Origin of the sequence: Cellulomonas sp. GbtcB1 (assembly GCF_019091725.1) — a bacterium.
Classification (GTDB): domain Bacteria; phylum Actinomycetota; class Actinomycetes; order Actinomycetales; family Cellulomonadaceae; genus Cellulomonas.
In genome coordinates this window covers 1-57671 of sequence record NZ_JAGXJG010000015.1, presented here as the reverse complement: position 1 = coordinate 57671, position 57671 = coordinate 1, and the positions used below count along the sequence as shown (strand labels likewise).

Sequence of the window (57671 nt, the reverse complement as noted above, 5' to 3'; positions counted from 1 at the left end):
ACCGGCCCGCCGCGGTGTGCCGGGAGCTGACCAAGACCTACGAGGAGGTCGTCCGGGACGGGCTGGGCGCGCTGGCGGCGTGGGCCGCGGCGGGCGAGGTGCGCGGCGAGATCGCGGTCGTCGTGGCCGGCGCCCCCGCGCGCGAGGTGGCCTCGGAGGCGGACCTCGTCGCGGAGGTGCTCGCCCGGGCGGACGGCGGGGAGCGGCTCAAGGACGCCGTGGCCGAGGTCGCCCAGGTCGCGGGCATCCCCAAGCGGGACCTGTACGCGGCGGCGTTGGCGGCGCGCGCCGGGCGCTGACGGCGGGGCGTCGGGCGGGCTCGCCGGGAGCCCGGGCTCGTCAGCCCCCGTGCACCACGTCGAGCGCCGCGCGCAGCGCGCCCAGCTCGACCTGCCCCGGCGCCGACGCCGGCCCGACCGTCCCGAACGTCGCCGCCGACCCGAACACGCCACCCGCGACGCGCGACGCGACCCCCGTGCCCGCCATCGACATCGTGATGAGCGGCCGGTCGGTGCGCTGCGCCGTCTCCCACGTCGCGGCCAGCAGCGTCAGCACGTCGCCGGGGTCGCGGGGCATGACGGCGATCTTGAGCACGTCGGCGCCCTGCTCGGCCATGTGCAGCAGCCGGCGGACGATCTCCTCCCGCGCGGGCGTGGCGCCGAAGTCGTGGTTGGACGCGACCACGACCGCGCCGGCGGCGTGCGCGAGGTCGACCAGCGCCCGCACCGTGCCCGGGTCCCGCATGACCTCGACGTCGAGCAGGTCGACCACGCCCGTCGCGAGGACCGCCCGGTAGGCGGCGGCGTACGCCTCGTCGGTGACGTCCGCGAGCCCGCCCTCGTGCGCGGTGCGGATCGTGACGAGCAGCGGCAGGCCGCCGAGCACCCCGCGCAGGGCGGTGCCGGCAGCGGCGGCGGCCTCCGGCGTCACACGGCCGTCGTCGAGGTGGTCCACCCGCCACTCGACGACGTCGGGCCCGGCGGCGACCACGGCGGCGGCCTGGGCGAGCAGCTCGTCGACGGTGCCGCCGGTCAGGGGCACGATCACCTTGGGCCGGCCGGTGCCGATCGCCGTGCCGCGCACGGTCACCGGGGTCGGCGCGGGCGCCGCGGTGCTGGTCATGGGTGGATCCTCCTCGGCCGGACGCTCCGCCGGACACTGCATCATGCCGGTTCGCCGCGCGCGGCGCGTACCCCCGCACCGCCGGGCGCACTAGCGTCGGGCCATGGAGTTCCGTCGCATCCCCGGCCTGCCGCCCTACGTGTTCACGATCATCGACACGCTCAAGGTCGAGGCGCGGCGCGCCGGCCGCGACGTGGTCGACCTCGGCTTCGGCAACCCCGACCTGCCCAGCCCGCAGGTAGCCGTCGAGAAGCTGGCCGAGGCGGCGCACAACACCCGGAACCACCGGTACTCCGCGTCCCGCGGCATCCCGAAGCTGCGGCAGGCGGTGGCCGACCACTACCTGCGCCGGTTCGGCGTGACCCTGGACCCGGACACCGAGATCATCTCGACCATCGGGGCCAAGGAGGGGTTCAGCCACCTCATGTGGGTGCTGCTCCAGCCCGGCGACGCGGCGCTGGTCCCGACGCCGTCGTACCCGATCCACATCTGGGGCCCGTACTTCGCGGGCGCCGACGCCCGGCAGGTGCCGATCGGCGACGGCACCGACGGGGCGGGCTACGTGGACCGGGTCATGGAGGCCTGGGACCTCGGGTGGCCGAAGCCGCGCGTCATCGTGCTGTCGTTCCCGCACAACCCGACGACCACCACCGTCGAGCTGCACGACCTGCAGCGGCTCGTCGACTGGGCGCGGGAGCGCGACGTCGTGCTGGTGCACGACCTGGCGTACGCCGACATGTGCTTCGACGGCTGGACCCCGCCGTCGATCATGCAGTGCGTCGGCGCGACCGAGGTCGCCGTCGAGCTGTACTCGATGACCAAGTCGTACTCGATGGCCGGCTGGCGGGTGGCGTTCCTCGTCGGCCGGAAGGACGTCGTCGGCGCGCTCGCGAAGCTCAAGTCGTACCTCGACTACGGGACGTTCCAGCCGATCCAGATCGCCGCGACGGTGACCCTGAACGAGGCGACGGACTACCCGGCCGAGCTGTCGGCGGTCTACGAGAGCCGGCGGAACGCGCTGGTGGACGGGCTGTCCCGGATCGGCTGGGACATCCTGCGGCCGAAGGGGACGATGTTCGCCTGGGCGCGGATCCCCGAGCCGTACCGGGAGCTGGGGTCCATCGAGTTCGCCGAGATGCTGGTGCGGGACTGCGACGTGGCGGTGTCGCCGGGCGTCGGGTTCGGGCCGGGCGGCGACGGGCACGTGCGGTTCGCGCTGATCGAGAACGAGCAGCGGATCGGGCAGGCGGTGCGCGGGCTGCGCAAGGGGCTGACCCGGCTGGGGTGAGCCCTGCGCGGGCGAACCCCACGCGTCGCCAGGGTCCGTTCAGGGTCGACTCAGGGGCGTACCGGATGCCGCCGCCGCGCCCCGACCTGGGAGCCTCGGACGTGACGGCGCGCGGGACCTCCTCGCGCCCGCGGCGGCACGAGGGGACGGACCATGCGAGGCACCAGGACGACGGCGGCCCGGGCGACGACGGCGGCGGCCGTGGGGGCGGCGCTGGTGCTCGGCCTCGCGGCGTGCGCCGGCGCCCCGCGCGGCCCGGTCGTGACCCGGGACGTCGACATCGAGGACGTGACCGCGGTGCAGCTGGCGACCTCGGGCGACCTGACGATCCGCCGCGGGACCACCCCGTCCCTCACGGTCACCGCGCGCGAGGGCACCCAGGACCGGCTGGTGTCCGAGGTGCGGGACGGCGTGCTGGTGCTCGACTCGCGGCAGTCGTTCGGCGTGGGCTCCTGGGGCGACGTGTCGTACGAGCTGGTCCTCGGGGAGGTCGCCGAGCTGGTGGTCTCCGGGTCCGGCGACGTCACGGCGGACGACGTCACGGGCGACGGGCTGCGGCTCTCGGTCGAGGGCTCCGGCTCGGTCGACCTGACCGGGGTGGACGCCGAGTCCGTCGCGCTGCGGATCGCGGGCTCGGGCGACGTCGAGCTCGGAGGCCGCACGGACACGCTGGCCATCGGGATCGAGGGCTCGGGCGGGGTGGACGCGGACCGGCTGCGCGCCGACGAGGTCGACGTGTCGATCGAGGGCTCCGGCGACGTCGAGGTGCACGCGACCCGGCGGCTGGCCGTGTCGATCGAGGGCTCGGGCTCGGTGTCCTACGCGGGCGACCCGGAGGTCACGCAGCGCATCGAGGGGTCGGGCGAGGTCTCGCGCGAGGACTGACGGCCGCTCCGGCGCGGGGTCGGGGCAGCGGGGCGCGCTCGCGGCGCCGTGCGGGGGTGCCTGGCGCGCTGCCAGCGGGCGCCGAGTCCTCCACAGGCGCGGGTGCGTGCGTGGTCCCCAGCCGGGTGGACCGTCGAGCCGGAAGTGTCAGGGGGTGTCCCTAGGGTGGTGACATGCCCGCTGACCTGCATGAATCCGTCCCCGAGCCCGGCCCTGCGCCGCGTCCGGGGGTGCTGCCGTGCGGGTGCGGCTGCACCTGCGGCGCGGGCGAGTCCGACGCTCGCGGGGACCGCGGGATGGGCGCTGTCGACGCCGCGGCGGGTGTCGTCGACGCGGTGCCGGGTCCCGTCGACGCGGTGCCGGGCGCTGCCGACGCGGTCGTGGGTGCCGCCGATCCCGCGGTGGTGGCGGACTTCCTGGACCCGGACCTACCCCGTCCGGAGCGGTTGACCGAGGCCCTGGACCGCACCCCCACGGGGGTGCCACTGGCCCGGCTGCTGGGCGCGCTGGACCCGCGGTCGTTGGACGACTTCGACCTGGCGGAGGTCGCCGCCGCGTACACCCGGATGTCGGGGTGGGCGCACGCGGGGCTGGCGGGGGTGGCGGCCGAGCTCGCGCGCCGCCAGGGGATGGGCCCCCGGCTCGACCCGCGTGCTCCCCGGGGCCGGGGTGTCGGGCTGACGTCGCAGCGGGTCGCGGCGATGACGTTGTCGGCGCGGCTCAAGCGGTCGCCGCAGGACACCGCGGCGCTGATCCGCGAGGGCGCGGACTTCGCCGGCGCCCTGGCCGAGACCGGCGCCGCGTTGCGGCAGGGGCGGATCAGCGTGCCGGCGGCCCGGGTGATCGCCGCGCGGCTGGGGGACCAGGTCGCGTGGGTGTCCGGGCCGGTGCAGGACTACGTGCTGCCGAGGGCGCCGCACTCGACCGTGGCCCAGGTCAGGGTGGACCTGGAGCGGGCGCTGCTGCGGGTCGACCCCGAGCACGCCCAGGACCGGCGCGACGCCGCCCGGGCCGCGCGGCGCGTGACCCACCCGCGGGCGCTGCCGGACCAGATGGCCGAGATGCACCTCGTGCTGCCCGCCGAGCACGCGATCGGCCTGGACACCGCCCTGCAGGGCGCGGCCCGCTCCGCGCGCGCCGCCGGGGACCCCCGCACGCTGGACCAGCTGCGCATCGACACCCTCGTCGACTGCGTGCTGACCGGCACACCCGCGACCGCCCTGGCCGCTGCCGGCGCGTCGCCCGCCACCACCCCCGGCTACCTGCCCAGCCCACGCGACACCGACGAGCTCGCATCGACCGGGACCGTGTCCGGCGCCGACGTGCGGTCCTCGACCTCGCCCGACGCCGGCCGGGCCGCGACGCGTGACCCGCGCACCCACGTCCTGGTCACCGTGCCGCTGTCGACCCTGATCGGCCAGGACGACACCCCCGCCGACCTCGCCGGGCACGGCCCGATCGACGCCACCACCGCCCGCGCCCTGGCCCAGGGCGGGGTCTGGCGGCGGCTGGTCACCGACGACCTGTCCGGCACCGTCCTGGACGTCGGACGCACCACCTACCGGCCACCGGCAGCCCTCGCCGACCACGTCCGGCACCGCGACCGCACCTGCACCTTCCCCGGCTGCCCCGTGCCCGCCCACCACTGCGACCTCGACCACACCCAGGACTGGGCGCCCGCACCCGACGACCCCCACCCCCCGGGGCGCACCAGCCACACCAACCTCGGCCCCACCTGCCCCCGCCACCACCGCGCCAAGCACCACGCCCGGTTCGCCCTGCATCAACCCGAACCCGGCGTCCACGAGTGGACCGACCCCACCGGCCACACCTACCGCACCCGCCCCGGGACCGACCACCCCACCCAGCACCTCACCGGACCCCGACGCCTGCGCACACCCGCACCCGCGCCCCCGACCGACCCACCCACGCCCGCGACCCCGCCCGACCCATCTCCCTGCGGGGTCCCGTCGGACAGCTCCACGTCCGGGGCGCTGCCGGGCGCACCTGCCCCGCACGCGTCCGCCTCGCCCGCCCCCGCACCGCACCCACCTGCCCCGCACGCCCCGGAAGACGACTTCCCGCCGTACTGACCCGGCCAGCGCCCGGGGCCGGCGCGGGCGACGGGCGCGAGGCGACGCGGAGAGCGCGGACGAGCCGGTACCGCGCGCGGACGAGCCCGCCCTGCGCGCGGCCGGGCCGGACGACGCGTCGGCGCTCGTGGCCGTGCGGCGCCGGGCGGTGCTCGCGACGCGCGACTTCCTCGCACCGGGGGACGTTGACCGCTACGAGGGCGTCGTCCGTGTCGGGCTCCCGGCCCTGACGGTGACGCTCGCCGAGCGGCAGGGTCGGGTGCTCGGGTTCGTCACCGTCACCGTCGCCGGCGACGGCGCTCGCGTCGAGATGCTGTTCGTCGACCCGGACGTGCACGGCAGCGGGGTCGGGTCGACGCTCCTGGGGCACGCGACGGCGGGTCGGCCGGTGGTCGAGCTCGCCGTCAACGAGCAGAACCACGGGGCGCGGGCCTTCTACGCCCGGCGCGGCTTCGTCGAGGTGGGTCGCTCCGCCCTCGACGGTGACGGCGGGCCCTACCCGCTGCTGCCCTTGCGGCAGATCGCTCCGGCCGCCGGCACGCGCGCGGGCACGGCGCCCTAGAGGACGTCCGACCCCGCGACGAGCCGCGCACCCGGCACCGGCCCCGACGCGGTGAGCACGGAGTCGGCCACGCCCGCCGCGGTCATCGCCGCCGCGATGACGAGCGCGTGCTGCCGGCTGCGGGCTAGCGCGGCCACGGTCGGCCCCGAGCCGGAGACGACCACGCCGAGCGCGCCGGCGTCCTCGGCGACCGCCAGCGTCTCGACCAGGCCGGGTGCGAGCTCGACCGCCGCGTCCTGCAGGTCGTTGTGCAGGAGCACGCCGAGCGCGGGGGCGTCGCCGGCCCGGAGCGCCTGCAGCAGCGCGACGTCCCCGTCGGAGTCCAGTCCGTCGCGGCCGGCGGCGAGCTGGTCGAACTCCTCGTAGACCCGGGGCGTCGACAGTCCCTCGTCACGCACGCCGAAGGCCCAGTGGTACTCGCCGCGGCTCAGCGCGGCCGTGAGCAGGTCGCCGCGGCCGGAGCCGACGGCGGTCTGGCCCATCAGCAGGAACGGCACGTCGGAGCCGAGCTCGGCCGCGACCTCGTGCAGCTCCTCGCGGCTCAGCGCCGTGCCCCAGAACGCGTCGCAGGCGAGCAGCGCGGCGGCGGCGTCGGCGGAGCCCCCTGCCATGCCCCCCGCGACCGGGACGCCCTTGTGCAGGTGCAGGTGCACGCCCTCGTCGATCCCGGTGCGGGCGGCGAGCGCGCGGGCGGCGCGGAGGGCGAGGTTGCTCGCGTCGGTGGGGACCAGGTCGGCCTGGGGACCGGAGACCGTGACGCGCAGGTCCGGCGACGCGGAGGCCACGACGTCCTCGTACACCGACACGGCCTGGAACACGGTCGCCAGCGGGTGGTACCCGTCGGGGCGGCGCGGGCCGACGCGGAGCGACAGGTTGACCTTGCCGGGCGCCCGGACGCGGACCTCACGGCCGGTGCGGGGGGCGAGGCGCAGGTCGGTCACGGGGACCACTGTGCCAGGTCCGGGCGCGTCCGGCGCGTCCCGGCGGCGACGGGCCGGCGCGCGACGGCGGCGCGGACCGCCGACGGCGTCGGGCGAGGTCAGCCCGCCGCGGGCGCGTGCAGCTGCTCGGCGACGCGGGCGAGTGCGAGGACGTCGAGCGCCTCGCCGCGAGCCTGCGGGTCGACCCCGGCGGCCTCGATGGCGCGGGTGGCCGCCTCGCTGCCGCCGGCGAGGGTCGCGAGGGCGGAGCGGAGCATCTTCCGCCGCTGCGCGAACGCCGCGTCCACGACGGCGAACACCTGCTCGCGGGTCGCCGTGGTGGCCGGGGGCTCGCGCCGGTCGAGGCGGACTAGGGCGGAGTCGACGTTCGGCACCGGCCAGAACACGGACCGGCCGACGGTCGCGGTGCGCCGGGCGGAGGCGTACCAGGCGGCCTTGACCGACGGGACGCCGTAGGTGCGGCTCCCGGGCGGGGCGGCGACGCGGTCGGCGACCTCGGCCTGCACCATGACGAGGACCCGCTCGAGCGTCGGGAAGTGCTCGAGGAACGTGAGCAGCACGGGCACCGACACGTTGTACGGCAGGTTCGCGACCAGCGCGGTCGGCGCCCGCCCGGGGAGTGCGCGCACGTCGAGCGCGTCGCCGCGGACGACCGTGAGCGAGGGGTGCGGCGGGGGACCGGGGGCGGGGTCGGGCCCGCCGGCGGCGGGTACGGGCACGTCCGGCAGGTCGACGGTGTCGACGACCGCGCCCGGGACGTGCCGGCGCACGGTGTCCGGCAGCAGTCCCGCGAGCACCGGGTCGATCTCGACCGCCACGACGTCGGCGCCCGCCTCGAGCAGTCCGAGCGTCAGCGAGCCGAGGCCCGGGCCGACCTCGACGACCCGCTCGCCGGCGACGACGTCGGCCTGCCGGACGATCTTGCGGACGGTGCCGCCGTCGAGGACGAAGTTCTGCCCGAGCGTCTTGGTGGGGCGGATGCCGGCGCGCTCGGCGAGGGCGCGGATCTCGGCCGGACCGAGCAACGGCCCCGCCGCGGGTGCGACGGGGCCGGTGCTGGAGGACATGCGGGCGAGCCTACCCGGCTGCCCGCGGGTGCGGTGTCAGCCGAACAGGCGCGACCCGCAGACCGGCCACTGGCCGGCGCCGGAGCGGTTGTAGAGCATCTGCGCGCGGGCGGTCTGCTCGTCGGCCGAGGCCTGCGAGGGCAGGCCGGAGCCGCCGACGGCGTTCCACGTGGCGACCGAGAACTGGTACAGCCCGTGGTACTTGCCGGACGCCGAGACGATCGACGGGTTGCCGCCCGACTCGCACGCGGCCAGGGCGGCCCAGTTGAGGCCGGCCGCGTCGCCGCCGCCGACCGCCGGGGTGCCGGCGGAGGGCGCGGAGGACGACGCCTTGGGCGTGGTGGCGACCGGCTTCTTCTTGGTGCCGATGTTGGTCACCTGGTCGACGGGCGCCTGGGTCACCGCGTCGGACAGCGTCTCGCGGCCGGTCTCCTGGCCGTCGACGGTGGTGACGCGGTCGACGACGGTCCGGACGCCGACGACGCCGGCCGTGGTGACCTTCGAGTCGCCGACGTACAGCGACGCGTCGTTCTGCTCGACGGCGTTGAACGGCACCTCGTGGGTGGTGGTGACGTCCTGGATCACGACGCGGTTCACGACGACGGTCACGGTGCTGCCGGCGCGCTGCACGCTGACCCGGTCGAGCGGCTGCAGCGTCACGCCGAGGGCGTCGAGCGCCTCCGCCACGGTGGTGCTGCCGTCGGGGACGGGGTGCGTCGCACCGTCGATCTGCACCGCGGCGGCGCCGTCGAGGGTGAGGTCGAGCGAGAGGTCCGGGCGGCCGCCGGCGGCGGACCGGGACGCGACCAGGCGGACGTCGTCGCCGCGGGTGGCGAGCATGGTGAGCGCCTCGTCGGCGGTGAGCGCGGTCGTCCAGACCGTCTGCTCGGCGCCGTCGGCGCTGATCGTCACCTGGTGGGCGTGCCGGACGACGACGTCGACGCCGTCCTGGAGGGCGCCCGACGGGGTGACGGAGTCGCGGGAGCCGAGCTCGAGCTTCTGCTCGGCGAGCAGGCCGTCGACGCTGCCGGAGAACGTCGACACGGTCGTGGTGACCCCGTCGACGTCGAGGGTCACGGTCTTGTGGGCGTCCGCGACGGCGACGCCGCCGGTGGCGAGCACGACCACGGCGGTCGCGGCACCGATGAGGCGCACGCGACCCCGGCGCGACCGGCGGTCGCCGTCGGGCTCGGTGCCGGCGGACCCGGGGTCCGTGTTGTGGACGACGCGGGTGCGGAGGGCGGCGGGCGTGGCGGCGAGGCGCGCGCGGGCGCGACGGAGGAGGGAGGTCACGTGGTTCCAGACGACGGCGGTCCCGGGCACGGGGGGCGGGCGCGGCGCACGTGGGCGTCGCCCGCCGGTGCCCCGGGCCGTGACGGCCCCGCGGCGGCGGCGGCACCTGGAGGGAGGTGTCGCACCCGGCGGTCCCGGATCCCCGATCCGGCGGTCATGCCCCGCGCACTGCTGCGCGGGTGCGCTCGCGGGGGGGGGAGGGCCCCGGTCTGTCACGAGCGACACGCGACCGTAACCCATTCGTGACCATGTGCCAAGTGGTCCCCGCGTCGACGCAGGTGGGCGCCGTGCCGGCCGCGGCGCTCAGCGGGTGCTCAGCCGACGATCAGCGGGCGTGCCGGAGCGACGGGCCCGCCGGGCGGGACAGGGCCGCGCGAGGGCTCAGTACCAGCCCTTGGCCTGCGACGCCGACCACGCGCCGCACGGGGTGGAGTAGCGGCCGCCGATGTAGTTCAGGCCCCAGGTGATCTGCGTCGCGGGGTTGGTGCGCCAGTCGGCGGCGACCGTCGCCATCTTCGAGCCCGGCAGGGCCTGCGGGATGCCGTAGGCGCCGGAGGACCGGTTCTCGGCGTTCACCCGCCAGCCGCTCTCCTTGTTCCAGAGCTGCAGCAGGCAGGCGAACTGGTCGTCGCCCCACCCGCGCTCGGCGGCGAGCTGCTTGCCGATCTCCTGGGCGCTGCCGGGCGAGACGGTGATGTCGACCCCGGTCGCGACCTCCATCGTGCCGACCTTGACCACCTGGGTCACGGGCTCGACGGTGACGGTCGACGCGACGACCTGGCGGTCGACCACCGCGCCGCCGACGCTGGCGGTGCTGTAGGTGGTGGTGCGCACGCCGGCGCGGCCGGCGGTCGCGACCTTGCGGGTGCCCTTCGCGAGCGTGGGGTCCTCGACCTCCTGCTCCTCGAACGGCACGGCCTCGGTGACGGTCTCGCCGGACGTCGCCGCGCGGGTCACCATGACCACGAGGCCGTCCGTCGCGGTCGCGTCCAGGGGGACGGACACCCGGTCGCCCTCGTTCAGCACCAGGCCGATGTCGCGCAGCGCGTCCCGGACGGTCCCGCCGCTGGTCAGCCCGTCGATGACCTGGCCGTCGACGGCCAGGTGGATGGTCTTCTGCGTCGAGACCCGCAGGACGTCGCCCCGCTCCAGGCCCGCCGACCGGGACGCGGACAGCAGCGTCTCGTCGTCGCGGAGGCCGAGCCCCTCGACGGCCTCGCCGACGGTGAGCGCGGTGGTCCAGACGGTGCGGTCCTGGCCGTCGACCTGGACGTCGATCTCCCGGCCGTGCCGGACGACGATCTGCGCGCCGTCGCCGACGGGCTCACCGAGGCCCGGGGCCACGAGGTCGCGGTCGCCCACCTCGATGTCGCCGGCGGCGAGCACCTGGCCGACGGTGCGGCCGAACGCGCTGACCTCGACGGCGGTGCCGTCCACCTCGACCGTCACGGTCTTGTGCAGCCCGACGAACGCGGTCGTCGCGCCGGCCACCAGCGCGAGCGCGAGTCCCTGGGCGCCGTACCGGAGCGCGCGCGAGCGGCGGTCGGTGCGGTGGGGCTTGCTCGACGAGGGGACGACGGGGGTCTCGGGCGCAGGCACGCGGGGGGCTCCAGCAGGTCGGGTCGGCGGGAGGGAGGGACTCACGCCGGTACAGCCTCCCGACCGTAACCGATTCGTGACCGTCAGGGGAACCCGAGATCCGCGCGATCACCCCTCCGGGCGGGGCCCGCGGGCCGCGTCACCAGGTGCCGTAGACGCGCTCCGCGGTCGCCGCCAGCGCCGCGCACGCGTCGGCGAGGTCGAGGTCGCGCTCGGCCGCCAGGCGCCGGACGGTGTGCGGGACCAGGTACGGGGCGTTCGGGCGCCCGCGCAGCGGGTGCGCGGTGAGGTACGGCGCGTCGGTCTCGACGAGCAGCAGGTCGAGCGGCAGCGCGCGCACCGCGGCGCGCAGGTCGTCGTTCGCCCCGTACGTCACCGGGCCGGCGACCGACGCGTACCAGCCCTCGCGCGCGCACACCTCGGCGAGCGCCGGGCCGCCGGAGAAGCAGTGGAACACCGTCCGCTCCGGGGCGCCGTCCCGGAGCAGCACGTCCACGACGTCGTCGTGCGCGTCGCGGTCGTGGATCTGCAGCGCGAGGCCGAGCTCCTTGGCGAGCGCGACGTGCGCGCGGAACGACTCCCGCTGCACCTCCCGGCCACGCGGGCCGGCGCGGAAGAAGTCGAGCCCGGTCTCCCCGACCGCCCGTACCCGGTCGTTGGCACGGGCGACCGCGGCCACCCGGGCGAGCGCCTCGTCGAGGGACGCGTCGTGCCGCGGCTGCGGGTCCGGCTCCAGGCCGTCGGGCGCCACCTCGCGGACGCCGGCGTGCAGCACGGCCTCGTTGGGGTGGATCGCGACGGCGCCGAGCAGCGCGCGCCGGCCGGGGCGCAGCGGCACCGGGGCGGTCGCCGGGTCCGCCGCGGGGTCGGCGTCGACGCGCAGCACCGCGTCGGTCCACGCGATCGCGTCGAGGTCGCAGCCGACCTGCACCATCCGCGGCACGCCGACGGCGGCGGCCCGGTCCAGGTGGTCGTCCAGCGTGGCCGGCGCCGGCTCGTCGCCCGCGTCCGCGCCCGCCGCCGCCAGGACGCCCAGCACCGACTCGAGGTGGGTGTGGTCGTCGACGACGGCGACGGGCAGCGGCTCCGGCGACGGGGCCCAGCCGGTGGGCCGGTTGCGGCTGCGCGCCACCTCAGCCCTGGCGCAGCCGGTCGAGCTCCGCCTCGACGACGTCGTCGTCGAGCTTGGTGAACACGGGCGTCGGCTTGCCGACGGGCGTGCCCGGCACGACGGCGCGCGGCCGCCACGCGGGCACCGTCTCGCCGAGCCGGTAGTCGCCGGTGATGACCGGGTAGTGCCGGGACGCGTCGTCGAGGTCGGTGACCTCGTCGATCCGGGGGAGCGGGGAGAACGTGCCGGTGCCGCCCAGGGCCTCGTGCACCGCCTGCGCGGAGTGCGGCAGGAACGGCGACAGCAGGGTGTTGCAGTCGCTCACGGCCTGCGCCGCGGTGTGCAGCACGGTGCCGAGGCGCTCCGGGTCGTTCTTCAGCTTCCACGGCTCGGTCTCGGAGATGTACCGGTTGGCCTCGCCGACCACCCGCATCGCCTCGCCGATCGCCGCGCGGTGCCGGTGCGTGCCGATGAGCTCGCCGACCCGGCCGAACGCGGTCGTGGTGGTCGCGAGCAGGTCCTCGTCGACCGTCGTGCGCGGGCCGGGCTCCGGGATCGCGCCGACTCCTCTGTGGATCATGCTCGCCGTGCGGTTGACCAGGTTGCCCCAGCCCGCGACCAGCTCGTCGTTGGTGCGGCGCTTGAAGTCGGCCCAGGTGAAGTCGGCGTCCTGGCTCTCGGGGCCCGCGGTCGAGATGTAGTACCGCAGCGCGTCGGGCTGGTACCGGCTCAGCATGTCGCGGACGTAGATCACGACGCCGCGCGAGGAGGAGAACTGCTTGCCCTCCATCGTGAGGAACTCCGACGACACGACCTCGGTCGGCAGGTTGAGCTTCCCGTAGACGCCCGGCTCGCCGCCCTTCGACCCGCCCCCGGCGTAGCCGAGCAGCTCGGCCGGCCAGATCTGCGAGTGGAAGGTGATGTTGTCCTTGCCCATGAAGTAGTAGGACAGCGACTCGGGATCGGTCCAGAACTGCCGCCAGGCCTCCGGGTCGCCCGACCGGCGGGCCCACTCGATCGACGCGGACAGGTAGCCGATCACGGCGTCGAACCACACGTAGAGCCGCTTGGACGGGTTGTCCTCCCAGCCCTCCAGCGGGATCGGGATGCCCCAGTCGATGTCCCGGGACATGGCGCGGGGACGCACGTCGTCCAGCAGGTTCAGCGAGAACTTGAGGACGTTCGGGCGCCACTCGGTGCGGGTGCGCAGCCAGTCGCCCAGCGCGTCGACGAACGCCGGCAGGTCGAGGAAGAAGTGGTTCGACTCGACGAACTTCGGGGTCTCGCCGTTGATGCGGCTCCGCGGGTTCTTGAGGTCGATCGCGTCGAGCTGGTTGCCGCAGTTGTCGCACTGGTCGCCGCGCGCGCCGTCGTAGCCGCAGATCGGGCAGGTGCCCTCGATGTAGCGGTCGGGCAGCGTGCGCCCCGTCGACGGGCTGATCGCGTTCATGGTCGTCTGCTCGACCATGTACCCGTTCTTGTGCACCGTGCGGAACATCTCCTGCACCACCGCGTAGTGGTTGCGGGTCGTGGTGCGGGTGAACAGGTCGTACGACAGGCCGAGCTGGGTGAGGTCCTCGACGATGACGCGGTTGTACCGGTCGGCGAGCTCCTGGGGGCTGACGCCCTCCTGCTCGGCCTGCACGAGGATCGGGGTCCCGTGCTCGTCGGTGCCGGACACCATGAGGACGTCGTGCCCCGCCATGCGCATGTAGCGGCTGAACACGTCGGAGGGGACGCCGAAGCCGGCGACGTGGCCGATGTGGCGCGGGCCGTTGGCGTAGGGCCAGGCGACAGCGCTGAGGATGCGGGACATGGCGTCGATCCTAGTGAGCCGCGCGGGCGGGCTCGCGACCGGTCTCACCGGCGGCGTCGTCGGCGTCGCCCGCGTCGTCGCCGGCGTCGTCCGCGAGGGCGCCGGCCGACCGCGCGGGGAGGGTGGCCGGCCCGACGACGCCCCGGCGGCGCAGCACGACCCACGCCACCGCGAGCACCCCGAACCACACCGGCATCACGAGCAGCGCCGCCCGGGTGTCGGGGTCCAGCGCCAGGACGACCACCATCGCCGCGAAGAACGCCAGCACCACCCAGCACATGACCCGGCCGCCGGGCATCCGGAACGCCGACGCGGCGTGCAGCTCGGGCGAGCGGCGCCGGTACACCAGGTACGACGCCAGGATCACGGTCCACACGACGATGAACAGCAGCGTCGCGACCGTCGTCACGAGCGTGAACGCCTCGATCACCGACCGCCCGGCGTACAGCAGCACCACGCCCGGCAGCAGGCAGGCGCAGGAGAACGCGAGGCCGCGCGCCGGGACGTGCCGGGCCGACAGCCGGCCGAACGCGCGCGGCGCCTCCCGGTCCTCCGCCAGGCCGTAGAGCATCCGGGACGTCGAGAAGATCCCGCTGTTCGCCGACGACGCGGCCGAGGTGAGCACGACCAAGTTGATGACGCCCGCGGCCGCCGGCAGCCCGGCGAGGGCGAACATCGCCACGAACGGGCTCTCGCCCGGGTCGATGCTCCGCCACGGGGTCACCGCCATGATCACGACGAGCGCGCCCAGGTAGAACAGCAGCACGCGCACGGGGATCGCGTTGATCGCGCGGGGGAGCGTGCGGGCGGGGTCGCGGGTCTCGGCGGCGGTGGTGCCCACCAGCTCGATCCCGACGAACGCGAAGATCGCGATCTGGAACCCCGCGAGGAACCCGGTGAACCCGTGCGGGAAGAACCCGCCGTCGCTGTACAGGTGCGCCAGAGACGCGGTGACGCCGTCGGCGCCCTGGAAGCCGATCGAGATCAGCACGACGCCGACCGCGATCAGCCCGACGATGGCGACGATCTTGACGATCGCGAACCAGAACTCGAGCTCGCCGAACAGCCGGACCGCGACCAGGTTGAGCGCGAGCAGCAGCACGACCAGGGCCAGCGCGGGCAGCCAGCGCGGCAGGTCGGGCGCCCAGAACGCCACGTACCCGGACACCGCGACCACGTCGGCGATCCCCGTGACGATCCAGCAGAACCAGTACGTCCAGCCGGTGAGGAAGCCGGCCCACGGCCCGAGGATGTCGGCCGCCATGTCCCGGAACGACTTGTACTCCAGGTTCGACAGCAGCATCTCGCCCATGGCGCGCATGACGAAGAACAGCATGAAGCCGATGACCGCGTAGACCAGGAGGACGGACGGGCCGGCCAGGGAGATCGTGCGGCCGGAGCCCAGGAACAGGCCGGTGCCGATGGCGCCGCCGATCGCGATGAGCTGGATGTGCCGGTTGCTGAGGCCGCGCTGGAGGTGGTCCTCGGGCGCGTGCGGGTCGTGGGCGGCGGCGGCCGGTGCGGTGGGCTCGGGCACGGGCGTCCTTCCGGGTCGGGGGTGGGCGGGACCGTACCCCCGATCGGGTGAGGCGCGCGTCAGCGTCCGTCAGGCAGGAGCGGCTGCTCCGCGAGGTCGCGGATCCACTGCGGGGTCTCGTCACCGAGGCTCTCGTCCAGGGTCACCCGGAGCCGGGCCGCGGCCCGCTGCACCTCGGGGTCGCGGAGCACCGCCGCCCGGCGGAGCCGCTGCTCCTCGATCTCCTGCTCGAACCGATCCACCGGACACCTCTTCCTCGTCGTCGCGGCCCCCGGGCACGTCACCATCCTGCGGTGGCTCGACGGCCCTGCTCAACCCCGCTTCGGTGAGCGCCCGCAGCAGCCGGCGCTCGTCCCGGGTCGCGAGGTCGCTGCGCGCCAGGTGGTCCAGGACCGCGAGCCCGCGGGTCACGTGCGCGCGGTGCGTGGACAGCGTCAGACCCAGCGCCCACTCCGCCCGCCGCCACCACTGCTCCCGCCGGTCCGCCCGGTCGCGCTGCCGCACGGTCGCGATCCCCACGACGAGCGCCACCATCGCCGCCGCCCCCGTGGCCACCGGGCCCAGCAGCGACAGCGCGCCGAGCCACCCGGTCCCCGTCATGCGGCCGACGCTAGGACGGCCCGCGCGGCCGCGCTCCGTGCCCGTGCGCCGTCCTGGGGACGACACGCCTCCCCGTGCTTGTGGAGGACTCGGCACCGCTCACGGCGCGCTCCCTGGCGTCACCGCGGTGCTGCGACCGCCCGTGCCCGGCGGTCAGCCCTCCACGGCCTCCGCCAGCGCCATCCACTTCTCCTCGACCTCGCCGATCTCGGCCTCGAGCGCCGCCTTGTCCTTCCCGAGCGCCGTGAGCCCGACGTAGTCGGCGGGGTCGTGCTCCGCCATCTTCTTCTCCAGCGCCTCGATCTGGCCGGTCAGCTTGGAGATCCGCCGGTCGAGCGCGCCGAGCTCCTTCTTGGCGGCCCGCAGCTCGGCCCCGTCCAGCCCCGACGGCGCGACCTCGCCGCCCACGGCGCCCGACGACTCCGTCGGCGCGCCCGTCGCGACCGTCCCGGCCCCCGAGCGCGACCGCTCCAGCAGGCGCAGGTACTCGTCGACGCCGCCCGGCACGTGCCGGAAGTGGCCGTCGAGCACCGCGTACTGCTGGTCGGTGACCCGCTCCAGCAGGTACCGGTCGTGCGACACGACCAGCAGGGTGCCCGGCCAGGTGTCGAGCAGGTCCTCCATCGCCGCGAGCATGTCGGTGTCGAGGTCGTTCGACGGCTCGTCGAGCACCAGGACGTTGGGCTCGTCGAGCAGGATCAGCAGCAGCTGCAGCCGGCGCCGCTGCCCGCCGGACAGGTCCTTGACCGGCGTCTGCAGCTGGACCGCGGTGAACCCGAGCCGCTCCAGCAGCTGCCCCGGGGTCATCTCCTTGCCGCCGGCGACGTAGGAGGTCCGGTAGCGGGCGATGACGTCGTTGACCCGGCTGTCGGCGATGTCCGCGAGCTCGGCGAGCTCCTGGGTCAGAGTCGCGACGCGGATCGTCTTGCCGCGCTTGACCCGGCCGGTCGTCGCGGTGACCTTGCCCGTCACGAGGCCCAGCAGCGTCGACTTCCCGGCGCCGTTCACGCCGAGCACGCCGGTGCGCTCGCCCGGCGCGATCCGCCAGGTCACGTCACGCAGCACCTGGTGGTCGCCGTAGGACACCGACACGTCCTCGAGGTCGACGACGTCCTTGCCGAGCCGCGCGGTGGCCATCTGGGACAGCTCGACGGAGTTGCGCGGCGGCGGCACGTCCTCGATCAGCTGGTTCGCCGCCTCGATGCGGAACTTCGGCTTCGAGGTGCGGGCCGGGGCGCCGCGGCGCAGCCAGGCGAGCTCCTTGCGCATGAGGTTCTGCCGCTTCGCCTCCGTCGCCGCGGCCATCCGGTCCCGCTCGACGCGCTGCAGCACGTACGCGGCGTACCCGCCCTCGAACGGCTCGACGATCCCGTCGTGCACCTCCCAGGTCGCGGTGCACACCTCGTCGAGGAACCAGCGGTCGTGGGTGACGACCAGCAGGCCGCCGGCGTTGGACGACCAGCGGCGGTTCAGGTGCCGTGCGAGCCAGGTGACCGCCTCGACGTCGAGGTGGTTGGTCGGCTCGTCGAGCATGAGCACGTCGTCGTCGCCGGCCAGCAGCGCGGCGAGCGCGACCCGGCGGCGCTGCCCGCCCGACAGGTCGCCGACGAGCTTGTCCCACGGCAGGTCGCCGACCAGGCCGGAGACGACGTCCCGGACCTTCGGGTCGCCGGCCCACTCGTGCTCGGCGCGGTCGCCGACGACCGAGGCCCCGACGGTGAGCGCGGGGTCGAGGGTGTCGGTCTGGTCGAGCACGCCGATCCGCACGCCGCCGCGGACGGTCACGCGCCCGGAGTCGGGGGTCAGCCGGCCGGCCAGCAGCGCGAGCAGGGAGGACTTGCCGTCGCCGTTGCGGCCGACGATCCCCACCCGGTCGCCCTCGTTGAGGCCCACGGTCACCGAGTCGAAGACGTTCTTGGTCGGGAAGGACAGGTGCAGCGCTTCGCCGCCGAGCAGGTGGGCCATCGGGCAAGCGTAGGGCGCGCGCGGCGTCGGTCCCGCGCCGAGGACCCCACCGCCGCCCCGCCGCCGCGTCCGCGCGACCGGCGTCGTCAAACCGGTTGGCTCGATCGTCAAACCGCTTTTACGTTCGTGTGGACGTGCTGCACGAGGAGGTGAGCATGAGCCGACCGACGATCTCCGACGTCGCCCGGGCCGCCGGCGTGACGAAGGCGACCGTGTCCCACGCGTACAGCGGCCACCGGCCCATCTCGGCGGCCACGAAGGCGCGGGTGTTCGCCGCGGCGGAGGAGCTGCGCTGGGTGCCCAGCAGCAGCGCCCGCGCGCTCGCGGCCCGCCGGGCCAACGCGATCGGCGTCGTGCTGCGGAGGGACCCGGCGATCCTCGCGTCCGACACGTTCTTCCCCGCGTTCATCGCGGGCGTCGAGCAGACGCTCGCCGAGCGCGAGGTCGCGCTGGTGCTCCAGGTCGTCGGCAGCAGGGGCGCCGAGGAGCGGGCGTACCAGGCGATGGCGGCGGGGCGGGCGGACGGCGTCATCGCGCTGGACCTGCACCGGGACGACTGGCGGGTGCCGTTCCTGGCCGGCCTCGGGCTGCCCGCCGTGCTGCTCGGCGCGTACGACGGCCCGACCCGGCTGTCCTGCGTCCGCACCGACGACGCCGCCCCGGTCCGGGCACTGATCGCGCACCTGCGCGAGCGCGGCCACACCCGGATCGCGCACGTCGCCGGCCCGCTCGGCTACGTGCACTCCTACGCCCGGGCCCGCGCGTTCGTCCAGGCCGTCGGCTCGCGCGAGCTCGTGCGGGAGGGCGACTTCACCGCGGGCAGCGGGCGCGCCCACACCGCCGAGCTGCTCGCGCTGCGCGACCGGCCCACCGCGATCCTGTACGCGAACGACACGATGGCGATCGCCGGGATGTCCTACGCGCAGAGCCGCGGCGTCCGGGTGCCGGACGAGCTCGCCGTCGCCGGGTTCGACGACGACCACCTGTCCGCGCACCTCAGCCCGCCGCTCACCAGCGTGTCCACCGACCCCGCCCGCCGCGGCCGGGTCGCCACCACGCGGCTGCTGTCCGACCTGGCCGGCGACGGGCCGCGCTCCGTCACGGTCGACTGCACCGCCCTGCAGCTGCGCGGGAGCACCGACGCCCCCGCGCCGACGCACCACACCCCCTGACGTGCTCGAGGAGGAGCTCCCATGAGGTACATCCGCACCGCCGCCCTGCTGGGCGCCGTCGCCCTCGCCACCGCCGCCTGCTCGAACGGGTCCGGCGACGGCGGCGGGTCCGGCGAGGCCACCGGCGCCACCGGGCCGATCACCGTCTGGCTGTCGAACAACGAGCAGGAGGTCGGCTGGGGCCAGGACGTCGTGCACGCCTGGAACGCCGACCACCCCGACGAGCAGGTGACGGCCCAGGAGATCCCGGCCGGCTCGTCCTCCGAGGAGGCCATCACCGCCGCCATCACGGCCGGCACGGCACCGTGCCTGGTCTACAACATCTCCAGCGCGGCCGTCCCCGGCTGGGTGCGGCAGGGCGGGCTGGTCGATCTCACGACGTTCGACGACGGCGCCGACTACATCTCCGGGCGCGGCGGCGACGGCGTGTCCGTCTACGAGACCGACGGCGGCTACTACCAGCTGCCGTGGAAGTCGAACCCCGTCATGGTCATGTACAACAAGGTGCTGTTCACCCAGGCCGGGCTCGACCCGGAGGACCCGGGGATGGCGACGTTCGACGACTTCCTCGCGGGTGCCCGGCAGATCGTCGACTCCGGGGCGGCGCCCAGCGCGATCTGGCCGTCGCCGACCAACGACTTCTACCAGCCGTGGTTCGACTTCTACCCGGTGTACCTGGCCGAGACCGACGGCACCGCGCTGGTCGAGGACGGCAAGGCCACGTTCGACGACGAGGCCGGCAAGGCCGTCGCCGACTTCTGGGCGTCGATCTACGCCGACGGCCTCGCGCCGCAGGAGGCGGCGACCGACGACGCGATGGTGTCCGGCCAGACCGCGATGCAGCTGGCCGGCCCCTGGGCCATCGCGTCCTACAAGGACAGCGTCGACGTCGGGTTCATGCCGGTGCCGACGTCGGACGGCCGCGAGGACGTGACGACGTTCGCGGACTCCAAGAACGTCTCGATGTTCACGTCCTGCGAGAACCAGGGCACCGCGTGGGAGTTCCTCAAGTACTCCACCAGCGAGGAGAGCGACGGCGCCCTGCTCGAGGCGACCGGCCAGATGCCGCTGCGCCAGGACCTCGCGGCGACGTACCCCGACTACTTCGCCGAGCACCCGGAGTACGAGGTGTTCGCGGACCAGGCCGCCCGCACCGGCGACGTGCCGAGCATTCCCAACTCGATCGAGGCGTGGCAGGCGTTCCGCGAGGCGTACACCTCGGCGGTGATCTTCCAGAGCACGTCGGTGGAGGACTTCCTCAGCACCGCGGCGTCGAAGATCGACGACCTGGTGCAGGGCTGACGTGTCCACGGTGACGGCGGGCGCGGGCGCGGCGCCGGGCGCGGGGCCGGGCGCGGGCACCGGCCGCGCCCCGGCGCCCGCGCCCCGGGGCCGCGGCCGGCGGCGGTGGTGGGGCGGCCAGCCGCTCGGCACGCTGTTCGCGGCGCCCTACCTGGTGTTCGTGCTCGTCGTGTTCGCCTACCCGCTCGGGTTCTCGGCGTACATGGCGTTCCACGACTACTTCTTCACGGCGCCGGGCGTCGACGTGCCGAAGCCGTTCGTCGGGTTCGACAACTTCGCCACGGTGCTGACCGACCCGCAGGTGCTCGCCTCGTTCCGGAACACCGCGGTGTTCCTGGTCATCAACGTGCCGCTGACGGTCGGGCTGGCGCTGGTGCTGGCGTCCGCGCTCAACGCCGGGGTGCGGTGGGCGGCGGCGTACCGGGTCGCGTACTACGTGCCGTACCTGACGGCGAGCGTGTCGCTGGTCGGGGTGTGGATGCTGCTGTTCTCGGCGAACGGCCTGGTCAACGCGGTTCTCGGGCCGCTGGCGCCGGATCCGTCGTGGCTCGCGAACAAGGCCCTCGCCATGCCGACGATCGCCCTGTACGTCACGTGGAAGCAGCTCGGGTTCTACGTGCTGCTGTACCTCGCGGCGCTGCAGAACGTGCCGCGGGAGCTGTACGAGTCGGCCGAGACCGACGGGGCCGGCGGGGTCCAGCGGTTCCTCAACGTGACGGTGCCCGGGGTGCGGGCGGCGACGACGCTCGTGCTCGTCCTGGCGATCATCACCGGCACCAACCTGTTCACGGAGCCGTACCTGCTCACCGGCGGCGGCGGCCCCGACGGTGCGTCCGTGACGCCCGTGCTGCTCATCTACCAGCGCGGCATCCAGCAGCAGAACCCCGACGTCGCGGCGGCCATCGGCATGGTGCTCGTGATCGTCGTCGGGCTGCTGTCCCTGGCCGCGCAGCGACTGAACCGGGAGCGGTGACATGCGACGACGACGTGGCGGTGCCGTGGCGCGCCAGGTGCTCCTGGCGGCGGCCGCGCTGGTGTTCGCCTTCCCCTTCTACTTCATGGTGGTCGGGGCGTTCCAGGAGAGCCCGACGAACACCCCCGACCGGCTGGTGCCGACCTCCGGGTGGACGACGCAGAACTTCGCGCAGATCGACTCCCGGATCGACCTGGCGGGGTCGCTGGTCAACTCGCTGGTGTTCACGGCGGGCGTCCTGCTCGGCACCGTGGTGCTCGGCACGCTCGCGGGGTACGCGGTGGCGCGGCTGCAGTTCCCGGGGCGGCGGCTGACCTGGGTGCTCATGCTGCTGGTGCAGATGGTGCCGTTCCAGCTGCTGATGATCCCGCTGTACGTGCAGATCACCCGCGGCTACGGCCTGGGCGACACGTACCTCGGGATGATCCTGCCGTTCGCGATCAACACCACGGCGGTGTTCATCTTCGCCCAGTTCTTCCGGGCGCTGCCGCGGGAGATGTTCGAGGCGGCCCGGATCGACGGCGCCGGCGAGCTGCGCATCCTGCGGTCGATCGCGCTGCCGCTGGTCCGGCCGGCGCTCGCGACCGTCGTGCTCGTGACCTTCATCGGGCCGTGGAACGAGTTCCTCTGGCCGTTCCTCATCACCAAGGACGCGTCGCTGCAGCCGCTCGCCGTGTCGCTCGCGAACTACATCTCCAACGTGTCGCAGACCGCGGCCAACCCCAACGGCGCGATCCTCGCCGGCGCCTGCGCGCTCGCGTTCCCGGTCGTCGCCCTGTTCTGCCTGTTCCAGCGGTACTTCCGCACCACCGACCTCGGCTCCGCCGTGAAGGGCTGACCCATGACCGCGACCACCCTGTTCACCGGCGCGACCTTCCCGCTCGGCCCGTTCGTGCCCTACGAGGGCAACCCGATCCTGCGACCCCGCGGCGGGTCGTGGGAGTCGGCGAACCTGTACAACCCGGCGGCGCTGGTCGTCGACGACGAGGTGCTGCTGCTCTACCGGGCGCACGCCGACGACATCGTGTCCCACATCGGCCTGGCCCGGAGCCGCGACGGCTACCACTTCGAGCGCGAGGCCGACCCGATCCTGTCCCCGCAGGAGGACTACGAGGAGTTCGGCTGCGAGGACCCCCGGATCGCGTACGTCGAGGGCACCTACTACCTGACGTACACCGGCTGGGACCGGAAGGCGGCGCGGCTGTGCCTGGCCACGTCGACCGACCTGCGCACCTGGACCCGGCACGGGCCGCTGTTCCCGGGCTTCGACACCTTCGCCACCGTCGACCCGCGCGGGCACGAGTGGTCCAAGGCCGGGGTGATCGTGCCGGTGCGGATGCAGGGCCGGTGGTGGATGTACTTCGGCGAGGGCGGCCTCTACTGGGCGACCAGCGACGACCTGATCCACTGGACGCCGGGCACGCCCGACACCGAGCCGATGTACGCGCCCACCCCGGGGTCGTTCGACGCCGACCTCGTCGAGATCGGCACCTCGCCGGTGCTCACCGACAACGGGCTGCTGGTCATGCTCACCAACGGCGCCACCCGCACCGTGCACGACGACGGCACCGTCGACGTCGACTACCGCTGCGGGCAGATCGCGATCGACCCCGACGAGCCCACCCGGGTGCTGGCTCGGCTCCAGGAGCCGTGGCTGCGGCCGCAGACGTTCGAGGACCTCAACGGGCTGGTGTCCAACGTGACGTTCGTCGAGGGGCTCGTGCAGTTCGACGGGAAGTGGTTCGCGTACTACGGGCAGTCCGACACGACGCTCGCGGTGGCCGTGCACGACCCCGCCCGGCCCTGGGGGTCGTCGCTCCGCGGCTGACCCCGCCCGGACCACCTCGACCCGCACCACCCCGACCCGCACCACCCCGACCCGCACCACCCCGACCCGCACCACCCCGACCGGCACCACCCGACCAGGGAGACGAGAGACGATGACGACTCGACGCACCTTCCTCGCCGCGGCCGCCGCGGTGCCCGCGCTGGTGGCGGCCGCGCCCGGGACCGCCCCCGGCGGGAGCGGAACGACCGGAGCGATCGGCGCGACCGGCGCCACGACCGTCGGCGCCGCCAGGACCGCCCCGCCCGGGTCGCGGCTCGCGAACCCCGCGCACCTGCGGTTCCTCCTCGACACGGTGCCGCTGCCGGCCGTCGACGCGCACACCACGTACCGGATCGCGGAGGAACCCACGGCGCTGGCCCCGTGGACCTACGCGGACGCGGACGGCGGCACGTTCCGCCGGGTCGGCGGCGGCACCCTCGACCCGGCCACGGGGCACTGGAGCCAGGGCGCCTACAACGCGGACGACATCGCCCGCGCGGCGGTCGTCCTGCTGCGGGACTGGAAGGCCGCGGGCGACGGGGAGAGCCGGGAGCAGGCGTACCAGCTGCTCCGCACGCTGACCTACCTGCAGGACGACTCGGGGCCGAACACCGGGCGGGTCGTGCTGTGGCAGCAGCCCGACGGCGCGCTCAACCCGAGCGCCGAGCCGGTCGAGCTGCCCGACCCGTCCGACTCCGCCGAGTCGTACTGGCTCGCGCGCACGGTCTGGGCGCTGGGGGAGGGGTACGCGGCGTTCGCCGCGGACGACCCGGCGTTCGCGGGGTTCCTGCTCGACCGGCTGCACCTCGCGGTCGCCGCGCTCGAGCAGGAGTCGCTGTCCCGGTACGGACGGCGGGTGCGCAGCGACGGCGTGTCGCTGCCGGCGTGGCTGATCGCCGGCGGCGCGGACGCCACGGCGGAGGCGGTGCTCGGGCTGGTCGCCGCGGTGCAGGCGCTGCCCCGGGACCGGCAGCTGTCCCGCGCGCTCGACCGGTACGCCGAGGGCATCGCGGCGATGGGAGCGACGGACACCCGGCCGTGGCCGTTCGGGGCCGTGCTGCCCTGGACCGGGTCGCTCGGGTTCTGGCACGCCTGGGGCGCGGCGGCCCCGGAGGCGCTCGCGGCGGCGGGCGCGCTGCGCGGCCGTCGGGACTGGCGGCGGGCCGCGCTCGCGGACGCGGGCACGTTCACGCCGCTGGTCCTCGCGACGGGCGGACCGTTCAACGCCTGGACCCCGGCGCCCGGGGAGGCGCAGATCGCCTACGGCGCCCACGGGCGGGTCGCGGCGGCACTGGCGGCCGCGGACGCGGGCGGCGGCGAGGGCCTGCGCGTGCTCGGCGGGCTGGCCGCGGGCTGGTTCTTCGGCGCGAACCCGGCGGGGGTGCCGGTGTACGACCCGGCCACCGGGGTCACGTTCGACGGCGTGGAGACCGACGGCCGGGTCAACCGGAACTCCGGGGCCGAGTCGACGATCCACGGGCTGCTCGCGATGCAGCTGCTCGACGCCCGGCCCGACGTCGCGCAGGTCGCCCGGTCGATCACGGGCCTGGCCGCGCACGACGGCCTCCGGGTGCTGGACGCCGAGGCCGCGCGGCTCGGCGCGGGCTGCGAGGTGGTCCGGCCCGCCGAGGGCGCGTGGACCGGGGAGGGCAACCTCGTCGGCGGCGGGTACGTGCGGGTGCCGCCGGGGTCGACGGTCGAGTTCGACGTGCCCGGGGCCGGAGCCGGGGCCGGAGCCGGGGCGGGAGCCGAGGAGAGGTCCGGGGCGGGGACCCGGGCGGCGGGCGCGTGGGCGCTGCCGCTGGTGTGGCGGACCGCCGCCGCGGCCGGGCGGGCGCGCTGGGAGGTCGTCGGCGGGCCGCGCCTGGGGCGCACCGAGAACGGCGGCACCGGTGCGGCCGGGCTCACCGAGGCCGACGGGAGCCTGGTGCCCCAGCTGCTCGACCGGCCGCTGCCGGACGCCGGCCGGCCCGGCGGCGCCCCCGCGGGCGGGGTGGTCACCGTGCGGTGCACCAACGAGGGCGGCGGCGACCTGCGGCTCGACGCGCTGCTCCTGCGGCCCGCGGTGGCGACGGCGCGCTGGACCACCACGACCGGGACCGACGCGGTGCTGTACGCGGGGTCCACGGCCCGCGCCACGTCGGCACCGGCGCTCGCGGCCGGCTCCGGAGCGGCGTACCTGCCGGACGGCCGGGTCGACCGCCGGGTCGCGGTGCCCTCCCCGGGAGCGACGGTGCCGGTCCCGGCGGGCGGGTTCACGATCACCCGCTGAGCGGCCCCGCCGAGTGCGGCCGGTGCCGAGTGCGGGTGCCATGCCACGCAGCGGGAGGGGAGTTCTTCCCGGGCGTGCGTACGCCGCGTCCGCGGTGTCGCCCGGCGTGGGCGGGATGTTCTTCCCGGGCGTGCGTACGCCGCGTCCGCGGTGTCGCCCGGCCTGGGCGGGATGTTCTCCCCGGGTGTGCGTACGCCGCGTTCGCGGTGTCTCTCGGGGTGCGGTGTCGTCTCCGGGGTGTGCGTACGCCGCGTCCGCGGTGCCGCGCGGGGTGCGCGGTGTCGTCCTCTCCGGCGTGTACACGCGGTCGGCCGCGTGCACCGCGTACGCACGCGCGCGAGGAACGTGTCGGTCGGGCCGGGGTACGCGGCGTGCACCGCGGACGCATGCGCGCGAGGAAGGTGGCGGTGGGGCTGGGTTACGCGGCGTGCACCGCGTACCCATGTGCGCGAAGAAGGTGGCGGTGGGGCTGGGGTACGCGGCGTGCACCGTGTACGCGCGCCCGCGAGGAACGTGTCGATGGCTGGGGTACGCGGAGCACGCACGCTCGCGGTCGAGGTCCCGGTCGCCGGGATACACGGTGGCCGCATGCTCACGAGGGTCGTTCCCGCGGGCGGGGACGGGCGTCGGCCGTGGTCACGGCCCGGGGGCCCCGGTCGGGTCCGGCTACGGTGGCACCGTGCAGCCGCTCGACCGCGACCCCGGCACGGCCGACGTCCCCGACGCGACCCGCCCGGACGCGACCCGCCCCGACGTCACCCGCCCCGACCCGGCCCGCCCCGCCCCGACCCACCTCGACGACCGCGACGCCCCGGTCGTCGAGGCGCTCGCGGACCCCGACGCCCCGGGCTGGCGGCGGCCGCCGATCACGTCGGACCAGCGCCGGTACGACGTGCTCCTGGCCGCGGGCCTGCTGATCGGCGGCATCCTCAGCCTGGCGCTGGGGCGCACCGCGGGCATGTACGACGAGCCCGCGGAGGGCTGGGTCGCGGTCCTCTGCGTGCTCGCGGTCACCGCGCCCCTCGCGTGGCGCCGGCAGCGGCCCGCCGTGGTCGCGGTCGTGGTCGCGGCGGCGTTCGTCCTGATGGGCGAGCTGCGGGTCCCCGAGACGCTGTTCGGGAACATCGCGCTGTTCATGGCGCTGTACACGGTCGGCGCGTGGGACCGAAACCGCGCGCGGGCGCTGTGGGTGCGGGCGGGGATCGTCGTCGCGATGTTCGTCTGGCTGCTGGTCGCGATGTTCCAGGCCGTCACCGACCCCGAGGGCATCGAGGGCTTCTCCAACGCGGGCGCGTTCTCCCCGCTGGTGGCGTACCTGCTCATCCAGCTGCTGACCAACATCCTGTACTTCGCGGGGGCCTGGTGGTTCGGCGAGCACGCGTGGAACGCCGCCCGCGAGCGCGCCCGCACCGAGTACCGCGGCCGGCTGCTCGTGGGCGAGCGCCGCCGGGTCGAGGAGCAGGCCGTCGCGATCGAGCGGCTCCGGCTGGCGCGCGAGCTGCACGACGCGGTCGCGCACCACGTGTCGATGATGGGCGTGCAGGCCGCGGCGGCGCGGATGGTGCAGCAGTCCGACCCGCAGCAGGCCGCCGCCGCGCTGGAGCAGGTCGAGGACTCCGCGCGCGAGGCCGTCGACGAGCTGCACGGGCTGCTCAGCACGCTCCGCGAGTCGGGGACCGAGGCGCACGCCGCGTCCGCGGTGGGCTCCCTGTCCGTCGAGCGGCTGCCCGAGCTGGTGCAGCAGGCCGCGGACACCGGCCTCGCCGCGCAGTACCAGGTGGTCGGCGAGCCCGTGCGGGTGCCGCCGCTGACCTCCCTCAACCTGTACCGGATCTGCCAGGAGGCGCTGACCAACGTGCGCAAGCACGCGGGCACCGGCGCCCGGGTGGACGTCCGGCTGCGGTACGAGCCCGACGCGGTCGAGCTCGAGGTCACCGACGACGGCACCGGCGCGCGCCGCGCTGCCCGGCGCGGGACGTCCGGCGGGCTCGGCCTGGTCGGGATGCGGGAACGGGTCGCCGCCGACGGCGGCACGCTGGAGACCGGCGCGCGCGGGCGCGGCGGGTACCTGGTCCGGGCGCGGGTGCCGCTCGGGCCGCGGACGGGAGGGGCACGATGAGCGGGGCCGACGCGGTGCGGTTCGACGACGCGACGGAGGCCGACGCCCCGGACCGGGGCTTCGGCCCGGACCGGCCGGTGCGCGTCGTGCTCGCCGACGACCAGGCGCTGCTGCGCGCCGGGCTCGCCACGATCCTCGGCGCGCAGCCGGACCTCGAGGTCGTCGGGCAGGCCGGCGACGGCGCCGAGGCGGTCGAGCTGGCGCGGGCGCTGCGTCCGGACGTCGTCTGCATGGACGTGCAGATGCCCGGCGTCGACGGCCTGGAGGCCACCCGCCGGATCACGGCCGACCCCGACATCACGGCGGGCGTCCTCGTGCTCACCACGTTCAACCGGGACGACTACCTGCTGGAGTCGCTCCAGGCCGGTGCCGCGGGGTTCCTGCTGAAGAACTCCCGCCCTGAGCAGCTCGCGGACGCCGTGCGCGCCGTCGCCGCCGGGGACGCGCTGCTGTCGCCCGAGGTCACGCGGGCCGTGATCGCCCGCGCCGTCGTCGGCCAGGGCTCCGCCTCCGGGGGGAGCCCCGCCGGTGCGGCGCGCGGGACCGGGGACCCCTCCGCCACGGGGCTGACCGAGCGCGAGCTCGAGGTGCTGCGGCTCGTCGCGCGCGGGCTGAGCAACGACGAGATCGCCGCCGAGCTCGTCCTGGGGCGCGCCACCGTCAAGACCCACGTGTCGAACGTGCTCACCAAGCTCGGCCTGCGGGACCGGGTGCAGGCCGTCGTCTACGCGTTCGAGAACGGGCTGACGGACTGACCCCCTCCGCCCCGGGACGGAGGCCGGTGCGCCCGGCAAGTTCCGCCCGGCGGCCGAGGTGCCGGGGCGCGGTCGCCTCCTAGCGTTGACCTCAGCGGACGACGGGTCCGGACAGGTCACGACAGGAGACGACATGCTGCAGCTCGACGGGATCCACCGGTCCTTCGGGGACCGGCTGGTGCTCGGCGACGTCGGCTTCTCGGTGGAGCGGGGCAAGCTCACCGGGTTCGTCGGCGGCAACGGCGCCGGCAAGACGACGACGATGCGGATCATCCTCGGGGTGCTCTCGGCGGACTCGGGCACGGTGACGCTCGACGGGAGCCCCCTGGGCGACGACCGCCGACGCGCGTTCGGCTACATGCCGGAGGAGCGCGGCCTCTACCCGAAGATGCACGTGCTGGAGCAGATCACCTACCTGGCGCGGCTGCATGGCTACGAGCGCCGCACCGCGACGGAGAAGGCCCGCGAGCTGCTCGAGAAGCTCGGCCTCGGCGAGCGGCTGACCGACCCGGTCGACGACCTGTCGCTCGGCAACCAGCAGCGCGCGCAGATCGCCGCCGCCCTGGTGCACGAGCCGGAGGTGCTGGTCCTCGACGAGCCGTTCTCCGGCCTCGACCCGATGGCGGTCGACCTGGTGCTCGGCGTGCTGCAGGAGTACGCCGCCCGCGGCGTGCCGGTGCTCTTCTCCTCGCACCAGCTCGACGTGGTCGAGCGGCTGTGCGACGACGTGGTCGTCATCGCCGGCGGGAAGATCCGCGCGGCGGGCGAGAAGGAGGCGCTGCGCGCCCAGCACGCCGCCCCGCGGTACGAGATCACCTCCGGCGGCGACATGGGCTGGCTGCGCACCGAGCCGGGCGTCCGGGTCGTCGAGTTCGACGGCGGCTACGCGCTGTTCGAGTCCGACGAGGCCTCCGCCCAGCGGGTCCTGCGCGCCGCGCTCGACGCCGCGCCCGTCCAGCAGTTCAGCCCGGTGCGCCCGCGCCTCGCGGAGATCTTCCGCGACATCGTCCGCGACGAGGAGCGCCACGACGACGAGCCCGCCACCACGAAGACCAAGGAGACCGTGCGATGAGCCGCCGCACCCCGATGCTGCCGAACGACCCGTCGTCCGGCCCGGCGCCGGCCAACCGGCCCGCCACGCCGAACACGGTGCAGGCGACGCTCATGGTCGCCGAGCGCGAGATCACCACGCAGGTCCGCAGCAAGTCCTTCCTCATCTCGACCGCGGTGCTGCTCGTGCTCGTCCTGGGCGGCATCATCCTCACGTCGGTGCTGGGCGACCGGCTCGGCGGCGGGGACACCAAGGTCGCCGTCGTGCCGGAGACCGCCGCGGTCATCGAGGGCGTGGACGGGCTCGAGGCGGTCGACGCCGCGGACCCCGAGGCCGCCCGCGCCCTGGTGGAGTCCGAGGAGGTCTCCGCCGCGGTCCTGCCCGACGACGACGCGGACAACCTGCTGGGCGTCGTCGTGGTCGGCCTCGACTCCGCGCCGGACGGCGTGATCAGCGCGCTGGCCGTGACCCCGCCGGTCGAGCTGCTGGACGAGTCCGGCACCTCCGACGGCCTTCGCTACATCGTGTCCTTCATCTTCGGCATCGCGTTCTTCATGGCCGCCATGACGTTCGGCAGCACGATCGCGCAGAACACCGTCCAGGAGAAGCAGTCCCGGATCGTCGAGCTCCTGCTCTCGACCGTCCCGCCGCGGGCGCTGCTCGGCGGCAAGATCCTCGGCAACACGGTGCTCGCCGTCGGTCAGATCGCCGCGATCGCCGCCGTGGCCGTCGTCGGCCTCGTCGTCACCGGCCAGGACGACCTGCTCGGGATGGTGGGGGCGCCGGTCGCCTGGTTCGTGCTGTTCTTCCTCGTCGGGTTCGTGCTGCTGGCCGCGCTGTTCGCGTCCGCCGCCTCGCTCGTCTCCCGCGTCGAGGACACCGGCCCCGTGCTCACCCCGGTGATGATGCTCGTGATGATCCCGTACTTCGGCGTCATCTTCTTCAACGACAACGACCTGGTGCTCACGATCATGTCCTACGTGCCGTTCAGCGCCCCGGTCGGGATGCCGGTGCGGCTGTTCCTCGGCGAGGCGTCCTGGTGGGAGCCGCTGGTGTCCCTCGTGATCCTCGCGGGGACCGCGGTGCTCGTCACCGGCATCGGCGCCCGCATCTACTCCCGCTCGGTCCTCCGCACCGGCCGCCGGGTCAAGCTCTCGGAGGCCCTGACGAAGGCGGCCTGACCCCGCACGGACGACGACGCGCGCGGCACCCGCAGGGGGGTGTGCCGCGCGCGTCGTCGCGTCCGCCCGCTCGCAGTGCTCGCGGTTGCTCGCGGTGCCGCCGAGATGGCAACTCTCGGCTGTGCGCGCGATCCCCGACCCAGCCGAGAGTTGCCATCTCGGCGTGGGCGTCGCGTAGGCGGCAGATGGGTCAGGGGGTGTCGAAGGGGGCGACCAGGGTGCGGAGCAGGTCCGCCAGGTGGTCGCGCTCCGGTGCCGGGAGGGTCGACAGCAGGTCGCGCTCGATCTCCAGCAGCGTCGACATCGCGGCGTCCACGCGGGTCCGGCCCTCGTCCGTGAGGCTGACCAGCACGCCACGGCGGTCGTCGGGGGAGGGCAGCCTCTCGACCAGCGCGCGCGACGCCAGCCGGTCGACCCGGTTGGTCATGGTCCCGCTGGTGACGAGCGTCTGCGTGAGCAGGGCGCCGGGCGACATCCGGTACGGCGCCCCGGCGCGGCGCAGCGCGGACAGCACGTCGAACTCCCACGGCTCGAGCCCGTGCCGGGCGAACGCCTGCCGCCGGGCCAGGTCGAGGTGCCGGGCCAGCCGGGTCACGCGGGACAGCACCGACAGCGGCGCGACGTCGAGGTCCGGGCGCTCGCGCGCCCACGCCGCGACGATCCGGTCCACCTCGTCCCGGGGCGCGCCGGGCTGACCTTGGGGAACGGCTGCCGACATGCGGGCGAGGTTACTCGACGGGTGCCGTCGGGCCGGGTTCCGCGGCCGCGTCGCCGGGGTGGGCGTCGCCCGGCTTCGGGCGGGGCTTCGCGGCGCGCTTCCTCGGCTCCGGGGCGGTGGTCAGCTGGGGGCGCCGCTCCAGGCCCGAGAGCCCGTTCCAGGCGAGGTTCACGAGCGCCGCGGCCACGTCGGCCTTCTTCGGGCTCCGGGCGTCCAGCCAGTACTGCCCGGTGAGCGCGACCATGCCGACCAGCATCTGCGCGTAGATGGGGGCCGTCCGCGGGTCGAGGTGCCGCCGCTTGAACTCGTTCGCCAGCAGGTGCTCGACCTGGGTCGCCACGTCGCCGATCAGGCTGGAGAACGTCCCCGTCGCCTGCGCGACCGGGGAGTCGCGCACCAGGATCCGGAACCCGTCCTCGGACTCCTCGATGTAGCCGAGCAGCGCGAGCGCGGATCGCTCGACGAGCACCTTCGGGTGGCCGCCGCCGTCGAGCGCGCCGGTGAGCGCGCTCGTGAGCGCCTGGATCTCCCGGTCGATGACGACGGCGTAGATGCCCTCCTTGCCGCCGAAGTGCTCGTAGACGACGGGCTTCGACACCTCGGCGCGGGCCGCGATCTCCTCGACCGACGTGCCCTCGAAGCCCTTCTCGGCGAACAGCCGGCGGCTGACGTCGAGCAGCTGAGCACGCCGCTGGGTCGCGGTCATGCGGGCGCGCGTCGTCCGTGGCGTGCGGCGGGGCTCGGCGGTCATCGGGCCATCCTCGCAGGCGCGGCGCCGGGCAGGGTGGGTGACGCGTCCCGCGGGCGGGTCCGGGGCTGGCAGACTGGCGGCCGACGCGGGGGACCCGGCACGCCCGGCCCGCCCGCGGTCCGCCCTGGTGTAACGGCAGCACGCAGGCCTTTGGAGCCTTGAGGTCCGGGTTCGAATCCTGGGGGCGGAGCCGCCGTGCGACGATGCCGGACGTGCCCGTGACGCCTCCCCCCGCCGCCGCCCGCGCCCGGGTGGCGCTCCGGCGCGGGGACGTCGTGGCGGCCGCCGTGGTGCTCGTCCTCGGTGTCGCCGGGCTGCTCGCGCTCCCGGCGGTCGCCGCGATGGAGCCCGCCGAGCCGGTGGACCTGCCGCCGGTGGGCGCGCCCGGGTGGTGGCTGGTCGTGGGGGCGCTGGTCGTGCAGGCGGCGGCGGTCGCGGTCGCCCGGACCGTGCCGCGCGGGTCGCTGCTGGTCGTCGCGGTGGTCCCGCTGGGGGTCGCGGCGGCCGGCGGCGGGCCGGAGGTGGCCGCGTCCGGTCTGCTCACGCTCGCGGTGGTGGTGGTCGTCTACCGGGCCGCGGTCGCCTGGCCGTTCGCGGGGCTGCGCGCGGTGCTCGTGGTGTCGGTGGTGCTGCTCGCCGCGGCCTCGGCCGTCGCCGGGTCCGGGTCGGTCGAGGCGCCCGGGACCCCCCTCCTCGTGCTCGCCGCCGCGGCGCAGGCGGTCGCCGTCGTCGCGCTCGGGCTGGTGCCCGCCCTGGTCGTGTCCTCGCGGCGTGCGGTCCGGGCGGCGCAGGAGGGCGAGCTGCGCGCCCTGGCCGGCGAGCAGGAGGCCCGGGTGCGGACGGCGCTGGCGGAGCAGCGGACCGCGATGGCCCGCGAGCTGCACGACCTCGCGGCGCACCACCTGTCCGGGATCGCGCTGATGGCGTCGGCGATCGACCGGCAGATCACGACCGACCCCGACGCCGCGCGCGCCGGGGTGCGCCAGGTGCGCGAGCAGAGCCGGGTGGTGCTCGCCGACCTCCGGCGGCTGGTCGGGCTGCTGCGGGAGGACGACGGCGCGGAGACGTCGGCGCTCACGCTCGCGGCGGTGCCGGACCTGGTCGCGGCCGCGCCCGGCCCCCCCGGCGACGTGACGCTGGACGTGCTGCGCGCGCCCGGGGCGGGCGGGGGCGCGCTCGGGGCCCGCGTCGGGCCGCTGGCCCAGCTCGCCGGGTACCGGATCGTGCAGGAGGCGCTCGCGAACGTCCGGACGCACGCCCCCGGGGCGGCCTGCCGGGTGACGGTCGACGACCGGGGCGCCGACGCCGTCGTGCTGACCGTGCGCAACGGCGTGCCCACCGACGACGTCCCCGCCGGCGACCCCGCGCACCCCGGGTACGGGCTGCGCGGGATGCGGGAGCGCGCCGAGCTGGTGGGCGCCGACCTGCGGCACGGCCCGACCCCCGACGGGGGCTGGGAGGTCCGGCTCGTGCTGCCGCGCGAGCCCCTGACCGAGGGAGGCGCCCCGTGATCCGGGTGCTCATCGCCGACGACCAGCCCCTGGTGCGCGCCGGCCTGTCCGCGCTGCTCGCCGCCGAGCCCGACCTCGAGGTCGTGGGCGTGGCGGCCGACGGGGACGAGGCGGTGGCGCTGGCCCGCAGCACCGAGCCCGACGTGGCGGTGCTCGACATCCGGATGCCCGGCCGGGACGGCATCAGCGTCGCCCGCGAGCTGTGCGGGCCGGAGGTCGAGCGGCCGGTGCCGGTCCTCGTGCTGACGACGTTCGACCTCGACGACTACGTGTTCGGCGCGCTGGAGGCGGGCGCGTCGGGGTTCCTGCTCAAGGACGCCGAGCCCGAGGAGATCGTGCGGGCGGTCCGGCACGTCGCCGCGGGGCGGGGCACGCTCGACCAGGCGCTGACCCACCGGGTGCTGCGCGAGTTCGCGGACCGGCGCCGCCTGCAGCCGGTGACGGTGCAGCGCGGGGCGGACGTGCTGACTGCCCGGGAGCAGGACATCCTCCGGCTGCTCGCGCAGGGGATGTCGAACGAGGAGATCGCCGCCGAGCTGGTGGTCGAAGTGTCGACGGTGAAGTCGCACCTGGCGCGGATGATGCCGAAGCTCGGCGTGCGGTCCCGGCTGCAGGCCGTCGTCTGGGCGTACCAGAACCGGGTGGTCACGGTCCCCGACGAGGGGTGACGCGCGCCCGGGGTCTGCCGGGCGGGGGAGCGGTTGCGTCGAAGGATGCAGGCCCGCGGGTTCCGTCGCAGGCGGCTGGAGGGCGGGGGTGCCGGATTCCTAGCGTCGAGGGGACGCAGAACCCCAGACGAGGAGACCGGCCATGAGCCACACCGCACCCACCCCGACCAGCCCCGCGAGCCCGGCCGCGCCCCCGGCCGGCGCCCAGCCCGCCGTGCTGCTGGACCGGGTCCACCGCACCTACCCCAACGGCCGCGGCACGGTCGCGGCGCTCGCGGGCGTCTCCCTGGCGCTCGCCCCCGGCTCGTTCACGGCCGTCATGGGGCCGTCGGGCTCCGGGAAGTCGACGCTGCTCAACGTGTCCGCCGGCCTGGACCGGCCGTCCAGCGGGCGGGTCGTGGTCGGCGGGTCCGACCTCACGGCGATGTCGCCCGACGCGGTGACCCGGCTGCGGCGGGACCGGATCGGCTTCGTGTTCCAGGCGTACAACCTGGTCGAGCACCTGACCGTGGCGGAGAACATCGCGCTGCCGCTGCTGCTCGGGGGCCGGGAGCCCGACGCGCACCTGCGCCGCTACCTCATGGCGGCCGTCGGCCTGGAGGGCATGGAGGACCGGCTGCCGGGCGAGCTCTCGGGCGGCCAGGCGCAGCGCGTCGCGATCGCCCGGGCGCTGGTCACCCGGCCCGCGGTGGTGTTCGCCGACGAGCCGACCGGCGCGCTCGACTCGCACACCGGCGGCCAGGTGCTGGAGGTGCTGCGCTCGACCGCGCAGACCCTGCAGCAGACGCTGGTGCTGGTGACGCACGACGCGCACGTCGCCGCCGCGGCGGACCGCGTGCTGTTCCTGGCCGACGGCCTGATCGCCGGCCACCTCGACGCGCCGACGACCGAGCAGGTCACGGCCCGGATGATCGAGCTGGGCCGATGAGCGCCGTCGGGGCCATGGCCCGGTCCGCCGTCCGCGTGCACCGCGGCAGCCTCGCCGGCAGCGCGCTGGTCGTGGCGCTCGCGGCGGCGCTGCTCACCGCGACGGGCGTCTGGGTGGAGGCCGGCACCCGCCTCGCCGCCGGGGCGTCCGACGACCCCGCCGCGTCGATGCTGCTCGCCGTCGCGTCGTCGTTCGCGGGGACGGCGGTGCTGATCGCGTTGCTCGTCGTGGCGTCGACGTTCGCCGGGGCGCTCCGGCCGCGGGCGCGGGAGTTCGCGCTGCTCCGGGCGGTCGGCGCGACGACCGGCCAGGTGCGGCAGCTGGTCACCGTGGAGGTGCTGCTCGTGTTCGCGGTCGCCGCCCCCGTCGGCGCCGTGCCGGGGCTGCTGCTCGCGCCGCTGCTGTCCGACGTGCTGGTCGCGGGCGGGGTGGTGCCCGCCGGCTACGCGCCCGCGCTGTCGCCGTGGCCGGTGCTCGGGGCGCTCGCGCTCCTGGTGCCGACCGCGCTGCTCGGCGCGCGGCTGGCGGGCCGGGAGAGCGCGCGGCTGAGCCCGGCGAGCGCCGTGCAGCAGGCCGCGGTCGAGCCGCGGGGCATCCCGCGGGCGCGTGCCCTCACGGCCGCCGTCCTCGTCGCCGCGGGGCTGGTCGCCGCGCTGGTGCCGTTCGCCCTGCCCGGGATCGCGGGCGCGGCGGCCGCCACCACCTCGGCGATCGTGCTGCTGATCGCGGCCGCGCTGGTCGGGCCGCTGCTCGTCCGGTGGGGCGCGGAGCGCGGGCTGCGGCTGACCCGCGGGTCGCGCGCCGTGCCGACGCTCGCGCTGACCAACGCCCGCGGGTTCTCCCGGCGGCTGACCGGGGCGGTCCTGCCGCTCGCGCTGCTCCTCGCGCTCGGCACCGTGCAGTCCGGGGCGAACGCCGCGATCGTGGACGCGGCCGAGCAGCAGGTGCGCGACGGGGTGGTGGCGGACGTGGTCGCGCAGGACCCCGGGTCCGCCGGGGTGCCGGAGGCGGCGGCCGCCGAGGTCGCGGCCCTGCCGGGCGTCGCCGCCGCGGGTGTCACCGCGGGCGTGCCCGCCCAGGTCCGGACCGACGCCGAGGACGAGGACCTGCCGTTCCTCGACGGGCTGTCCTGGGAGCCGGCCACGCTCCGCACCGTGCCGGCCGAGACCACGCTGCTCGACCCCGACGTGCGGTCCGGCTCGCTCGACGACCTCGGGCGGGACGGGACGATCGCGGTGAGCAGCGAGGCGGCCCTCGGCAGCACCGGGCTGGGCAGGCCGGTCGAGGTGCGGGTCGGCGGCGAGTCCGTGGAGCTGACCGTGGTCGCCGTCTACGAGCGGGGGCTCGGGCTCGGCGACTACCTGATCGGGGCCGGGACCACCGTCGCCGCGGGGGCCGAGGGCGGTGTGCTGCTCGTCCGCGCCGACGACCCGGCCGCGGCCGGGGACGTGCGCGCTGCCGTCGCGGCGACCGGGCTCGACGTCACCGACCCCGCGGGGTACGCCGCGTCCGTGCGCGACGCGGCCGCGGGGGAGCAGGGGCTGTCGACCGCGCTGCTCCTGGCGCTGCTGGCGTTCGTCGCGGTGGCGGCCGGCACCACGCTGGTGGGGCTGGTCGGGACCCGGCGGGCGGAGCTCGCGCTGCTGCGCCGCACGGGCGCGACGCGGGCGCAGCTGATCCGGATGGTCGCGGCCGAGTCGGCGCTGATCACCGGCACCGCCGTCGGGGTGGGGCTGGCCGCGGTGCTGCCCGCGCTGCTCGGCGTCGGGCAGGGGCTGCTCGGGGTGCCGGTGCCGGTGCTCGACCCGGTGGTGCTGGGCGGGCTGCTGGCGGTCGTGGCGCTGATCGGGCTGACGCTGCCGGTCGCGGCGGCGGTCCGCGCGACGCGGCCGTCCGCCGGGGGCCTGGCGGCCCGCGCTGGGTGAGGCCCGGGGTGAGGCCGGGCACACCCTGATCCCCACCCGATTCGCACGCTGTCACCTGATCCCGAGGGTGGCGACGCGAGAATCGGGTGGGGATCGCGCCGCGTCACACCGTCGCCGACAGCACCGCCTCCAGGGAGTCCGGGGCCAGCAGCGTGTCGATCGCGATCAGCGCCAGACCCGTCACCCCCGCGAGCTCGCCCAGGTCCGACGGCCCGACCACGAGGTCGCGCGTCGCCAGCGGCAGGGTCTGCTGGTACATCCGCTCCCGGATGCCGGACAGCAGCACCTCGCCGCACTGCGCCAGCTGCCCCGACAGCGCGATCCGCCGCGGGTTCAGGACGCTGACCAGGCCGGCCACCGACTCGCCGATCGCCCGGCCCGCCGCCCGCACCAGCCGCACGGCCTCCATGTCGCCCTGCTGGACCAGCGCCACCACGTCGCCCGTGCGCCGCACGTCCCGCCCGAGGTCCGCGAGCTGCCGGACCAGCGCCCAGCCCGCGGCGTAGGTCTCCAGGCAGTCGAGGTTGCCGCAGTGGCAGGGGCGGGGCTCGGGGTCGGTGTGCAGGGCGCGGGTGTGCCCGACGTCGCCGGCCGCGCCCTTGTCCCCGCGCACGATGCTGCCGTTGAACACCAGGCCGGCGCCGATGCCGGTGCCGACCTTGAGCCCGATGATGTTGTCCGCGCCGGTGAGCCGCGCCTCCGCGACGGCCCGCGCGTTGACGTCGTTCTCGACGACGACCGGGCCCCGGTACCGCGGCTGGAAGGCGGCGGCGATGTCGAAGCCGTCCCAGCCGGTCATGATCGGCGGGTTCACCACGCGGTGCGCCGCGAACTCCACCGGCCCGGGCACGCCGACCGCGACCGCCCAGACGTCGTCCGGCGAGGCGAGCTCGTCGAAGCCCTCCTGCACCATGGCCAGCACCTTCTCGGGCCCGGCCCACACCTCGACGTCCCGGGACAGGTCGGCGACGGGGCGGCCGGCGAGGTCGCAGACCGCCAGGGTGAACCCCATCGCGCCGATGTCGGCGGCGAGCACCCGGGCGCGGTCGGCGGCGAACTCGAACCGGCTGGACGGCCGCCCGCCGCTGGACTCCGCGCCGCCGATCTCCCGGATCAGGCCGGCGCGCTCGAGCGAGCCGAGGCGCTGGTTCACCGTCGACCGGGACAGCCCGGTCTGGTCGATGACCTCCATGCGGCTCAGCGCGCCGAGCGTGCGGAACAGCTCCAGCACGTCGGCCGTGTGGCCGGTCACCTGCGGCATCGGCTCGCCTCCTGGGGTGCGCGTCGGGTCGAGGGCCACGTTACCGCGAACTCTGCCGAGAAGTGGCGGGACTTTTGGGTTGACGTCAGTCAAAAGGGGTCGTAGTTTCGGAGATGCGGGCACACAGTGGTGCCCCTGGAGGCCAAGGATCGCCATGTCCCACGCACCCTCGAAGTCCCGGACCGCACTCGTCACCGCCGCGGCCGCCGCGACGGTCGCCCTCGCGCTGGCCGCCTGCTCCGACGGCGGGAGCTCCGGCGGCGGCTCGACCACCGCGTCCGGCGGTGGCGGCGAGAAGGTCGCCGCCGTCATCAAGGGCCTCGACAACCCGTTCTTCCAGGCCATGCAGCAGGGCATCGAGGAGACCGCGCAGACCGACGGCGTCGACGTGACCGTGCAGGCCGCGGCCGACATCGGCGACACCACCGGCCAGGCCGACAAGCTCTCCGCCCTCGCCGGCCAGGACTTCGGCTGCTTCGTGGTCAACCCGATCAGCGGCACCAACCTGGTCCAGGCGCTCGCCCCTGTCGGCGCCGCCGGCACCCCGATCGTCAACATCGACAACCCGATCGACGCCGACGCCGCGTCGGCCGCGAACCTCGACATCGCCACCTACATCGGCACCGACAACGAGGCCGCGGGCGGCAAGGCCGGCGACTTCGTGGTGAGCAAGGTCGCCGCCGGCTCGAAGGTCGCCATCATCGGCGGCGTCTCGGGCGACGTGACCAGCGCCGCGCGTGTCGACGGGTTCAAGGCCGCCGTGGGCGACTCGGTCGACGTCGTCCAGGAGGAGGCCGCCGACTGGAAGCGCGACGTGGCCCTCACCAAGGCGACCGACATCATCGCCGCGAACCCCGACATCACGGCCTTCTTCGCCGCGAACGACGACATGGGCCTCGGCATCGTCAAGGCCGTCGAGAACGCCGGCCGCACCGGCGACATCACCGTCGTGAGCGTCGACGGCAACCAGGACGCGCTGCAGTCCGTGCTCGACGGCGGGCTGAGCGCCACCGTGGCGCAGTACCCCTACGCGATCGGCTCGCTCGGCGTGCAGGCCTGCGAGGTCGCGACCGCGGGTACCGACCTGCCCGCCGACATCGAGTCGCCCACGGCCCTCGTGGACGCGAGCACCGCGCAGCAGGCGCTCGACGCGTTCCCGCAGCCGTTCCAGGAGTTCGACAACCCCCTGACCGACCTCCTGCCCTGATCCGCGCGGGGCGGCGCCGACCCCCTGCGCCGCGCCGCCCCGCGCGCTCCACCCCGCAGCCCACCCGTCCCGCGCCGCCGCCCCGCGGCGCCGACCGGAGAGAGCCCTCGTGACCACCACCGCAACGCCGACGACGTCGGCACCCCCGCCCACGCGCCGCGCGGTCAGCGCGCTCGCCGAGGCGCGGCACCTGAGCTTCTGGGCGGAGAACGCCGCCCCGATCGGCCTGGTCGTCCTGGTCGTCGTGTTCAGCATCCTCAGCCCGACGTTCCTCACCCTCGGCAACATCCAGGCGATGCTGGTCGCCGGCGCGATCCTGGTGATCCTCGCCGTGGCCCAGTCGTTCGTCATCACGACCGGCGGCATCGACCTGTCGATCTCGGCGACGATGACGATCGGCGCGGTCGGCTTCGGCCTCGCGTTCCAGGCCGGGCTGCCGTTCTGGCCCGCCGCGGTCGTGGGCGTGCTGTCGGCGACCGTCATCGGCGTCGCGAACGGCCTGCTGATCGCGAAGGGCAAGGTCACCGACTTCATCGCGACGCTCGGCACGCTGGGCGTGGCCACCGGCGCCGCGCTGATCCTCACGGACGGCAAGCCGATCAGCGTGTTCAGCCCGGAGCTGCTCCGGCTCACCACCGGGAAGATCGGCTTCGTCGGCTACCCGTTCGTCGTGGCGCTGGTCGTCGGCGTGCTGGCCTGGGTGGTCATGTTCCGCACCCGGTACGGGCTGCACGTGCAGGCCGTCGGCGGCAGCGAGGAGGCCTCGGTCGCCAACGGCGTCAAGGCGCCCCGGGTCCGGATCGCCGTCTACGTCTGGGCGGCCGCGCTGGCCGGCATGGCGTCGCTGCTGCTGGTCGCGCGGATCGGCGCGGCCGAGCCGGCGATCAACACGAACTACCTGCTCAACTCGATCGCCGCGGTCGTCCTGGGCGGCGTCAGCCTGTCCGGGGGCCGGGCCAAGATCGTCGGCCCGATCCTCGGTGCGCTGCTGCTCACCGCCCTGAGCAACGGGCTCACGCTGCTCGCCGTCTCGCAGTTCTACCAGCCGCTCGCCGTGGGACTCGTCGTCGTCCTCGCGGCCCTGCTCACGAGGTTCCAGAAGCGATGACCACCACCGTGCCCGCGACCGACCAGGGCGTCGACCTGGTCCTGACCGCGGAGAACATCACCAAGTCGTTCGGCGGCGTGCACGCCCTCAAGGGCGCCTCGATCACGATGCGCCGGGGCGAGGTCACCGCGCTCATCGGCGACAACGGCGCCGGCAAGTCCACCCTGGTGCGCTGCCTGTCGGGCATCCACCGGCCGGACGGCGGCGCCATCACCCTCGGCGGCGAGCGGGTCCAGCTGGACTCGCCGCTCGACGCCCGGGCGCACGGCATCGAGACCGTGCAGCAGAACCTCGCGCTCGTCGAGGACCTGACCGTCTGGCAGAACTTCTTCGTCGGGCGGGAGATCACCAAGGGCGTCGGGCCCGTCCGGTTCCTCGACCGCGCGGCCATGCGGTCCAAGGCCGAGACGCTGCTCGGCGGGCTCGCCGTGAACGTCCCGCCGGTCACGTCCCGGGTGCGCCGGCTGTCCGGCGGGCAGCGGCAGGCCGTGGCCATCGCCCGCGCCGCCGGCTGGGGCAGCTCGATCGTCATCATGGACGAGCCGACCGCGGCGCTCGGCGTGCAGGAGACCGCGCGCGTCGAGGCGGTGATCCGCAAGCTGCAGGACTCCGGCGTCGCGGTGCTGCTCATCAGCCACAACTTCGACCAGGTCCTGCGGCTCGCCCAGCACGTGTGGGTGATGCGGGCCGGCCTCGCCGTCGCGGAGCGGCGCGCGGACCAGACCTCGGGCGACGAGCTCGTCGCGCTCATCACCGGGGCGAAGGCCGCGTGAGCGCGGCGGGCGCGGGCGGGCTGCCGCCCCTCGGGGTGCACGCCGGGCTCTGGGGCTTCGGCTGGGCGCCGCAGCAGGCGGACCGCACGATCGGGGCGGCCGCCCGGGCGGGGTACGACCTGATCGAGGTCCCCGCCGTCGACCGGTCGGTGCTCGACTGGCGGGACACCGCCGCCGCGCTCCAGCGGCACGGGATCGCCCCCGCCGTGTCCCTCGCCCTCGGTCCGGACGACGACATCACCTCGCCCGACCCGGCCGTGGTCGCGCGGGGCCGGCACCGGCTGGCCGAGGCCGTCGCGTTCGCCGCGGCGATCGGGTCGACCTACGTCGGCGGCGTGACGCACTCGGCGATGCGCCGGTACCTGGAGCCGCCGACCGTCGCCGGCCGCGCGAGCGCCGTCGCCACCCTGCGCGACGTCGCCCGCGAGGCGGCCGGGCACGGGGTGACCCTCGGCGTCGAGTACGTGAACCGGTACGAGTCGAACCTGCTCAACACGGCCGCCCAGGCGCTCGCGTTCGTCGAGGACGTCGGCGCGGACAACGTCGTCGTGCACCTCGACACCTTCCACGCCGCGCTCGAGGAGGCCGACGTCGTCGCCCCGGTCGCGGTCGCCGGGCACCGGCTCGGCTACGTGCACGCCTCCGAGAACCACCGGGGCGCGCTCGGCACCGGGACGCTCGACTGGCCCCGGCTGCTGCGGGCGCTGCTCGCCGCCGGGTACGCCGGGCCGATCACCGTCGAGTCGTTCGCGCGCGACGTCGTCGGGCCCGCGTCGGCCGTCGACATCGGGCTGTGGCGGGCGCAGTGGACGGACCCCGACGAGGTCGCGGAGACCTCGGTCCGGTTCCTGCGCGCGCAGCTCGCGGCCGCGGCGCTGTCGCTCGCCGCCCCGGCGCCCGTGCCGGCCTGACCCCACCGACCACCCGACCACCCACCACCCACGGACGAACGGAACCGCCATGACCAACCTGCTCGGCGTCCACGCCCTCGTCTTCGCCGGCGGCACCTCGCCCGCGGAGATGACCCAGATCATCCGGCAGACCCGCGAGGCGGGCTACGACCTCCTCGAGCTGTCGCTGCACGACTCCCCGGCCCTCGATGTGGCCGCCGCGCGCGCCGAGCTGCAGGCCGCCGGCCTCGGCATCGTCTGCTCCCGCGGCCTCGCCTTCGACGCCGACGTCTCCAGCGACGACCCCGCGGTCGTGGAGCGGGGCGCGGCGCTGCTGCAGGACTCGCTGCGGATCACGCACGAGCTCGGCGGCACCCACTTCACCGGGGCGCTGTACAGCGCGCTCGGCAAGTACGGCCGGCCGCTGTCGACGGCCGGGCGCGCGAACGTCGTCGCCACGCTGACCGACCTCGCCGCCGAGGCCGCCGGGCGCGGGATGACGCTCGGCCTGGAGATCTGCAACCGCTACGAGACCAACGTGATCAACACGGCCGCGGACGCGCTGCGGCTGGCCGACGACATCGGCCAGGACAACGTGCTGATCCACCTCGACACGTACCACATGAACATCGAGGAGTCCGACCTCGTGCGGCCGGTGCTGCTGGTCGGCGACCGGCTCGGCTACGTGCACATCGGCGAGAACCACCGCGGCTACCTGGGCAGCGGGCACCTCGACCTCACCGGGTTCTTCCACGCGCTCGCGGCCGTCGACTACACCGGGCCGATCACGTTCGAGTCGTTCTCCTCCGCGGTGGTCTCGCCGACGCTGTCGAACGACCTGGCGATCTGGCGGAACCTGTGGAGCGACGGCCCCGCGCTGGCGGCGCACGCCCACCGGCACATGACGAGCCTGCTCGAGGCCAACCGTGCCGCCTGAGGGCGCGGGCGCCCCGGTCGCGGACCTCGGGGCGCTCGCGGCACGGGTGCGCGAGCTCGCCGACCGCACCGGCCGGCGGGTCGTGGTCGGCATCGCGGGCAGCCCCGGGGCCGGCAAGACGACGCTCGCGCTGCGGCTCGTCGAGGCGCTGGGCCCGGACGCGGTGCACCTGCCGATGGACGGATTCCACCTGGCCAACGACACGCTCGACCGGCTCGGTCGGCACGACCGCAAGGGCGCGCTGGACACCTTCGACGGCTGGGGGTTCCTCGCCCTGCTGCGCCGGGTGCACGCCGAGACCGACCACACCGTGTACGTGCCGAGCTTCCGGCGGGAGGTCGACGAACCGGTCGCGGCCGAGCTCGCGGTCGAGCCGCACCACGCGGTCGTCGTCGTCGAGGGGAACTACCTCCTGGTCGACGAGGGCCCGTGGGCGCAGGTCCGGGACGCGCTGGACGACGCGTGGTTCTGCGCGACGCCGGGCGGCGAGCGGGAGCGGCGGCTCGTGGACCGGCACACCCGGCACGGCCGGACGGTCGAGGCGGCGACGGCGTGGGCCACGGAGGTCGACGGGCGGAACGCGGTGCTGATCGAGTCGACGCGCGACCGGGCGGACCTGGTGGTCTCGGGTGAGCTGGCGCCGGCCGCCGGGTGAGCCGGCCGGTCGCTCAACCCGCTGCGCCCTCCGCCGATGGGGTGGGTGACCGCACCGCCGCGAGCCCGAGGAGACGCCCCGCATGTCCACCGCCACCGTCCCGCACGACAAGTCCGACCAGCTGGAGAAGGTCCAGGCCGGTCTCATCCAGGGCGAGCAGGTCTTCGCCGTCTACGACTGCACCGGCGCGGGCACGGGGTTCGTCGGGGTCACCAACCTGCGCGTGATCCTGCAGGACAAGTCGTTCGTCGGCGGCAAGAACGCCGTGACGTCGCTGCCGATCCGGTCGATCACCTCGGTGTCGTTCGTGTCGGACAAGTCGATGTTCGGGAAGTTCGCGTCCTCGGCGACGCTCGCCATCACCGCCGGCTCGACGGTCCACGAGGCGACGTTCCGCGGCGACGACAAGGCGCGGCACGTGCACGACACGGTGCTCTGGCTGATCGCCTCGGGCGGGCGCTGACCGCCTGAGGCGCGCGCCCGACCCCAGGGGGACGGGCGCGCGGGCGCGGTCCGGCCCCGGGGGGACGACGACCCGGGGCGCCGCGCGGTCGGATGGGACCCGTGAGCACCGCCGTCCCCGCCCCGCGCGCCGTCCCGGTCCCGCCCGTCGACCCCGGGATGCCCGCGCCTGCCCCCGCTCCCGGCCGTCCCGCCCTCGCCGTCCTCGCCGCCGCCGTCGGCGCGGGACTCGCGGTCGGGGCGCTGACCTCGTTCGGCCAGACGCTGCTGGGCGGGACGTGGTTCGCCGGGCTGGCGAACGCCGTCAGCCCCTGGCTGGTCGCCTCGTTCCTGGTAGGCGCGCTCGCCCGGCGCGGGTGGGTCGCGGCGCTCGCTGGCCTGCTCGCCTGCGCCGGCGAGGTCGTCGGGTACTACCTGGTGGCCGACCTGCGGGGGTTCGCCGTCGGTGCGGCGTCGGTCGCCGTGTGGGTGGTCGCGGGCGTCGTCGGCGGGCCGGTGTTCGGCTGGGCCGGGCGGCTCTGGCGGACGGCGACGGGGCCGTGGCGCGGGCTGGGCCCGGCGCTGCTCGCGGGGTGCTGGCTGGCCGAGGCGGTCGTGACGTACGCGGTCGTGCTGCGGTACGGCGACGACGCGGCGGTGTTCGCCGTGGTGGCGGTCCTGCTGGTGGTGCTGCTCGGCCGGGTCGGTGGCCAGACCGGCGCGCTGCTGCGCTGGCTCCCGGCCGCGGCGGTCGTGGGCGCGGCCGGCTTCGCCGCGGTGCACCTGGCCCTCGCGTAGCACGGGGTGGAGATGGGTGGAGCGTTCTGCCCGACACGCCGGTGCGTGTCGGGCAGAACGCTCCACTCGGTTCCACCCACGAGGAGGAAGCGGGGCCGCCGGGCGGGCCTGCGTAGGAGCCCGCCCGGCGGGGTCGGTCAGCCCTCGCCGAGGAGGACCCGCGCCACGTCGGCGTCCAGCCCGGCGCGCACCGCGGCCCGGGCCGACGCCGCGTCCGGCGCCGCCAGCGCGGCCGCGGCCAGCGCGCGGCACGCGTCCAGCGTCAGCGAGCGCAGGGCGTAGCGCGCGGCGGGCACCCGGCCCGCCGCCATCGACAGGCTGGTGATGCCGAGGCCGGCGAGCACGAGCGCCATCAGCGGGTCGGAGGCCGACTCGCCGCAGACGCCGACGGGCTTGCCGACGCGCACGCCCGCCGAGGCGGTCGCGGCGACGAGCGACAGCACGGCCGGCTGCCACGGGTCCAGCAGGTCCGCGAGCTCGCCGCGCAGCCGGTCGGCGGCCATCGTGTACTGCGCCAGGTCGTTGGTGCCCAGGGACACGAAGTCGACCTCGGCCAGGATCGCCTCGGCGAGCAGCGCGGCCGCGGGGACCTCGACCATGACGCCGACCTTGACGATCCCCACCTCGCGCGCGGCCGACGCGAACGCCCGGGCCTCGGCGGGGGTCGCGATCATCGGGGCCATGACCCAGACGTCGGCCTGCCGCTCGGCGGGCAGCGCGCGGACGGCCGCGCCCAGCGCCTCGAGCTGTCGGCAGACGATGCCCGGCAGCGACCGGACCAGCCGGTAGCCGCGGACGCCGAGCGCCGGGTTCTCCTCGTCGGCCTGGGTGGCGAACGCCAGCGGCTTGTCGGCGCCGGCGTCGAGCGTGCGGATGACCACCTTGCGGCCCGCGTACGCCTCGACGACCTCGGCGTAGGCGGCGGTCTGGTCGGCGACGGCGGGCTCGGTGCGCGCGTCGAGGAACAGCACCTCGGTGCGGAACAGGCCCACGCCCTCGGTGCGCGGCGCGGCCGCGCGGGCGTCGTCCGGGGTGCCGACGTTGGCCAGCAGCGGGACCTCGTAGCCGTCGGCGGTGGCGCCCGGGCCGGTGACGGCGGCCACGACGGCCTCGTCCTCGGCGCGGCGGGCCACGCGGTCGGCGGCCTCGGCGGACGGCGACACCTCGACGGTGCCGGCCGCGGCGTCGACCAGGACCGGCGTGCCTGCGGCCAGGGCGGTGGCGCCGGCGACCCGGACCACGCAGGGCAGCCCGAGCTGGCCGGCGACGATCGCGGTGTGGCTGGTGGGGCCGCCGAGCTCGGTGACGATCGCGGCGACCTTCGACAGGTCGAGGGCGGCGGTGTCGGCGGGGGACAGGTCGTCCGCGACGACCACGGCCGGGGCGTCCAGCGCCGCGAGGCCGGGCTCCGGCACGCCGAGCAGCCGGGCGACGGCGCGGTGCCGGACGCTGCGCAGGTCCGTGGCCCGCTCGGCGAGGTCGCCGCCGGCGGCGGTGAACACGGCCGCGAAGCCCTCGACGGCCTGGTCCAGCGCGGTGGCCGGGCCGGTGCCGGCGTGCACCAGGCGGGCGGCCTCGGCGGCGAGCGCGGGGTCGCCGGCCATGGTGGCGGCAGCCTCGAGCATGTTCCTCAGGTCGGCGTTGCCGGTCGCGGCGGACCGGGCGCGCAGGTCGTCGCCGACCTCGGCGAGCACCGCACGCAGCCGGGCCTCGGCGGCGGCCGGGTCGGCGGGCGCGGGCTCGTCGGCCGGGACCGCGGGCGGGGCGGCGACCCGGGCGACGGGGGCCAGCGCGACGCCGCGCCCCACGCCGATCCCGGCGAGCACGGTGTCGGCGGCGGGCGCACCCGCGGGGGCCGCGTCGACGGTGGTCACGCCTGCTCCGCCAGGTCCAGGTCGCTCCCCAGCAGGGCGGCCAGCTCGTCCAGCAGCGCCTCGGCGTCGTCGGCGGTGGAGCTCAGCTCGACCTGGTCGCCGTGCTGCAGGCGCAGGCCCATGACCGACAGGATGCTCGAGGCGTCCACGCCGGGCTCGCCCTCGCGGCCGATCAGGACGGGGTGGCCGCCCTCGGCGGCCTTGCGCGTCACCAGCGACGCCGGGCGGGCGTGCAGGCCGGTGGCGGTGGCGACTCGTGCTCGACGTCGAGGCATGGGGGACTTCCCTTCTCGTCGCGCCGACCTGCGTCGGACGGCGCGCCAGGGCAACAAAAAAGACCTGAGGCGTCCGACGCTCGCCGGTGCCTCAGGTCTTGCCTGAACCGCTCAGTAACAACCCTGGTGGCGTCAGTTGTACGGCGGCCGGGCGCGCGCCGTCAAACGCCCGGGTCGAGCGCGGCGCGTCAGGGGCGCGCCGGCGCGGGCGGCGCCGGGCGCCGCGCGGCGGGTCACCTCCCGGCGCGCGGCGGGTCACCCCACGAAGATGCAGAACGGGTGGCCCGCCGGGTCGGCGAACACGTAGAGCGGCTCGTCCGGGTCGTCGCGGCGGTCGAGCAGGACGCGGGCGCCCAGCGCCTCCGCCCGGTCCCGCTGCGCGTCGAGCGTGTCCCCGTCGGGCACCGTCATGTCCAGGTGCAGCTGCTGCGGCACCGCGGGCTCCGGCCACGTCGGGGGCGTGATCTCGCGCACCTTCTGGAACGCCAGCGGCCACAGCCCGTCGCCGCGCAGCACCAGCCAGTCGTCGCCCTGCGGGTCCGGCTCCCCGGGCGCGGGCGGCTCGTCCCCGGCGCGGTACTCCATGCCCAGCAGCGCCCGGTAGAACTCCGCGAGCCCTCGCGGATCGGTGGTGTCCAGCACCGTCTGCACGACCCGGGGCCGTGCGGCGCCGGGAGCGGTCGCGTCGGTCATGGGAGCACTCCTCGCGGGGACCGGCGGGCGCCCGGCCGGCACCCGCGCCGGTCCCATGATGGTGCCGCCGGACCGGATCCGCGACGGCGGGCTCCCCGGCGGCGGTAGAGTGCGTCAGCGCACGACGTCCCCGCCCGGCTCGCCCCTAGGGTGCGCGGGCAGACCTCTCACAGGGAGCACCCACAGGTGACCACCCCCCGCCCCGCCGCGGTCATCGTCCTCGCCGCAGGCGAGGGAACGCGGATGCGATCCGCCACCCCGAAGGTCCTGCACACCCTCGCGGGCCGCTCCATGCTCGGGCACGCGCTCGCGGCCGCCCAGGCCCTCGAGCCGCGGCGCACCGCGGTCGTGGTCCGGCACGAGCGCGAGGCCGTCGCGGCCCACGCCCGCGAGGTCATGCCGCAGGTGCTCGTGGCCGACCAGGACGACGTCCCCGGCACCGGCCGCGCCGTGCAGTGCGCGCTGTCCGTGCTGGACGCCGCCGCGCAGGCCGAGGCCGCGTCGGCCGACGACGGCCCGGGCGAGCCCGGCAGCGCCTCCGGCGTGCTCGTCGAGGGCCCGGTCGTGGTGCTCGCGGGCGACATCCCGCTGCTCGACGGCGAGACGCTCGGCGAGCTGCTCGCCGCGCACGCCGCGGACGGCAACGCGGTGACCGTGCTCACCACCGAGGTCACGGACCCGACGGGCTACGGCCGCATCCTGCGCGCCGGCCCGGACGCCCCCGACGCGGGCGACGTGCTCGGCATCGTCGAGGAGAAGGACGCCACCGACGCCCAGCGCGCGGTGTCCGAGATCAACTCCTCGGTCTACGTCTTCGACGCCGCCGTGCTGCGCGGCGCGTTCGGCCGGCTCGGCCGCGACAACGCGCAGGGCGAGGTCTACCTGACCGACGTGCTCGCGATCGCCCGCGGCGACGGCGGCCGGGTGCGCGCGCTGCGCACCGACGACCCCGTGCTGGTCGAGGGCGTCAACGACCGCGCGCAGCTCGCGGTGCTGCGCGCCGAGCTCAACCGCCGGGTCCTCGACGGCTGGATGCGCGCCGGCGTGACGGTCGTCGACCCGGCCACGACCTGGGTGGACGTCGACGTCGAGCTCGCGCAGGACGTGACGCTGCTCCCCGGGACCCAGCTGCTCGGCGCGACGTCGGTCGCCACCGGCGCCACGATCGGCCCGGACACCACGCTGCAGGACGTCGAGGTGCACGCCCGCGCCACGGTGGTCCGCACGCACGGCTCGCTGGCCGTGGTCGGCGAGGACGCCACCGTCGGCCCGTTCGCCTACCTGCGCCCCGGCACGGTGCTCGGGGAGCGCGGCAAGATCGGCACGTTCGTCGAGACCAAGAACGCCGAGATCGGCGCCGGGTCGAAGGTGCCGCACCTGTCGTACGTCGGCGACGCCACGATCGGCGTCGAGACGAACATCGGCGCCGCGTCGGTCTTCGTCAACTACGACGGCGTGCGCAAGCACCGCACGACGATCGGCTCCTACGCCCGGACCGGCTCGGACAACATGTTCGTCGCCCCGGTCGAGGTCGGCGACGGCGCGTACACCGGCGCCGGCAGCGTGATCCGGCACGACGTGCCCGCCGGGGCCCTCGCGGTCAGCGCCGGCGCCCAGCGCAACATCGAGGGCTGGGTCGCGCGGTCCCGCCCGGGCACCCCGGCCGCCGAGGCCGCCGCCCGCGCCCGCGGCGAGGACGCCGAGCTGTCGCCGCAGGCCCGTGCCGAGCGCGAGCGCGCCGGCCAGGCGACCGCCGGCACCGGCGTGCACCGCACGCCACCCCCCACCCTGCCGGACCACCCGGCCCCGCTGCCCGACGCCCAGCCCAGCACGGAGGACACCGCACGATGACCGGGATCGTCTCGCAGGACGGTGAGAAGCGGCTCGTCCTGGTCTCGGGCCGCGCCCACCCCGAGCTCGCCGCCGCCGTGGCCAAGAGCCTCGACATCGACCTCCTGCCCACCACGGCCTACGACTTCGCGAACGGCGAGATCTACGTCCGGTTCGCCGAGTCGGTGCGCGGCGCGGACGTGTTCGTGCTGCAGAGCCACGCGGCGCCCATCAACCAGTGGCTGATGGAGCAGTTCCTCATGGTCGACGCGCTCAAGCGCGCCTCGGCCAAGACCATCACCGTGATCGCGCCGTTCTACGGCTACGCGCGGCAGGACAAGAAGCACCGCGGCCGCGAGCCGATCTCGGCCCGCCTCATGGCGGACCTGTTCAAGACGGCCGGCGCCGACCGCCTCATGAGCGTCGACCTGCACGCCGCGCAGATCCAGGGCTTCTTCGACGGGCCTGTCGACCACCTGTGGGCCATGCCGATCCTCACCGAGTACGTGCGGACCCGCGTCGACGTGCAGAACGTCACCGTCGTGTCCCCGGACGCCGGCCGCATCCGCGTCGCGGAGCTGTGGGCGCAGAAGCTCGGCGGCGGGCCGCTGGCGTTCGTGCACAAGTCGCGCGACATCCGGCAGCCCAACAAGACGGTCGCCAACCGCGTCGTCGGCGACGTCGAGGGCCGCACCTGCGTGCTGGTCGACGACCTCATCGACACGGCCGGCACGATCGCCGGCGCGGTGCGCGTGCTGCACGAGGCCGGCGCCAAGGACGTCATCGTCGCGGCGACGCACGGCGTGCTGTCCGACCCGGCGATCGACCGCCTGCAGCAGTCCGGGGCCCGCGAGGTCATCATCACGGACACGCTGCCGATCCCGGAGGAGCGCCGGTTCGAGGGGCTCACCGTCCTGTCGATCGCGCCGCTCATCGCCCGCGCGATCCGCGAGGTGTTCGACGACGGCTCGGTGACCAGCCTGTTCGACGGCCAGTCCTGAGCCCCGCGCGCGGCGCCCCTCGCCGCGCGCCCGCCCGAGGCCCGCTCGCCCCACGCCGGGGGAGCGGGCCTCGGCGCGTCCCGGGGCCGTCGGGGCGCGCTGCGTGGTCGCCGGGCCGGTTTCGTGCGGGCCGCGCGCCCGGGTAAGATCGACCAGTTGCCTCGGCGAGGGATGTCGGACGGTCACCGGAGAGACCCGGGTCCATCCGGTCCGTGATCGACAGGGTGGAACGCCTCCGCGTGCCCGTCCAGCGCCCCGCGTCGAGGCCACCACCGCTCGCCATCGCCCTTCTCAGCACTCCAGGAGTCACCGTGTCCGAGATCAAGCTCGCCGCCACCGCCCGCACCGAGTTCGGCAAGGGCGCCGCGCGCCGTCTGCGCCGCGCGCACCAGATCCCGGCCGTCCTGTACGGGCACGGCACCGAGCCGGTCCACGTCGCCCTCCCGGGCCACGAGACCATGCTCGCGGTCAAGGGCGCCGCGAACGCGCTGTTCGAGATCCAGCTCGACGGCAAGCCGGTCCTGGCCCTCGCCAAGGACGTCCAGCGCGACCCGGTCAAGAACATCATCGAGCACGTCGACCTGCTGATCGTCCGCCGCGGCGAGAAGGTCTCGGTCGAGGTCCCCGTGACCGTCGTGGGCGAGTCGGCTCCCGGCACCATCCACATCGTCGAGACCCAGGCGCTCGCGCTCGAGGCCGAGGCCACGCACCTGCCCGAGCACGTCGAGGTCTCCATCGAGGGCCTCGAGGCCGGCACCGCGCTGACCGCCGGCGAGCTGACCCTGCCGAAGGGCTCCGCCCTGGTGACCGACGCCGAGACCATCGTCGTGACCGTCACGGTCCCGACCGTCTCCGCCGAGGACCGCGCCGCCGACGAGGCCGAGGCCGAGGCCGCCGCCGAGGCTGCCGCGGAGTGACCCACCCGGCGCGCGTGCGGCGCGCCGACCGCGTCGGGACGCCCGGTACCGTGACGGTGCCGGGCGTCCGGCGTTCCTGCAGGTGGACGACGGAGGGAGTGGCGCCGCGATGAGCGACGTCTGGCTGGTGGTCGGGCTCGGGAACCCCGGGCCGCAGTACGCCGGGAACCGGCACAACGTCGGGCAGATGGTGCTCGACGAGCTCGCGCGCCGTGGGCAGGCCTCGTTCGGGTCGAAGGGCGGCGTGCTGTCCCGGCGCCCGCAGGCGGCCACCGCGGAGGTGCGCATCGGCACGCTGCCCGGCGGAGCCCCGGGCCCCCGCGCGGTGCTCGCGAAGCCGACCACCTACATGAACACGTCCGGCGGCCCCGTCGCCGCCCTGGCGCGGTACTACGACGTGCCGCCCGAGCGCGTGATCATGGTGCACGACGAGCTCGACATCCCGTTCGGGGAGATCAAGCTGAAGATCGGCGGCGGCGAGGGCGGCCACAACGGCCTGCGCGACACCACCAAGGCGCTCGGCACCAAGGACTACCTGCGGGTGCGCGTCGGCGTCGGGCGCCCGCCGGGGCGGATGGACGCGGCCGACTTCGTGCTGCGCGACTTCGCCAAGCCGGAGCTCAAGGAGCTGCCGCTGCTGCTGGACGACGCCGCGGACGCCGTGGAGATGCTCGTCACCGAGGGCCTGGAGCGCGCGCAGCTCCGGTTCCACACCCGCACCGCGTAGCCGCGCCGCCGCGCGCCACCGAGGCCGTCACCCCGCCGGGGGTGGCGGCCTCGCGCGCGTCCGCGCCGCGGTGGCGCCCGCCCCGCACCGCCGCGGCGCCCGTCGAGCGAGTAGCCGACGCGTCGAGCGAGCAGTCGGCGACTACTCGCTCGACGTGTCGAGTACCCGCTCGACGCGGGCCCCGGTCCGTCGCGCGCGGGGTCCCGGAGGGGCGAGTGCCTACCGGACACGTCGAGTGCCTACCCAGTGGATAGGCAGTCGACGTGTCCGATAGGCACTCGAGGGCGCTCGGGCGCTGTGGCAATGGGGTGCTGGGGCGCTGGGCACGGGGTGGTGGGGCGCGGGGGCACGGGGCGCCGGGGCGCTGGCCCGCGGGCGCGCGGGGCGCGCGGGCGCGGAGGCCCGGGTCGGGCGGGGCGCCCGCGGGTCCGCGCGGGCGGGTGAACCGCGCCGCCGTCGGCCCGCCGCAGGCCCTCGCGTCGGCGCTGGTCAGCGGGGTTCGCGCTGGTCAGGACCACCCCCTCCGGGTACCCCCGGAGGGGGCCGTTCGGGGGTGTTCGTGCACGTCAGAGGGGCTGCGCTCGCCCATATGGGTGTGAAAGGGGTGAAAACGGACACATCGGGCGGACTAGGACAAACACGCTGATATAGCCTCAACTCACACCAAAGCCGCCCGGGGGGATCCGACATGAGTCTGCTCGACGATCACGACGTCTCGCGCTCCACGCAGCGCGACGTCGCGGCACCGGGCACGGCGGCACCGAGCGGCACGACGGCCCCCGAGGGCGCCGCCGAGCGCCCCACGGAGCAGCCCGCCGCGGACGGGGTCGCCGCCGAGCGCACCCCGGCCGAGCACGCCGCCGCCGAGCGCCGCCGCGACACCCGCGGCCCCCGGCTGTCCTGGGCGTCCGACCGCCCGTTCCACGAGCCGCTCGGCCACGCCGCGCCCTCGGGCTGGCGCGGCTCGCACGCCGCCTACCAGGTCGAGACCCTGGCCCGGGACGTCGTGCTGGCCACCTGCGTGCCGACGCTGCTGCTGTTCCTCATGCACGGTGTCACGCTGCTGCAGCTGTCCTGGGGCCTGATGATCGGCCTGCTCTACATCGCGTTCGTCGCGGTGGAGCGCGGCTACGACCGCCAGGTGATCGGCGACGGCCACCAGGAGTTCGAGGCCGTGATCCGCGGCGGCGTGCTCACCGCGGCCGCCCTCGCGGTGTTCGCGGTCGGCGCGGACGTGGACGTGCCCCGCACGATCGTGTTCCTGGCGCTGCCGCTCGTCGCGGTGCTGCTGCTCGGCGCCCGCCACCTGGCGCGCCGGTCGCTGCACAAGCGCCGCGCCCAGGGCGAGTCGATGCGCCGCACCCTGGTGGTGGGCGACGCCTCCTCGATCACGCACGTGGTCGACGACCTGTGCGGGCTGCCGCAGTACGGCTACAACATCGCCGGCGTGTGCGTGCCCTCCTTCGACGGCCCGCTGCCCGCGCTGGGCGTCCCGGTGCTCGGCACGGTGTCGGACGTCGTGCAGGTCGCGGTCGACGGCGAGTTCGACGTCGTGATCGTCACCGGCTCCGAGCTGTCGGGCCAGGCGCTCCGCCGGCTGTCCTGGGCGCTGCAGCGCACCGACACCGAGCTGGTCGTCGCCCCGGGCATCGTCGAGGTCTTCGGCCCCCGCGTGACGCTGGAGCCGACCGCCGGGCTGTCGCTGATCCACGTGAACGCCGCCGAGTCGCGCCGGTCCCGGATCCTCGCGAAGCGCGCGTTCGACACGGCGTTCGCGCTCGGCGCGCTGCTGGTGCTGTCGCCGGTGCTGGCCGCCACGGCCCTCGCGGTGAAGCTCACCAGCCCCGGTCCGGTGCTGTTCAAGCAGACCCGGGTCGGCAAGGAGGGCCGCGAGTTCTCCATGCTGAAGTTCCGGAGCATGGTGGTCGACGCCGAGGAGCGGCTGGCCGCGCTGCGCGCCGCGAACGAGGCCGACGGCCCGCTGTTCAAGATGGACCGCGACCCCCGGATCACCCGCATCGGCCACTTCCTGCGCAAGCACTCGCTCGACGAGCTGCCGCAGCTGATCAACGTGGTCAAGGGCGAGATGGCGCTCGTCGGCCCGCGCCCGCCGCTGCCCTACGAGGTGGCCCAGTACCGGGAGTCGGCGCGCCGCCGTCTGCTGGTGAAGCCCGGCCTCACGGGCCTGTGGCAGATCAGCGGCCGCGCCGACCTCGCGTGGGAGGAGGCGGTCAAGCTGGACCTCCGGTACGTGGAGAACTGGTCGATCGCCTTCGACCTGATGATTCTGTGGCGCACCGTGCACGTCGTCGTGAGCGGTCATGGCGGTCGGTGACGGGGTCGCGCTGGCGCACGACTACGCCACGCAGCGCGGCGGTGCGGAGCGCGTCGCCCTGGTGATGGCGGACGCGTTCCCCGGCGCCCCCCTCTACACGACGCTGTACGACCCGGCCGCGACCTTCCCGGAGTTCGCGCCGCTGGACGTGCGGACCAGCCCGCTCGACCGGTTCGGCGTGCTGCGCCGGCACCACCGGCTGGCGCTGCCGCTGCTCGCCCCGGCCGTGGGCGCGACGCCGATCGAGGCGGACGTGCTGCTGGCCTCGTCGACGGGCTGGGCGCACGGGTTCCCGACCACGGGCCGCAAGATCGTCTACTGCCACGCCCCGGCGCGCTGGCTGTACCAGTCGGACCGGTACCTCGGCCCGTCGCGGCAGGGCGGCTCCGGCAACGCCCCCGGCGGTGCCCAGCGCCGGCTCGCGGCGGCGGCCCTCGGGCTGCTCGCGCCGGCCCTGCGCGCGTGGGACCGGCGCGCCGCCGGCACCGCGGACCGCTACCTGGCGAACTCGACGGTCACCGCCCGCGCGATCCGCGAGGTCTACGGCATCGAGGCGGAGATCGTGCCGCCGCCGCCCGCCATGCTGCCGGGCGGCGCCGAGACCCCGGTGGAGGGCGTCGAGCCCGGCTTCCTGCTGTGCGTGGCGCGGCTGCTGCCGTACAAGAACGTGGACGTCGTGATCGAGGCCGTGCGGCGCACCCCGGGTGCGCGGCTGGTCGTGGTGGGCGACGGCCCGGAGCGCGCCGCGCTCGAGCACCGCGTGCGCGACCTGCCGCGCGTCGTGCTCGCCGGCCGGGTCGACGACGCGCGCCTGCGCTGGCTCTACCGGAACAGCGCTGCCCTGGTCGCCGCCTCGTACGAGGACTACGGCCTGTCCCCGCTGGAGGCTGCCGCCTTCGGCCGCCCGTCCGTCGTGCTGCGCGACGGCGGGTACCTCGACACCGTCCGCGACGGCGTCACCGGGGAGTTCTTCGACGCCCCCGACCCCGACCTGGTGGCCGAGGCCGCCGGTCGCGCGCTGGCCCGCACCTGGGACCCCTCGGTGCTGACCGCGCACGCCGACGACTTCGCCGCGGAGCGGTTCGTCGAGCGGCTGCACCGCGTCGTGCGCGAGGAGCGCGCGGCCGGGAGGTCCGCCGGACCCGAGCGGCCCGACCCCGCAGAACCCGTGCTGACCGAGAGGCGATCCCGATGACCCTGCAGGACATGTTCCGGACCATCTGGTTCGGCAAGTGGCTGGTGCTGGTGTCCGTGCTCGCCGCGCTCGGCGGCGCGTACCTCTACGTGTCCCGCCAGGAGCCGCAGTACGCCAGCACGGCGACGGTGCAGATCGTCGACGCCGAGACGCTCGCCGCCGCCGGCGTGCGGCTGGAGAGCGACCCGAGCCTGGTGACGAGCGACGCCGTGACGGCCGCCGCGGCGGAGGACCTCGGCGACGCCGACCTGGCGGACGGCCTCGCCGCGTCGTCGTCGGCGGAGTACGCCACGGACAACCCCAGCAACGTCATCATCACCGAGACCGGCCCGGACGCGGACGCGACGGTGGACCGGGCCAACGCGATCGCGACGGCGTACGTCGCGGCGCTGCAGGCGCAGTTCGACGACGACCTCGCGTCGATGCAGGAGCGGCTGAGCACCCTCGCCACCAGCATCGACCAGCAGCAGAAGGCCATCACGGAGGCCCGGCGCGCGGCGGCCGCGGCGACGGCGGCGACGAACCCGAACGCCCAGGTCGACCCGGTGGACGGCCTGCTCGAGGCGCAGTACTCGACCACGATGGACCAGTACCAGACGCTGTCCGGCCAGCTCACCCAGGCCCAGCTGCTGGCCTCGCCCGCGAGCATCCTGCAGAACGCCGTCGGCAGCACGCTGGTGAGCATCCCGGGCAGCCTGGTCTACGCGATCGCGGCCCTGGCCGGCCTGCTCGTCGGCATCGGCCTCGCGGTGGTCCGCCGCGGCCTGGACACCAAGGTCCGCACCTCCGGCCAGGCGCGCCGCTCGGCCGGCGCCCCGGTGCTGGCGCGGCTCTCGGGCACGGGCGTCGCCCTGAAGTCGGCCGAGGCCGAGGGCACCCTGCCGGTCGCTCGCCGGGAGGCGACGGCCTACACCCGGTCGATCCGCGAGCTCCGCACCGCGCTCCAGGCCGCGGTCGAGAACGACTCCGGCAGCGCCGTGATCGTCGTGACCGCCGCGGACGTCGAGACCCCGCGGTCGTTCCTGGCCGCGAACCTGGCGGCGTCCTGGGCGCTGTCCGGCCGGAGCGTCGTCGTGCTCTCCGGCGACCTGCGCCAGCCGCGGCTCAACGCGCTGCTGCCCGCCGACGCCGACGCGCCCGTGCGCACCGGCCGGGCCGGCGGCCGCGCCCGCACCGCCGCGCTGCCGACGGCGATCCCGCACCTGTCGGTGCACCCCGCGCTGCAGACGGAGCTGGACCCGGCCGACTTCCTGGCCTCGTCCGACGTCCGCGCCCTCGTGGAGCAGCTCCGGGCCACCGCCGACGTCGTCATCATCGACGCCCCGCCGATGCTGGTCGCGGCCGACGCGACGATCCTCGGCTCCTACGCCGACGGCGTGCTGCTCGCGGTGACGCTGGGCCACACGCACGTCGGCGCGGTCGAGGAGTCCGCGGAGCGCCTGCGGGCCGCGAACGCCGCGCTGCTCGGCCTGTCGGTCGACGGCACAACCGAGCGCAGCGAGGCGACCTACGAGGCGACGTACGCGTTCGCCGGGGCCGAGGAGTCCGCGGAGGCGGACGCCGAGGAGGCACGTCCCGAGGACGAGCGCGCCGGGGCCGGGTCGGCCGGCCAGCCCGCGCCGGGCGCGGAGGCGCCCGCGGACGCCGACCGCGCGGCGGACGCGGAGCGCGGCGCGGACGCCGAGCGCACCGTCCCCGGCGAGGCCGGCGCCGACGCGTCG

50 protein-coding genes and 1 tRNA gene (1 of these 51 running past the window's edge) are annotated in these 57671 nt (G+C 75.5%); 35 read left to right on the top strand and 16 right to left on the bottom strand.

Translation table 11 applies throughout. From position 1 onward, the window contains the following. A protein-coding gene (gene rsmI, locus KVT14_RS07770; RefSeq protein WP_308160950.1) for a 16S rRNA (cytidine(1402)-2'-O)-methyltransferase crosses the window boundary here: on the top strand, positions 1–299 show its 3' portion. It extends 562 nt beyond the left edge of the window; only the last 299 of its 861 coding nucleotides appear in the window; the start codon falls outside the window, past its left edge; its stop codon occupies positions 297–299. Positions 300–339: 40 nt separating this feature from the next. Here the strand turns inward: rsmI and aroD are convergent, their stop codons facing one another. After that, positions 340–1122, bottom strand: a complete 783-nt coding sequence (aroD, locus tag KVT14_RS07765) for a type I 3-dehydroquinate dehydratase (protein ID WP_217615125.1) — start codon at positions 1120–1122, stop codon at positions 340–342. Positions 1123–1225: 103 nt separating this feature from the next. On the opposite strand from aroD, the gene KVT14_RS07760 reads away from it, so the two are divergent. From KVT14_RS07760 to KVT14_RS07745, 4 genes are all read left to right on the top strand, one after another. Further along, entirely contained in the window at positions 1226–2410 is a 1185-nt protein-coding gene (locus KVT14_RS07760) for an aminotransferase class I/II-fold pyridoxal phosphate-dependent enzyme (RefSeq protein WP_217615124.1), read from the top strand. A gap of 153 nt (positions 2411–2563) precedes the next feature. Continuing rightward, positions 2564–3295, top strand: coding sequence for a head GIN domain-containing protein (locus KVT14_RS07755; protein ID WP_217615123.1), 732 nt, complete (start codon positions 2564–2566; stop codon positions 3293–3295). Positions 3296–3591: 296 nt separating this feature from the next. After that, complete coding sequence (locus KVT14_RS07750; protein WP_217615122.1) at positions 3592–5388, top strand: HNH endonuclease signature motif containing protein; 1797 nt, start codon at positions 3592–3594, stop codon at positions 5386–5388. A gap of 127 nt (positions 5389–5515) precedes the next feature. Beyond that, positions 5516–5950 carry a GNAT family N-acetyltransferase gene (locus KVT14_RS07745; RefSeq protein ID WP_368858781.1) on the top strand — a complete coding sequence of 145 codons (435 nt, stop codon included), beginning with the start codon at positions 5516–5518 and terminating at the stop codon, positions 5948–5950. Here KVT14_RS07745 and KVT14_RS07740 read toward each other — a convergent pair. The 9 genes from KVT14_RS07740 to KVT14_RS07700 all read right to left on the bottom strand — a co-directional run bounded on the left by KVT14_RS07740 (position 5947) and on the right by KVT14_RS07700 (position 17879). Then, entirely contained in the window at positions 5947–6891 is a 945-nt protein-coding gene (locus KVT14_RS07740) for a 4-(cytidine 5'-diphospho)-2-C-methyl-D-erythritol kinase (RefSeq protein ID WP_308160949.1), read from the bottom strand. The two genes, KVT14_RS07745 and KVT14_RS07740, sit on opposite strands and share 4 nt — an antisense overlap. A 98-nt stretch (positions 6892–6989) precedes the next feature. Continuing rightward, a complete protein-coding gene (locus KVT14_RS07735) occupies positions 6990–7958 on the bottom strand; it encodes an rRNA adenine dimethyltransferase family protein (RefSeq protein WP_217615121.1) in 969 nt (322 codons plus the stop codon). A 36-nt stretch (positions 7959–7994) separates the two neighbouring features. Continuing rightward, positions 7995–9251 (bottom strand): ubiquitin-like domain-containing protein, encoded by a 1257-nt coding sequence (locus tag KVT14_RS07730; RefSeq protein ID WP_308160948.1) that lies wholly within the window; start codon positions 9249–9251, stop codon positions 7995–7997. A gap of 381 nt (positions 9252–9632) precedes the next feature. Further along, positions 9633–10850 (bottom strand): ubiquitin-like domain-containing protein, encoded by a 1218-nt coding sequence (locus KVT14_RS07725; RefSeq protein ID WP_217615119.1) that lies wholly within the window; start codon positions 10848–10850, stop codon positions 9633–9635. A gap of 139 nt (positions 10851–10989) precedes the next feature. Further along, positions 10990–11982, bottom strand: a complete 993-nt coding sequence (locus KVT14_RS07720; protein ID WP_217615118.1) for a TatD family hydrolase — start codon at positions 11980–11982, stop codon at positions 10990–10992. Position 11983: 1 nt separating this feature from the next. Beyond that, positions 11984–13777, bottom strand: coding sequence for a methionine--tRNA ligase (gene metG / locus KVT14_RS07715; protein ID WP_217615117.1), 1794 nt, complete (start codon positions 13775–13777; stop codon positions 11984–11986). Positions 13778–13787: 10 nt separating this feature from the next. Continuing rightward, complete coding sequence (cycA, locus tag KVT14_RS07710) at positions 13788–15314, bottom strand: D-serine/D-alanine/glycine transporter (RefSeq protein ID WP_217615116.1); 1527 nt, start codon at positions 15312–15314, stop codon at positions 13788–13790. Positions 15315–15373: 59 nt separating this feature from the next. Beyond that, on the bottom strand, positions 15374–15556 hold the full coding sequence (locus KVT14_RS07705; RefSeq protein WP_147795719.1) for a hypothetical protein: 183 nt from the start codon (positions 15554–15556) through the stop codon (positions 15374–15376). Positions 15557–16067: 511 nt separating this feature from the next. After that, a complete protein-coding gene (locus KVT14_RS07700) occupies positions 16068–17879 on the bottom strand; it encodes an ABC-F family ATP-binding cassette domain-containing protein (RefSeq protein WP_217615115.1) in 1812 nt (603 codons plus the stop codon). Positions 17880–18034: 155 nt separating this feature from the next. Between KVT14_RS07700 and KVT14_RS07695 the strand changes: the two genes are divergently transcribed. The 10 genes from KVT14_RS07695 (at position 18035) to KVT14_RS07650 (ending at position 30532) form a co-directional block, all read left to right on the top strand. Beyond that, a complete protein-coding gene (locus tag KVT14_RS07695) occupies positions 18035–19051 on the top strand; it encodes a LacI family DNA-binding transcriptional regulator (protein ID WP_217615114.1) in 1017 nt (338 codons plus the stop codon). A gap of 21 nt (positions 19052–19072) precedes the next feature. Further along, positions 19073–20353 (top strand): extracellular solute-binding protein, encoded by a 1281-nt coding sequence (locus tag KVT14_RS07690; RefSeq protein ID WP_217615113.1) that lies wholly within the window; start codon positions 19073–19075, stop codon positions 20351–20353. 133 nt (positions 20354–20486) lie between these two features. Then, entirely contained in the window at positions 20487–21326 is an 840-nt protein-coding gene (locus tag KVT14_RS07685; protein WP_254630573.1) for a carbohydrate ABC transporter permease, read from the top strand. Position 21327: 1 nt separating this feature from the next. Further along, positions 21328–22164, top strand: a complete 837-nt coding sequence (locus KVT14_RS07680; RefSeq protein ID WP_147795722.1) for a carbohydrate ABC transporter permease — start codon at positions 21328–21330, stop codon at positions 22162–22164. Positions 22165–22167: 3 nt separating this feature from the next. After that, a complete protein-coding gene (locus KVT14_RS07675) occupies positions 22168–23154 on the top strand; it encodes a glycoside hydrolase family 130 protein (protein WP_217615111.1) in 987 nt (328 codons plus the stop codon). 112 nt (positions 23155–23266) lie between these two features. Beyond that, positions 23267–25426, top strand: a complete 2160-nt coding sequence (locus KVT14_RS07670; protein WP_217615110.1) for a hypothetical protein — start codon at positions 23267–23269, stop codon at positions 25424–25426. Positions 25427–26105: 679 nt separating this feature from the next. Beyond that, positions 26106–27545: a histidine kinase gene (locus KVT14_RS07665; protein ID WP_308160947.1), complete on the top strand. Its 1440-nt coding sequence runs from the start codon at positions 26106–26108 to the stop codon at positions 27543–27545. Continuing rightward, positions 27542–28300, top strand: a complete 759-nt coding sequence (locus KVT14_RS07660; RefSeq protein ID WP_217615108.1) for a response regulator transcription factor — start codon at positions 27542–27544, stop codon at positions 28298–28300. The genes KVT14_RS07665 and KVT14_RS07660 overlap by 4 nt, the downstream gene beginning before the upstream one ends. A 133-nt stretch (positions 28301–28433) precedes the next feature. After that, entirely contained in the window at positions 28434–29372 is a 939-nt protein-coding gene (locus KVT14_RS07655) for an ABC transporter ATP-binding protein (RefSeq protein WP_217615107.1), read from the top strand. Positions 29373–29464: 92 nt separating this feature from the next. Continuing rightward, entirely contained in the window at positions 29465–30532 is a 1068-nt protein-coding gene (locus tag KVT14_RS07650; RefSeq protein ID WP_254630571.1) for an ABC transporter permease, read from the top strand. A 190-nt stretch (positions 30533–30722) separates the two neighbouring features. Here KVT14_RS07650 and KVT14_RS07645 read toward each other — a convergent pair whose 3' ends face one another. Together KVT14_RS07645 and KVT14_RS07640 are read right to left on the bottom strand one after the other, a co-directional pair. Then, positions 30723–31250, bottom strand: a complete 528-nt coding sequence (locus tag KVT14_RS07645) for a MarR family winged helix-turn-helix transcriptional regulator (RefSeq protein ID WP_217615106.1) — start codon at positions 31248–31250, stop codon at positions 30723–30725. Positions 31251–31260: 10 nt separating this feature from the next. Continuing rightward, positions 31261–31956: a TetR/AcrR family transcriptional regulator gene (locus KVT14_RS07640; RefSeq protein ID WP_217615138.1), complete on the bottom strand. Its 696-nt coding sequence runs from the start codon at positions 31954–31956 to the stop codon at positions 31261–31263. A gap of 163 nt (positions 31957–32119) precedes the next feature. Between KVT14_RS07640 and KVT14_RS07635 the strand changes: the two genes are divergently transcribed. The 5 genes from KVT14_RS07635 (at position 32120) to KVT14_RS07615 (ending at position 37033) form a co-directional block, all read left to right on the top strand. Next, positions 32120–32191: transfer RNA gene (locus KVT14_RS07635), tRNA-Gln, on the top strand. Positions 32192–32219: 28 nt separating this feature from the next. Continuing rightward, positions 32220–33512, top strand: a complete 1293-nt coding sequence (locus KVT14_RS23130) for a histidine kinase (protein ID WP_217615105.1) — start codon at positions 32220–32222, stop codon at positions 33510–33512. After that, complete coding sequence (locus tag KVT14_RS07625; protein ID WP_217615104.1) at positions 33509–34180, top strand: response regulator transcription factor; 672 nt, start codon at positions 33509–33511, stop codon at positions 34178–34180. The genes KVT14_RS23130 and KVT14_RS07625 overlap by 4 nt, the downstream gene beginning before the upstream one ends. Before the next feature lie 142 nt (positions 34181–34322). Then, the gene (locus KVT14_RS07620) at positions 34323–35108 is read left to right on the top strand and encodes an ABC transporter ATP-binding protein (RefSeq protein WP_217615103.1); all 786 of its coding nucleotides are present in this window, start codon (positions 34323–34325) and stop codon (positions 35106–35108) included. Beyond that, positions 35105–37033, top strand: coding sequence for an FtsX-like permease family protein (locus tag KVT14_RS07615; protein ID WP_217615102.1), 1929 nt, complete (start codon positions 35105–35107; stop codon positions 37031–37033). The genes KVT14_RS07620 and KVT14_RS07615 overlap by 4 nt, the downstream gene beginning before the upstream one ends. A 103-nt stretch (positions 37034–37136) precedes the next feature. On the opposite strand, the gene KVT14_RS07610 is transcribed toward KVT14_RS07615, so the two are convergent. Further along, the gene (locus KVT14_RS07610) at positions 37137–38294 is read right to left on the bottom strand and encodes an ROK family transcriptional regulator (protein ID WP_217615101.1); all 1158 of its coding nucleotides are present in this window, start codon (positions 38292–38294) and stop codon (positions 37137–37139) included. A 154-nt stretch (positions 38295–38448) separates the two neighbouring features. Between KVT14_RS07610 and KVT14_RS07605 the strand changes: the two genes are divergently transcribed. The 8 genes from KVT14_RS07605 to KVT14_RS07570 all read left to right on the top strand — a co-directional run bounded on the left by KVT14_RS07605 (position 38449) and on the right by KVT14_RS07570 (position 45103). Then, the gene (locus KVT14_RS07605) at positions 38449–39501 is read left to right on the top strand and encodes a substrate-binding domain-containing protein (protein ID WP_217615100.1); all 1053 of its coding nucleotides are present in this window, start codon (positions 38449–38451) and stop codon (positions 39499–39501) included. Between the two features lie 109 nt (positions 39502–39610). Beyond that, the gene (locus KVT14_RS07600; protein ID WP_217615099.1) at positions 39611–40609 is read left to right on the top strand and encodes an ABC transporter permease; all 999 of its coding nucleotides are present in this window, start codon (positions 39611–39613) and stop codon (positions 40607–40609) included. Next, a complete protein-coding gene (locus KVT14_RS07595; protein ID WP_217615098.1) occupies positions 40606–41382 on the top strand; it encodes an ATP-binding cassette domain-containing protein in 777 nt (258 codons plus the stop codon). The genes KVT14_RS07600 and KVT14_RS07595 overlap by 4 nt, the downstream gene beginning before the upstream one ends. Beyond that, on the top strand, positions 41379–42293 hold the full coding sequence (locus KVT14_RS07590; protein WP_217615097.1) for a sugar phosphate isomerase/epimerase: 915 nt from the start codon (positions 41379–41381) through the stop codon (positions 42291–42293). The genes KVT14_RS07595 and KVT14_RS07590 overlap by 4 nt, the downstream gene beginning before the upstream one ends. A gap of 49 nt (positions 42294–42342) precedes the next feature. Beyond that, positions 42343–43209 (top strand): sugar phosphate isomerase/epimerase, encoded by an 867-nt coding sequence (locus tag KVT14_RS07585; RefSeq protein WP_217615096.1) that lies wholly within the window; start codon positions 42343–42345, stop codon positions 43207–43209. Next, positions 43199–43864 carry a nucleoside/nucleotide kinase family protein gene (locus tag KVT14_RS07580; RefSeq protein ID WP_217615095.1) on the top strand — a complete coding sequence of 222 codons (666 nt, stop codon included), beginning with the start codon at positions 43199–43201 and terminating at the stop codon, positions 43862–43864. The genes KVT14_RS07585 and KVT14_RS07580 overlap by 11 nt, the downstream gene beginning before the upstream one ends. 82 nt (positions 43865–43946) lie before the next feature. Then, positions 43947–44327, top strand: coding sequence for a PH domain-containing protein (locus KVT14_RS07575; protein ID WP_217615094.1), 381 nt, complete (start codon positions 43947–43949; stop codon positions 44325–44327). Between the two features lie 101 nt (positions 44328–44428). After that, complete coding sequence (locus tag KVT14_RS07570) at positions 44429–45103, top strand: DUF6518 family protein (RefSeq protein ID WP_217615093.1); 675 nt, start codon at positions 44429–44431, stop codon at positions 45101–45103. 137 nt (positions 45104–45240) lie between these two features. Here KVT14_RS07570 and ptsP read toward each other — a convergent pair whose 3' ends face one another. From ptsP to KVT14_RS07555, 3 genes are all read right to left on the bottom strand, one after another. Next, entirely contained in the window at positions 45241–46977 is a 1737-nt protein-coding gene (gene ptsP, locus KVT14_RS07565) for a phosphoenolpyruvate--protein phosphotransferase (protein WP_308160946.1), read from the bottom strand. Then, positions 46974–47252 carry an HPr family phosphocarrier protein gene (locus KVT14_RS07560; RefSeq protein ID WP_217615092.1) on the bottom strand — a complete coding sequence of 93 codons (279 nt, stop codon included), beginning with the start codon at positions 47250–47252 and terminating at the stop codon, positions 46974–46976. Before KVT14_RS07560 ends, ptsP begins: the two co-directional genes overlap by 4 nt. Positions 47253–47507: 255 nt before the next feature. Further along, entirely contained in the window at positions 47508–47945 is a 438-nt protein-coding gene (locus KVT14_RS07555) for a VOC family protein (RefSeq protein WP_217615091.1), read from the bottom strand. A gap of 186 nt (positions 47946–48131) precedes the next feature. Here KVT14_RS07555 and glmU point away from each other — a divergent pair, with 186 nt between their 5' ends. The 7 genes from glmU to KVT14_RS07520 form a co-directional block, all read left to right on the top strand. Continuing rightward, entirely contained in the window at positions 48132–49796 is a 1665-nt protein-coding gene (gene glmU, locus KVT14_RS07550; protein ID WP_217615090.1) for a bifunctional UDP-N-acetylglucosamine diphosphorylase/glucosamine-1-phosphate N-acetyltransferase GlmU, read from the top strand. Beyond that, positions 49793–50776: a ribose-phosphate diphosphokinase gene (locus KVT14_RS07545; RefSeq protein ID WP_147795744.1), complete on the top strand. Its 984-nt coding sequence runs from the start codon at positions 49793–49795 to the stop codon at positions 50774–50776. Before glmU ends, KVT14_RS07545 begins: the two co-directional genes overlap by 4 nt. A gap of 311 nt (positions 50777–51087) precedes the next feature. Next, entirely contained in the window at positions 51088–51693 is a 606-nt protein-coding gene (locus KVT14_RS07540) for a 50S ribosomal protein L25/general stress protein Ctc (RefSeq protein WP_217615089.1), read from the top strand. Positions 51694–51802: 109 nt separating this feature from the next. Further along, the gene (gene pth, locus KVT14_RS07535) at positions 51803–52420 is read left to right on the top strand and encodes an aminoacyl-tRNA hydrolase (protein ID WP_147795746.1); all 618 of its coding nucleotides are present in this window, start codon (positions 51803–51805) and stop codon (positions 52418–52420) included. A 688-nt stretch (positions 52421–53108) separates the two neighbouring features. After that, positions 53109–54755 (top strand): sugar transferase, encoded by a 1647-nt coding sequence (locus KVT14_RS07530; protein ID WP_217615088.1) that lies wholly within the window; start codon positions 53109–53111, stop codon positions 54753–54755. Beyond that, a complete protein-coding gene (locus KVT14_RS07525) occupies positions 54742–55950 on the top strand; it encodes a glycosyltransferase (protein ID WP_217615087.1) in 1209 nt (402 codons plus the stop codon). Before KVT14_RS07530 ends, KVT14_RS07525 begins: the two co-directional genes overlap by 14 nt. Further along, positions 55947–57671 (top strand): Wzz/FepE/Etk N-terminal domain-containing protein (locus KVT14_RS07520; protein WP_217615086.1); only part of this gene is annotated, 1725 nt, incomplete at its 3' end. The genes KVT14_RS07525 and KVT14_RS07520, both read left to right, overlap by 4 nt.

Excerpts from the sequence above, each read along its gene's own strand:
- aroD (WP_217615125.1), bottom strand. The coding sequence starts at position 1,122 with ATGACCAGCACCGCGGCGCCCGCGCCGACCCCGGTGACCGTGCGCGGC.
- KVT14_RS07760 (WP_217615124.1), top strand. The coding sequence starts at position 1,226 with ATGGAGTTCCGTCGCATCCCCGGCCTGCCGCCCTACGTGTTCACGATC.
- KVT14_RS07755 (WP_217615123.1), top strand. The coding sequence starts at position 2,564 with ATGCGAGGCACCAGGACGACGGCGGCCCGGGCGACGACGGCGGCGGCC.
- KVT14_RS07750 (WP_217615122.1), top strand. The coding sequence starts at position 3,592 with ATGGGCGCTGTCGACGCCGCGGCGGGTGTCGTCGACGCGGTGCCGGGT.
- KVT14_RS07735 (WP_217615121.1), bottom strand. The coding sequence starts at position 7,958 with ATGTCCTCCAGCACCGGCCCCGTCGCACCCGCGGCGGGGCCGTTGCTC.
- metG (WP_217615117.1), bottom strand. The coding sequence starts at position 13,777 with ATGTCCCGCATCCTCAGCGCTGTCGCCTGGCCCTACGCCAACGGCCCG.
- KVT14_RS07700 (WP_217615115.1), bottom strand. The coding sequence starts at position 17,879 with ATGGCCCACCTGCTCGGCGGCGAAGCGCTGCACCTGTCCTTCCCGACC.
- KVT14_RS07695 (WP_217615114.1), top strand. The coding sequence starts at position 18,035 with ATGAGCCGACCGACGATCTCCGACGTCGCCCGGGCCGCCGGCGTGACG.
- KVT14_RS07690 (WP_217615113.1), top strand. The coding sequence starts at position 19,073 with ATGAGGTACATCCGCACCGCCGCCCTGCTGGGCGCCGTCGCCCTCGCC.
- KVT14_RS07680 (WP_147795722.1), top strand. The coding sequence starts at position 21,328 with ATGCGACGACGACGTGGCGGTGCCGTGGCGCGCCAGGTGCTCCTGGCG.
- KVT14_RS07675 (WP_217615111.1), top strand. The coding sequence starts at position 22,168 with ATGACCGCGACCACCCTGTTCACCGGCGCGACCTTCCCGCTCGGCCCG.
- KVT14_RS07670 (WP_217615110.1), top strand. The coding sequence starts at position 23,267 with ATGACGACTCGACGCACCTTCCTCGCCGCGGCCGCCGCGGTGCCCGCG.
- KVT14_RS07660 (WP_217615108.1), top strand. The coding sequence starts at position 27,542 with ATGAGCGGGGCCGACGCGGTGCGGTTCGACGACGCGACGGAGGCCGAC.
- KVT14_RS07655 (WP_217615107.1), top strand. The coding sequence starts at position 28,434 with ATGCTGCAGCTCGACGGGATCCACCGGTCCTTCGGGGACCGGCTGGTG.
- KVT14_RS07650 (WP_254630571.1), top strand. The coding sequence starts at position 29,465 with ATGGTCGCCGAGCGCGAGATCACCACGCAGGTCCGCAGCAAGTCCTTC.
- KVT14_RS07645 (WP_217615106.1), bottom strand. The coding sequence starts at position 31,250 with ATGTCGGCAGCCGTTCCCCAAGGTCAGCCCGGCGCGCCCCGGGACGAG.
- KVT14_RS07640 (WP_217615138.1), bottom strand. The coding sequence starts at position 31,956 with ATGACCGCGACCCAGCGGCGTGCTCAGCTGCTCGACGTCAGCCGCCGG.
- KVT14_RS07620 (WP_217615103.1), top strand. The coding sequence starts at position 34,323 with ATGAGCCACACCGCACCCACCCCGACCAGCCCCGCGAGCCCGGCCGCG.
- KVT14_RS07615 (WP_217615102.1), top strand. The coding sequence starts at position 35,105 with ATGAGCGCCGTCGGGGCCATGGCCCGGTCCGCCGTCCGCGTGCACCGC.
- KVT14_RS07610 (WP_217615101.1), bottom strand. The coding sequence starts at position 38,294 with ATGCCGCAGGTGACCGGCCACACGGCCGACGTGCTGGAGCTGTTCCGC.
- KVT14_RS07605 (WP_217615100.1), top strand. The coding sequence starts at position 38,449 with ATGTCCCACGCACCCTCGAAGTCCCGGACCGCACTCGTCACCGCCGCG.
- KVT14_RS07595 (WP_217615098.1), top strand. The coding sequence starts at position 40,606 with ATGACCACCACCGTGCCCGCGACCGACCAGGGCGTCGACCTGGTCCTG.
- KVT14_RS07585 (WP_217615096.1), top strand. The coding sequence starts at position 42,343 with ATGACCAACCTGCTCGGCGTCCACGCCCTCGTCTTCGCCGGCGGCACC.
- KVT14_RS07575 (WP_217615094.1), top strand. The coding sequence starts at position 43,947 with ATGTCCACCGCCACCGTCCCGCACGACAAGTCCGACCAGCTGGAGAAG.
- KVT14_RS07560 (WP_217615092.1), bottom strand. The coding sequence starts at position 47,252 with ATGCCTCGACGTCGAGCACGAGTCGCCACCGCCACCGGCCTGCACGCC.
- KVT14_RS07555 (WP_217615091.1), bottom strand. The coding sequence starts at position 47,945 with ATGACCGACGCGACCGCTCCCGGCGCCGCACGGCCCCGGGTCGTGCAG.
- KVT14_RS07545 (WP_147795744.1), top strand. The coding sequence starts at position 49,793 with ATGACCGGGATCGTCTCGCAGGACGGTGAGAAGCGGCTCGTCCTGGTC.
- pth (WP_147795746.1), top strand. The coding sequence starts at position 51,803 with ATGAGCGACGTCTGGCTGGTGGTCGGGCTCGGGAACCCCGGGCCGCAG.
- KVT14_RS07530 (WP_217615088.1), top strand. The coding sequence starts at position 53,109 with ATGAGTCTGCTCGACGATCACGACGTCTCGCGCTCCACGCAGCGCGAC.
- KVT14_RS07525 (WP_217615087.1), top strand. The coding sequence starts at position 54,742 with ATGGCGGTCGGTGACGGGGTCGCGCTGGCGCACGACTACGCCACGCAG.